At 50.9% G+C, this 57,671-nt stretch carries 56 protein-coding genes, 1 tRNA gene, 1 other RNA gene and 1 pseudogene (1 of these 59 running past the window's edge); 28 read left to right on the top strand and 31 right to left on the bottom strand.

The features are described from left to right. Together dtpA and gstA are read left to right on the top strand one after the other, a co-directional pair. A protein-coding gene (gene dtpA, locus BL249_RS02380; protein WP_099704895.1) for a dipeptide/tripeptide permease DtpA crosses the window boundary here: on the top strand, positions 1 to 1,050 show its 3' portion. 426 nt of this gene lie to the left of the window's left edge; 1,050 of the gene's 1,476 nt are visible here — the last part of the coding sequence; the start codon falls outside the window, past its left edge; it ends in the stop codon at positions 1,048 to 1,050. A 153-nt stretch (positions 1,051 to 1,203) separates the two neighbouring features. Beyond that, positions 1,204 to 1,809, top strand: a complete 606-nt coding sequence (gstA, locus tag BL249_RS02375; RefSeq protein WP_099704894.1) for a glutathione transferase GstA — start codon at positions 1,204 to 1,206, stop codon at positions 1,807 to 1,809. Positions 1,810 to 1,841: 32 nt separating this feature from the next. Here the strand turns inward: gstA and pdxY are convergent, their stop codons facing one another. The 5 genes from pdxY to anmK form a co-directional block, all read right to left on the bottom strand. Continuing rightward, the gene (gene pdxY / locus BL249_RS02370; protein ID WP_099704893.1) at positions 1,842 to 2,705 is read right to left on the bottom strand and encodes a pyridoxal kinase PdxY; all 864 of its coding nucleotides are present in this window, start codon (positions 2,703 to 2,705) and stop codon (positions 1,842 to 1,844) included. Positions 2,706 to 2,765: 60 nt separating this feature from the next. Further along, positions 2,766 to 4,046, bottom strand: coding sequence for a tyrosine--tRNA ligase (gene tyrS, locus BL249_RS02365; protein WP_099704892.1), 1,281 nt, complete (start codon positions 4,044 to 4,046; stop codon positions 2,766 to 2,768). Between the two features lie 131 nt (positions 4,047 to 4,177). Beyond that, positions 4,178 to 4,834, bottom strand: coding sequence for a pyridoxamine 5'-phosphate oxidase (gene pdxH, locus BL249_RS02360; RefSeq protein WP_099704891.1), 657 nt, complete (start codon positions 4,832 to 4,834; stop codon positions 4,178 to 4,180). Positions 4,835 to 4,859: 25 nt separating this feature from the next. After that, positions 4,860 to 5,171 carry an MliC family protein gene (locus BL249_RS02355; RefSeq protein WP_099704954.1) on the bottom strand — a complete coding sequence of 104 codons (312 nt, stop codon included), beginning with the start codon at positions 5,169 to 5,171 and terminating at the stop codon, positions 4,860 to 4,862. A gap of 20 nt (positions 5,172 to 5,191) precedes the next feature. Continuing rightward, positions 5,192 to 6,310, bottom strand: coding sequence for an anhydro-N-acetylmuramic acid kinase (gene anmK / locus BL249_RS02350; protein ID WP_099704890.1), 1,119 nt, complete (start codon positions 6,308 to 6,310; stop codon positions 5,192 to 5,194). 293 nt (positions 6,311 to 6,603) lie between these two features. Here anmK and slyB point away from each other — a divergent pair, with 293 nt between their 5' ends. Further along, on the top strand, positions 6,604 to 7,071 hold the full coding sequence (gene slyB, locus BL249_RS02345) for an outer membrane lipoprotein SlyB (protein WP_099704889.1): 468 nt from the start codon (positions 6,604 to 6,606) through the stop codon (positions 7,069 to 7,071). 46 nt (positions 7,072 to 7,117) lie between these two features. On the opposite strand, the gene slyA is transcribed toward slyB, so the two are convergent. After that, positions 7,118 to 7,561, bottom strand: a complete 444-nt coding sequence (slyA, locus tag BL249_RS02340) for a transcriptional regulator SlyA (protein WP_099704888.1) — start codon at positions 7,559 to 7,561, stop codon at positions 7,118 to 7,120. A gap of 481 nt (positions 7,562 to 8,042) precedes the next feature. Beyond that, positions 8,043 to 8,282 (bottom strand): DUF1289 domain-containing protein, encoded by a 240-nt coding sequence (locus tag BL249_RS02335; protein WP_099704887.1) that lies wholly within the window; start codon positions 8,280 to 8,282, stop codon positions 8,043 to 8,045. A gap of 271 nt (positions 8,283 to 8,553) precedes the next feature. Here BL249_RS02335 and BL249_RS02330 point away from each other — a divergent pair, with 271 nt between their 5' ends. The 4 genes from BL249_RS02330 (at position 8,554) to rnt (ending at position 11,539) form a co-directional block, all read left to right on the top strand. Further along, positions 8,554 to 9,147: a TetR/AcrR family transcriptional regulator gene (locus BL249_RS02330; RefSeq protein ID WP_099704886.1), complete on the top strand. Its 594-nt coding sequence runs from the start codon at positions 8,554 to 8,556 to the stop codon at positions 9,145 to 9,147. Positions 9,148 to 9,187: 40 nt separating this feature from the next. Next, positions 9,188 to 10,291, top strand: a complete 1,104-nt coding sequence (nemA, locus tag BL249_RS02325; protein ID WP_099704885.1) for an alkene reductase — start codon at positions 9,188 to 9,190, stop codon at positions 10,289 to 10,291. A 67-nt stretch (positions 10,292 to 10,358) separates the two neighbouring features. Beyond that, positions 10,359 to 10,766, top strand: coding sequence for a lactoylglutathione lyase (gene gloA, locus BL249_RS02320; RefSeq protein ID WP_099704884.1), 408 nt, complete (start codon positions 10,359 to 10,361; stop codon positions 10,764 to 10,766). 119 nt (positions 10,767 to 10,885) lie between these two features. Further along, the gene (rnt, locus tag BL249_RS02315) at positions 10,886 to 11,539 is read left to right on the top strand and encodes a ribonuclease T (RefSeq protein WP_099704883.1); all 654 of its coding nucleotides are present in this window, start codon (positions 10,886 to 10,888) and stop codon (positions 11,537 to 11,539) included. A 61-nt stretch (positions 11,540 to 11,600) separates the two neighbouring features. Here the strand turns inward: rnt and BL249_RS02310 are convergent, their stop codons facing one another. Then, the gene (locus tag BL249_RS02310; RefSeq protein ID WP_099704882.1) at positions 11,601 to 11,933 is read right to left on the bottom strand and encodes a Grx4 family monothiol glutaredoxin; all 333 of its coding nucleotides are present in this window, start codon (positions 11,931 to 11,933) and stop codon (positions 11,601 to 11,603) included. Between the two features lie 380 nt (positions 11,934 to 12,313). Here BL249_RS02310 and BL249_RS02305 point away from each other — a divergent pair, with 380 nt between their 5' ends. Next, positions 12,314 to 13,210: a C40 family peptidase gene (locus BL249_RS02305; RefSeq protein WP_099704881.1), complete on the top strand. Its 897-nt coding sequence runs from the start codon at positions 12,314 to 12,316 to the stop codon at positions 13,208 to 13,210. A gap of 109 nt (positions 13,211 to 13,319) precedes the next feature. On the opposite strand, the gene BL249_RS02300 is transcribed toward BL249_RS02305, so the two are convergent. Continuing rightward, positions 13,320 to 14,165, bottom strand: coding sequence for a CPBP family intramembrane glutamic endopeptidase (locus BL249_RS02300; RefSeq protein WP_099704880.1), 846 nt, complete (start codon positions 14,163 to 14,165; stop codon positions 13,320 to 13,322). 134 nt (positions 14,166 to 14,299) lie between these two features. After that, complete coding sequence (locus tag BL249_RS02295) at positions 14,300 to 14,470, bottom strand: YciY family protein (protein WP_099704879.1); 171 nt, start codon at positions 14,468 to 14,470, stop codon at positions 14,300 to 14,302. 143 nt (positions 14,471 to 14,613) lie between these two features. Between BL249_RS02295 and cls the strand changes: the two genes are divergently transcribed. Together cls and BL249_RS02285 are read left to right on the top strand one after the other, a co-directional pair. Then, positions 14,614 to 16,074 carry a cardiolipin synthase gene (gene cls, locus BL249_RS02290; RefSeq protein WP_099704878.1) on the top strand — a complete coding sequence of 487 codons (1,461 nt, stop codon included), beginning with the start codon at positions 14,614 to 14,616 and terminating at the stop codon, positions 16,072 to 16,074. Positions 16,075 to 16,118: 44 nt separating this feature from the next. Beyond that, complete coding sequence (locus BL249_RS02285) at positions 16,119 to 16,442, top strand: HI1450 family dsDNA-mimic protein (protein WP_099704877.1); 324 nt, start codon at positions 16,119 to 16,121, stop codon at positions 16,440 to 16,442. 70 nt (positions 16,443 to 16,512) lie between these two features. On the opposite strand, the gene oppF is transcribed toward BL249_RS02285, so the two are convergent. The 7 genes from oppF to BL249_RS02250 all read right to left on the bottom strand — a co-directional run bounded on the left by oppF (position 16,513) and on the right by BL249_RS02250 (position 24,709). After that, positions 16,513 to 17,514, bottom strand: a complete 1,002-nt coding sequence (gene oppF / locus BL249_RS02280) for a murein tripeptide/oligopeptide ABC transporter ATP binding protein OppF (RefSeq protein ID WP_099704876.1) — start codon at positions 17,512 to 17,514, stop codon at positions 16,513 to 16,515. Then, the gene (oppD, locus tag BL249_RS02275) at positions 17,511 to 18,524 is read right to left on the bottom strand and encodes an ABC transporter ATP-binding protein (RefSeq protein WP_099704875.1); all 1,014 of its coding nucleotides are present in this window, start codon (positions 18,522 to 18,524) and stop codon (positions 17,511 to 17,513) included. The genes oppF and oppD overlap by 4 nt, the downstream gene beginning before the upstream one ends. A 9-nt stretch (positions 18,525 to 18,533) precedes the next feature. Continuing rightward, positions 18,534 to 19,442, bottom strand: a complete 909-nt coding sequence (gene oppC, locus BL249_RS02270; protein ID WP_099704874.1) for an oligopeptide ABC transporter permease OppC — start codon at positions 19,440 to 19,442, stop codon at positions 18,534 to 18,536. A 12-nt stretch (positions 19,443 to 19,454) separates the two neighbouring features. Continuing rightward, on the bottom strand, positions 19,455 to 20,375 hold the full coding sequence (gene oppB / locus BL249_RS02265) for an oligopeptide ABC transporter permease OppB (RefSeq protein WP_099704873.1): 921 nt from the start codon (positions 20,373 to 20,375) through the stop codon (positions 19,455 to 19,457). Positions 20,376 to 20,483: 108 nt separating this feature from the next. Continuing rightward, positions 20,484 to 22,124, bottom strand: a complete 1,641-nt coding sequence (gene oppA, locus BL249_RS02260) for an oligopeptide ABC transporter substrate-binding protein OppA (protein WP_099704872.1) — start codon at positions 22,122 to 22,124, stop codon at positions 20,484 to 20,486. 149 nt (positions 22,125 to 22,273) lie between these two features. Further along, the gene (locus BL249_RS02255; RefSeq protein WP_099704871.1) at positions 22,274 to 23,905 is read right to left on the bottom strand and encodes an ABC transporter substrate-binding protein; all 1,632 of its coding nucleotides are present in this window, start codon (positions 23,903 to 23,905) and stop codon (positions 22,274 to 22,276) included. Positions 23,906 to 24,535: 630 nt separating this feature from the next. Continuing rightward, on the bottom strand, positions 24,536 to 24,709 hold the full coding sequence (locus tag BL249_RS02250; RefSeq protein ID WP_099704870.1) for a GhoT/OrtT family toxin: 174 nt from the start codon (positions 24,707 to 24,709) through the stop codon (positions 24,536 to 24,538). Between the two features lie 440 nt (positions 24,710 to 25,149). Here BL249_RS02250 and adhE point away from each other — a divergent pair. Further along, positions 25,150 to 27,851 (top strand): annotated as a pseudogene (gene adhE / locus BL249_RS02245) (bifunctional acetaldehyde-CoA/alcohol dehydrogenase). A 188-nt stretch (positions 27,852 to 28,039) separates the two neighbouring features. Here adhE and tdk read toward each other — a convergent pair. Further along, positions 28,040 to 28,624, bottom strand: coding sequence for a thymidine kinase (gene tdk / locus BL249_RS02240; RefSeq protein ID WP_099704869.1), 585 nt, complete (start codon positions 28,622 to 28,624; stop codon positions 28,040 to 28,042). Positions 28,625 to 29,012: 388 nt separating this feature from the next. On the opposite strand from tdk, the gene hns reads away from it, so the two are divergent. Further along, positions 29,013 to 29,420, top strand: coding sequence for a histone-like nucleoid-structuring protein H-NS (hns, locus tag BL249_RS02235; protein ID WP_099704868.1), 408 nt, complete (start codon positions 29,013 to 29,015; stop codon positions 29,418 to 29,420). Positions 29,421 to 29,535: 115 nt separating this feature from the next. On the opposite strand, the gene BL249_RS02230 is transcribed toward hns, so the two are convergent. The 5 genes from BL249_RS02230 to rssA form a co-directional block, all read right to left on the bottom strand. Beyond that, positions 29,536 to 30,543 (bottom strand): NAD-dependent epimerase, encoded by a 1,008-nt coding sequence (locus tag BL249_RS02230; RefSeq protein ID WP_099704867.1) that lies wholly within the window; start codon positions 30,541 to 30,543, stop codon positions 29,536 to 29,538. A 12-nt stretch (positions 30,544 to 30,555) separates the two neighbouring features. Beyond that, the gene (locus BL249_RS02225; protein ID WP_099704866.1) at positions 30,556 to 31,899 is read right to left on the bottom strand and encodes a UDP-glucose dehydrogenase family protein; all 1,344 of its coding nucleotides are present in this window, start codon (positions 31,897 to 31,899) and stop codon (positions 30,556 to 30,558) included. Positions 31,900 to 31,929: 30 nt separating this feature from the next. Then, positions 31,930 to 32,832, bottom strand: coding sequence for a UTP--glucose-1-phosphate uridylyltransferase GalU (gene galU, locus BL249_RS02220; protein WP_099704865.1), 903 nt, complete (start codon positions 32,830 to 32,832; stop codon positions 31,930 to 31,932). Positions 32,833 to 33,024: 192 nt separating this feature from the next. Beyond that, positions 33,025 to 34,038 carry a two-component system response regulator RssB gene (gene rssB / locus BL249_RS02215; RefSeq protein WP_099704864.1) on the bottom strand — a complete coding sequence of 338 codons (1,014 nt, stop codon included), beginning with the start codon at positions 34,036 to 34,038 and terminating at the stop codon, positions 33,025 to 33,027. 90 nt (positions 34,039 to 34,128) lie between these two features. Continuing rightward, positions 34,129 to 35,028, bottom strand: a complete 900-nt coding sequence (gene rssA, locus BL249_RS02210) for a patatin-like phospholipase RssA (protein ID WP_099704863.1) — start codon at positions 35,026 to 35,028, stop codon at positions 34,129 to 34,131. A gap of 107 nt (positions 35,029 to 35,135) precedes the next feature. Between rssA and BL249_RS02205 the strand changes: the two genes are divergently transcribed. The 5 genes from BL249_RS02205 (at position 35,136) to xthA (ending at position 37,863) form a co-directional block, all read left to right on the top strand. Further along, complete coding sequence (locus tag BL249_RS02205) at positions 35,136 to 35,585, top strand: YchJ family metal-binding protein (protein ID WP_241898823.1); 450 nt, start codon at positions 35,136 to 35,138, stop codon at positions 35,583 to 35,585. A gap of 45 nt (positions 35,586 to 35,630) precedes the next feature. Further along, positions 35,631 to 36,479: a formyltetrahydrofolate deformylase gene (gene purU / locus BL249_RS02200; protein WP_099704861.1), complete on the top strand. Its 849-nt coding sequence runs from the start codon at positions 35,631 to 35,633 to the stop codon at positions 36,477 to 36,479. A 141-nt stretch (positions 36,480 to 36,620) separates the two neighbouring features. Next, positions 36,621 to 36,705: transfer RNA gene (locus BL249_RS02195), tRNA-Tyr, on the top strand. Positions 36,706 to 36,746: 41 nt separating this feature from the next. Then, positions 36,747 to 36,880, top strand: a non-coding RNA gene (locus BL249_RS02190) — RtT sRNA. A 173-nt stretch (positions 36,881 to 37,053) separates the two neighbouring features. After that, entirely contained in the window at positions 37,054 to 37,863 is an 810-nt protein-coding gene (gene xthA / locus BL249_RS02185) for an exodeoxyribonuclease III (RefSeq protein WP_099704860.1), read from the top strand. A 27-nt stretch (positions 37,864 to 37,890) separates the two neighbouring features. On the opposite strand, the gene BL249_RS02180 is transcribed toward xthA, so the two are convergent. From BL249_RS02180 to BL249_RS02165, 4 genes are all read right to left on the bottom strand, one after another. Then, positions 37,891 to 38,211: a DUF1496 domain-containing protein gene (locus BL249_RS02180; RefSeq protein WP_099704859.1), complete on the bottom strand. Its 321-nt coding sequence runs from the start codon at positions 38,209 to 38,211 to the stop codon at positions 37,891 to 37,893. Next, positions 38,208 to 40,133 (bottom strand): DNA topoisomerase III, encoded by a 1,926-nt coding sequence (locus tag BL249_RS02175; RefSeq protein WP_099704858.1) that lies wholly within the window; start codon positions 40,131 to 40,133, stop codon positions 38,208 to 38,210. Before BL249_RS02175 ends, BL249_RS02180 begins: the two co-directional genes overlap by 4 nt. Positions 40,134 to 40,150: 17 nt before the next feature. After that, the gene (gene selD, locus BL249_RS02170) at positions 40,151 to 41,197 is read right to left on the bottom strand and encodes a selenide, water dikinase SelD (RefSeq protein ID WP_099704857.1); all 1,047 of its coding nucleotides are present in this window, start codon (positions 41,195 to 41,197) and stop codon (positions 40,151 to 40,153) included. A gap of 158 nt (positions 41,198 to 41,355) precedes the next feature. Then, a complete protein-coding gene (locus BL249_RS02165; protein ID WP_099704856.1) occupies positions 41,356 to 41,907 on the bottom strand; it encodes an NAD(P)H nitroreductase in 552 nt (183 codons plus the stop codon). Between the two features lie 209 nt (positions 41,908 to 42,116). On the opposite strand from BL249_RS02165, the gene sppA reads away from it, so the two are divergent. The 3 genes from sppA (at position 42,117) to pncA (ending at position 45,693) form a co-directional block, all read left to right on the top strand. Then, positions 42,117 to 43,970: a signal peptide peptidase SppA gene (sppA, locus tag BL249_RS02160; protein WP_099704855.1), complete on the top strand. Its 1,854-nt coding sequence runs from the start codon at positions 42,117 to 42,119 to the stop codon at positions 43,968 to 43,970. Between the two features lie 88 nt (positions 43,971 to 44,058). Beyond that, positions 44,059 to 45,075: an asparaginase gene (gene ansA, locus BL249_RS02155; protein ID WP_099704854.1), complete on the top strand. Its 1,017-nt coding sequence runs from the start codon at positions 44,059 to 44,061 to the stop codon at positions 45,073 to 45,075. Positions 45,076 to 45,078: 3 nt separating this feature from the next. Further along, positions 45,079 to 45,693 (top strand): bifunctional nicotinamidase/pyrazinamidase, encoded by a 615-nt coding sequence (gene pncA / locus BL249_RS02150; protein ID WP_099704853.1) that lies wholly within the window; start codon positions 45,079 to 45,081, stop codon positions 45,691 to 45,693. A gap of 65 nt (positions 45,694 to 45,758) precedes the next feature. On the opposite strand, the gene BL249_RS02145 is transcribed toward pncA, so the two are convergent. Together BL249_RS02145 and msrB are read right to left on the bottom strand one after the other, a co-directional pair. After that, positions 45,759 to 46,034, bottom strand: a complete 276-nt coding sequence (locus tag BL249_RS02145; RefSeq protein ID WP_099704953.1) for a YeaC family protein — start codon at positions 46,032 to 46,034, stop codon at positions 45,759 to 45,761. Positions 46,035 to 46,045: 11 nt separating this feature from the next. Continuing rightward, positions 46,046 to 46,456 carry a peptide-methionine (R)-S-oxide reductase MsrB gene (msrB, locus tag BL249_RS02140; protein ID WP_099704852.1) on the bottom strand — a complete coding sequence of 137 codons (411 nt, stop codon included), beginning with the start codon at positions 46,454 to 46,456 and terminating at the stop codon, positions 46,046 to 46,048. A 355-nt stretch (positions 46,457 to 46,811) separates the two neighbouring features. On the opposite strand from msrB, the gene gapA reads away from it, so the two are divergent. Beyond that, on the top strand, positions 46,812 to 47,810 hold the full coding sequence (gene gapA / locus BL249_RS02135; protein ID WP_099704851.1) for a glyceraldehyde-3-phosphate dehydrogenase: 999 nt from the start codon (positions 46,812 to 46,814) through the stop codon (positions 47,808 to 47,810). A gap of 84 nt (positions 47,811 to 47,894) precedes the next feature. Then, entirely contained in the window at positions 47,895 to 48,773 is an 879-nt protein-coding gene (locus BL249_RS02130; RefSeq protein WP_099704850.1) for a D-hexose-6-phosphate mutarotase, read from the top strand. Positions 48,774 to 48,808: 35 nt separating this feature from the next. Here the strand turns inward: BL249_RS02130 and BL249_RS02125 are convergent, their stop codons facing one another. Together BL249_RS02125 and BL249_RS02120 are read right to left on the bottom strand one after the other, a co-directional pair. Beyond that, the gene (locus BL249_RS02125) at positions 48,809 to 49,660 is read right to left on the bottom strand and encodes an aldo/keto reductase (RefSeq protein ID WP_099704849.1); all 852 of its coding nucleotides are present in this window, start codon (positions 49,658 to 49,660) and stop codon (positions 48,809 to 48,811) included. Positions 49,661 to 49,754: 94 nt separating this feature from the next. Next, positions 49,755 to 50,504, bottom strand: coding sequence for a MipA/OmpV family protein (locus BL249_RS02120; RefSeq protein ID WP_446717713.1), 750 nt, complete (start codon positions 50,502 to 50,504; stop codon positions 49,755 to 49,757). A 432-nt stretch (positions 50,505 to 50,936) separates the two neighbouring features. Here BL249_RS02120 and yeaG point away from each other — a divergent pair, with 432 nt between their 5' ends. From yeaG to BL249_RS02090, 6 genes are all read left to right on the top strand, one after another. Beyond that, positions 50,937 to 52,871, top strand: a complete 1,935-nt coding sequence (gene yeaG, locus BL249_RS02115) for a protein kinase YeaG (protein WP_099704847.1) — start codon at positions 50,937 to 50,939, stop codon at positions 52,869 to 52,871. A 78-nt stretch (positions 52,872 to 52,949) separates the two neighbouring features. Continuing rightward, positions 52,950 to 54,227 carry a YeaH/YhbH family protein gene (locus BL249_RS02110; protein WP_099704846.1) on the top strand — a complete coding sequence of 426 codons (1,278 nt, stop codon included), beginning with the start codon at positions 52,950 to 52,952 and terminating at the stop codon, positions 54,225 to 54,227. 90 nt (positions 54,228 to 54,317) lie between these two features. Further along, complete coding sequence (locus tag BL249_RS02105; protein WP_099704845.1) at positions 54,318 to 54,587, top strand: hypothetical protein; 270 nt, start codon at positions 54,318 to 54,320, stop codon at positions 54,585 to 54,587. A gap of 816 nt (positions 54,588 to 55,403) precedes the next feature. Further along, the gene (locus BL249_RS02100) at positions 55,404 to 57,131 is read left to right on the top strand and encodes a potassium/proton antiporter (protein WP_099704844.1); all 1,728 of its coding nucleotides are present in this window, start codon (positions 55,404 to 55,406) and stop codon (positions 57,129 to 57,131) included. A gap of 72 nt (positions 57,132 to 57,203) precedes the next feature. After that, positions 57,204 to 57,452, top strand: a complete 249-nt coding sequence (locus BL249_RS02095; RefSeq protein ID WP_099704843.1) for a DUF1480 family protein — start codon at positions 57,204 to 57,206, stop codon at positions 57,450 to 57,452. Positions 57,453 to 57,540: 88 nt separating this feature from the next. Beyond that, positions 57,541 to 57,671: IS1 family transposase (locus tag BL249_RS02090; RefSeq protein WP_342633895.1), on the top strand; the 131-nt coding region annotated here is incomplete at its 3' end.

Genomic DNA, 57,671 nt, shown 5'->3' with positions numbered 1-57,671 from the left:
AAGGATGACCCGCGTATTGACGGTGCCTACACCATGTTTTACATGGCGATTAATATCGGTTCGTTTATTTCAATGATGCTGACTCCCTTTCTGGCCGCCCGATACGGCTGGAGCGTTGCGTTCACATTGTCTGTAATTGGCCTGGTGATTACCCTATTTAACTTTCTTTTCTGCCAGCGCCAGATAAAAAATAATGGTTCACGGCCTGACTTTGCCCCGCTGCACTTTGGCAAACTGCTCGCCACGCTGGCAGGAATTGTTGTACTGATTGCAATTGCCACCTGGCTGCTGCATCACCAGAACATTGCCCGCATTGCGCTGAGCGTGGTTGCCGTAGGGATTGTATTTATTTTTGCCAAAGAAGCCTTCTCGTTACGGGGTACCGCGCGCCGCAGAATGATCGTTGCTTTTCTGCTGATGGTTGAGGCCATTGTTTTCTTCGTGCTGTATATGCAAATGCCCACCTCACTGAACTTCTTTGCCATCCGCAACGTCCAGCACACTTTTCTGGGTTTCACTTTCGAGCCCGAGCAGTTTCAGGCGCTCAATCCGATGTGGATTATGGTGGCCAGCCCTGTGCTTGCCGCGCTGTATAATAAAATGGGCGACCGCCTGCCGATGCCGCATAAATTTGCCATTGGTATGTTGCTGTGTTGCTTTGCTTTTATGGTATTGCCGATCGGTATTCAGTTTGCCAATAACGCGGGCATTGTTTCACTTAACTGGCTGATACTAAGCTATGCGCTGCAAAGTATCGGTGAGCTAATGATTTCCGGCCTTGGGCTGGCAATGGTTGCGCAGCTGGTTCCACAGCGTCTGATGGGCTTTATCATGGGTTCATGGTTTCTGACCACTGCTGGCGCTGCGCTGGTTGCCGGTAAAGTGGCTAATCTGATGGCGGTGCCAACCAATGTCACTGACCCGTTCGAGTCGCTGCACATTTATGGTCACGTTTTTCTGCAGATTGGTATCTCAACCGGCATCATTGCCCTTCTGATGCTGCTGACCGCACCGCTGCTTCATCGTATGGCTCAGGCACCGCAAGCCTGAGTTTATTATCCCCCGCTGATGCCAATCCGTCAGGTGCCGCCCTTTTGCCGCACCTGACGTCAATAAAGCCCGGTTAAATTGCGCGTGCGCACTTTTTTTCTGTTCTGACGCGCCTATCATGGTTTCATCCGCGTTACCCACAAGGAGGCCAAGATGAAATTGTATACAAAAGCCGGTGCCTGCTCGCTGTCGCCGCATATCGTCCTGCGTGAAACCGGTCTGGATTTCACATTAGTCAACGTTGATCTGAAGAGTCATAAAACCGAAAAAGGAGAGGATTATCTGACCATCAACGCCAAAGGTCAGGTTCCCGCTTTACAGCTGAACGATGGTAGCGTGCTTACCGAAGGACAGGCTATTGTGCAGTATCTGGCAGATTTAAAACCGGACCGTCACCTGCTTGAAGCGGTGGGCAGCATGACCCGTTATCAGACGCTTGAGTGGCTCAGTTATATTTCCAGTGAACTGCACAAAGGCTTTACCCCGTTGTTTCGTGCCGATACCCCCGAGGCGATGAAACCACAATGCAGGACCCAGCTTGAGCACAAATTCCGTTATGTTGATAGCCAGTTGCAGGGTAAAAGCTGGCTGGTTGGACAACATTTCACGGTTGCAGATGCCTATCTTTTCACCGTATTACGCTGGGGTCATGCCATGAAGCTGAATCTGGCGGCGCTGACGTCTCTTGAAGCCTGGCGACAACGCGTTGCCCAGCGGCCTGCCGTTATCGCTGCACTGCAGGCTGAAGGGCTCAGTTAATACAAAGCTGTCAGGGGGCGCAAGCCCCCGGTTTATGACAATTTCTCCGCAGAAAAATGCTGTTGCGGATGGGCAATATGTTCCTGGGCGGCCACTAGCTGTAGCTCATATTCGCCCATCTGATGAGTTGTCAGCATCACTTCATACACCGCTGCGGTGACGTGCTCCAGTGCCGCCTGTAATCCTTTGCCATGCAACAGGTTTACCAGCAGCAGTCCGCTGGTCAGATCACCAACGCCAACCGGTTGCCGCACGCCAAAATCCACTAACGGGCGGTTAATGTGCCACGCTTCCCCGGCGGTAACCAGTAACATTTCAAAACGATCGCTGCGCCGGCCGGCGCGTGCCAGATGTTTTACCAGCACAATACGCGGACCCCGGTTAATCAGCGCGCGACAGGCACCAATTGCCTCGTCAACAGAGGTAATGCTTTGACCACTGAGCATTTCCAGCTCAAGCAGATTAGGCGCCACAATATCCGCCGCCGGCAGCGCGCTGTTAATATGAAACTCCGCCACACCGGGGGCTACGATGCAGCCTTTTTCCGGATGGCCCATCACCGGATCGCAAAAATACCAGGCATCAGGATTAGCGGCTTTAACCCGGCGAACAATTTCAAGGATCTGCTCTCCCTGCTCCGCAGAGCCAAGATAGCCGCTCAGTACTGCGCTGCAGGTTTTTAATCTGTCAATGTCGGCAATCCCCTGTGCAATGTCGGTCAGGTGCTGTGCCGGCATGACAATCCCGGTCCATTGTCCATATTGTGTATGGTTAGAAAACTGCACCGTATTCAGCGGCCAGACGTTAGCCCCTAAGCGCCGCATAGGGAATTCCGCCGCGCTATTACCGGCATGACCATAGACAGTATGAGACTGAATAGAAAGAATATTTTTCATAAACCCCGAACCTCCCCGACCAAAGAAAAGGGCCGGTTATTCCCGGCCCTTTATTATCCGCTATGACGGTTGCCAGCAGACAAGGCAATAGTGTTTTTTACCGCGCCGTAACAGGGTATAGCGCCCAAACAGTTTATCAGTACTGTTAAAGCGATATTCGGCATCACTTTGTTTTTCACCATTAATACTGACCGCGTTGGACATAATCATCGTTCGCGCCTGGCCCCGTGAAGGTACCAGCTGCGCATTGACCAGCGCCTGCTGCAAGTCGTCCTGTGGCTGCAAGGTGATTGTTGGCATGCCATCCTGAGCCAGCTGCTGAAAGTCAGCCTCAGTCAGGGCGCTCAGCGTACCGGAAAACAAGCTTTCGGTAATGCGTTTTGCCGCACTTAGTCCCGCCTCACCATGTACCAGCCGGGTGACCTGTTCTGCCAGTACGTATTGCGCGCGCGGCGCCGTGCCGCTATCCCTGTCTTCCTGTTCCAGGCGCTGAATATCCTCAATACTGAGGAAGGTGAAAAACTTCAGAAAGCGATATACATCAACATCTGCCGTGTTTATCCAGAACTGGTAAAATTTATACGGACTGGTTTTTTTCGCATCCAGCCATACCGCGCCACCTTCTGTTTTACCAAATTTGGTACCGTCTGCTTTGGTGATCAGCGGCACGGTCAGCCCCCAGGTCTGCTGCTGATGCAGGCGGCGGGTGAGATCGATACCGGAGGTAATATTGCCCCACTGGTCAGAGCCACCTATCTGTAAAACTACGCCGTAGCGTTTATTAAGTTCAGCAAAATCAAATCCCTGCAAAAGATTATATGAAAACTCAGTATATGAAATACCCTGGTCTTCACGATTGAGTCGTTGCTTTACCGCCTCTTTATTAATCATCTGATTGACGGAAAAATGCTTACCGATATCGCGCAGAAAAGTCAGCACACTCATTGCGCCGAACCAGTCATAATTATTGGCGGTAATGGCACCATTGTCACTGTCATCGAAGCGCAAAAACGGCGCCACCTGACGGCGGATTTTCTCTACCCACTCATTGACTGTTTCACTGGAATTTAGCTTGCGTTCAGCGGCTTTAAAACTGGGATCACCGATAAGCCCGGTGGCCCCCCCCACCAGCGCAACCGGCTTGTGGCCAGCATCCTGGAAGCGTTTCAGACACAAAAGCGGAACCAGATGGCCCAAATGCAAGCTGTCTGCGGTGGGATCAAAGCCGCAATACAAAGCAATTGGCCCTTGCGCCAGCCGCTCTGCTAACGCTGCCTCGTCCGTTACCTGAGCCACCAGGCCCCGCTCCTGCAATTGTTGAATCAGGTTACTGCCAGTCATCTAACGCTCCATGAAAACATCTGTACCTATGCTGGTACACAGCTTTCCGCTGAAATGCGGATAAAATGAGGGGTATAGCATAAAGCGCTGACGCACATCCTGCCAGCGCTTAAGGGGAATATTTGTCAGGTTCAGGGTGCCAGCCGGTCTATCTGCCAGCCTTTATCATCTCGCTGGTAAATAAAACGGTCATGCAAGCGGTGCGCGCCGCCCTGCCAGAATTCCACCGTGTTGATTTTTATACGATAGCCGCCCCAGAAACTGGGTAGTGGAATCTCGCCTTGCTGGAATTTTTGTTTCATTTCCAGAAATTTAGCTTCCAGCACGCCACGGGCCGATAAGCGACTGGATTGCGCCGATGCCCAGGCACCTATCTGACTGTCGCGCGGGCGGCTGTGGAAATAGCGTACGACTTCGCGCATTGTCAGTTTTTCTGCCACCCCTAACACCATTACCTGGCGTTCCAGCAAATACCAGGGGAAATGCAGGCTGATACGCGGGTTGTTTTCCAGATGATGTGCCTTGCGGCTGCCAAGATTGGTATAAAACACCATACCTTGCGCATCAAAATGTTTCAGCAGTACGATACGCTGATAGGGTTGCCCCGTCTCATCAACCGTCGCCACTGTCATCGCGGTGGGGTCAGGTAAACCGGCCTCCATCACCTGATTCAGCCAGTGACTGAACAGTTGCAACGGATCCGCCGGCAAATCTTTGCGACGTAACCCACCGCGGGTATACTCACGACGCAGGCTGGCAATATCCTGCAAAAGCGCCTTATCACTCATGGCTTGATTCTCTTATGCTGATAGCTCATTGTTGCAGCTGGCAGTCGTTAATTACAATTTTGTCATTACGTTCAACGAACGCCCCGTTACCTTTTGACCAGAATACATAGGTATCATTAGCATAACGTGTACCTGAAGCGGCCGGTGTCGCTTTCAGCAACTGCGGAGTTCCATCCAGGATCAGTTTTACCTGCTGCAGATGATTATCCAGCGTCACGGTCAATGGCAGCGTGCCGCAAACATAATGCAGGGTGGATAATTGTGACAGCGGTTGCGGATGCATACTATTGCAGCCCGCCAGTAATGCCCCTGCTAGCCACAGTATTATCTGACGCATTTTCATTGGTTATTCCCTTTTCAGTGTCGCGGATGATTTGCCGGAAAAATGGCGCCAAGCACGGTCTCCTCGCGCGCGCCGGTCACCGCCGGCAGATTGCCCGGTAAGCCGCTTAACGTGCGCCAGGCAAGCCAGGCAAAGGCCAGTGCCTCCATATCATCGCCATTGATACCGACGTCATCAGTACTGGCCACTTCGGTGCCGGCCAGAGCGGCAATAATACGCGCCATCAACAGCGGATTACGGCTGCCTCCGCCGCAAACCAGTAAACGATCGCAGCCACCGTTGAGCATAATCTGTTCAGTAATAGTGATGGCCGTCAGTTCAGCCAGGGTTGCCTGAACATCCTCAGGCCGCAGCGCGCTAAAGGCGCGGAGCTGAGTTTCCAGCCAGCTGAGATTAAAATATTCCCGGCCGGTACTCTTCGGTGCAGGCAGCGCAAACCAGGGGTCAGCCAGCATCCGCTTTAACAATGGCCGTACTATCTCGCCTTGTGCTGCCCATTCACCGTTATTATCCCAGGCTTTGCCCTGCTGGCGCCAGATCCAGGCATCCATTAGCATATTACCCGGACCGGTGTCATAACCCAGCACCGTCTGCCCCGGAAATAACAACGAAAGATTGGCGATTCCGCCAATATTAAGAATCATGCGCCGTTCCTGCGGATGCATCAAGACCGCCTGATGAAACGCCGGCACTAAGGGCGCACCCTGTCCTCCCAACGCCATATCTCGCCGACGAAAATCACCAACGACGCAGATACCGGTTCGGGCCGCAATAAGATTATTATCGCCAATCTGCATGCTGTGAGGGGCCTCACTTTGGGGTTCATGCCATACCGTCTGGCCATGACAGCCAATGGCCACAATATCTTCTGCGCTAAGCTGTTCCTGCTTAAGCAGTGCTAATACCGCGTCAGCAAATAACATCCCTAACCGGTGATCAAGCTGTCCCAGCTGGGATAAGGTTACAGGCTGCCCCTGACAGACAGCCAGGATTTGCTGGCGCAGACCGGGGGGCATAGCACAAGTGTAACTGGCTTGCTGTGCGACCATATTTTCATCAATTACCGCCAGCACCACATCGACCCCATCGAGGCTGGTACCTGACATTACGCCGATATAACGCCCTGAATTCATAAACGGACCCTAACTACGCGGTTGCAAATAATAACTGTTAGCCTGGCAAAAAGTGTCTGGCAATTCTATGATTAATTATCGTTTTTTGAATTCCAACGATACCCGATCAGCTTTTATGATAGCTACGTTAACATAATTTAATTCCGGTTTAGTTTTCGTAGTCTATGCTATGGCGCTTTTCGCCGGCTTACTGGTAAAGATGATTCCAGTACGGCCTTTGCCATATAATTAAGTTGTAAGTTGGTCTTTAATTAGGTAATTAGGGCCAGTTGTTCTACAAAGGAGCGTTAACAATGATCAAGCGTTTATTTATCGTGGCATTAGCCGGAATAACGCTGGCAGGCTGCGTCAGTAATGACACGCTCTCCGGCGATACCTATAGCGCATCGGAAGCCAAGCAAGTGCAAAGCGTAAGCTATGGCACCATTGTCCACGTCCGCCCGGTGAAAATTCAGGGTGGTGACGACGGCAACGTCATCGGGGCAATTGGCGGCGCGGTACTGGGCGGATTCCTTGGTAATACCATTGGTGGTGGTACTGGCCGTAGCCTGGCAACTGCCGGCGGTGCTGTGGCAGGTGCGGTTGCAGGCCAGGGTGTTCAGGGCGCGCTGAATAAAACCAGCGGCGTAGAACTTGAAATTCGCAAGGACGATGGAAACACCATCATGGTGGTTCAGAAGCAGGCTGCCAGCCGCTTCGCGGTTGGCCAACGGGTGGTGATGGCTTCAAATGGCAGCCAGGTCACCGTTTCTCCGCGTTAAGTCCCTCTGGTATAAAACAAACGGCATCGCATGCGATGCCGTTTTGTTATTCCACTCTTTCCTTGCCGTGCAGCTCGCTAATATTGCGTTCAAGTTGCGCAATTAACCTGACCATTTGTTCTACTTCCTGACGGGAAATACCGGATAATATATCGTGCCGGGTGGCGTCTATCACATGCTCCACTTGTGTGATAATCGGCTCAGCCTGTTTAGTCAGTTTTATACGCTTTGCCCGGCGATCGTTAGGGCATGTGGTACGGGTTATTAACCCTTTTTCTTCCAGCTGATCCAGCGTGCGTACTAACGAGGGCTGTTCAATGCCAATCGCTTTGGCCAGCTGAATCTGAGATTGTTCAGGAGGTAGCTGATGAATATTATGTAATGTAACCCAATGAGTTTGAGTCAGTTCAAGCGGCTTAAGTCGATGATCGATTAACGCACGCCAGATACGCACTAATCTGGACAAATCCGTTCCTAATGATGTATCCAATTTTCTCTCCTTATAATTAGCTTGCTAGCTATCAGTCATCTCTTTTGACTATTCTGCGAGTTTACAGCACGAAATACAAATTAATGGTCAACCAACAAAATAAATGCATAGTTCTAATATAATGAACATCCCACACACCAGATAAACATTTCATCATCAGCCTGCTTGTTTCGCCAGGATATGGCATCTAACCGCGATTATTAATGCTGTTTGTTTATTTTATCTTCGTTTTTATCCCTCTGCCGGCCCGTTTCGCTATAAAAATATCCTCCGTTTTTACTTAATAATAACAGCGATGAGCTGAGCTGCACGGCAACTGACTGAGGGGGATATGTGATTGCGCAGCCCACCCGGGAACGCAGCGCACGGCGAACGATATTAAATCACGCCAAAATTTGACTAAATAGGATGATCGGGCAGCGTTATACCCATGCAGAAAACCGAACCGAAAGAGCGACAGCCACCGCCCGGTAGCGGTACGTTAAAATAAAGAGGGTTGCGCGGGATCCTGCGGCAGGTCTTGCTTTGCCGCTCGCCGCATACGAATGAAACGTTGACGACACAGGCGCAGTACTTCACGCTTCTCGCTGTCAGTAAACTTACTCCAGTTAAAGCGTTCCTCACGACTACGCAGGCAGCCACGGCAATAGCCGCGCGCATCCGCCTGGCAGATGCCACGACAGGGACTGGGAACAGGAAAAAACTCCAGCTGTTCTGCCACATGCCCTCCAGAATAAGATACAGACAGAGTAATTGAAGAGCTTCCGGCACAAATATGCAAGCCAACCGATCATAAAAGCGCATCCTGCCCTGGGATGCAGGATAAGAAGCTGTCAGGTTATTAGTGCGATTTATCACATTAATTGCAAGTCAGATTATTATTTGCTGCCCGGCGCGTATTACCCGGCATCGGTGACGACGACGATGATCCGTTTGTGCCTGGTGAGCCGTATCCGCTTGCCGTAAACCGAACGGTCTATTAGGCTGTCAGTATGAAAACAAGCCGAAATGACACCCGGGATCATGTCCTGGATACCGGAGAACGATTATGTGCCCAGCGCGGCTTTACCAGCGTGGGACTGATTGAACTTCTTAGAGAGGCGGGCATCCCTAAGGGATCGTTCTATTATTATTTTCCCTCTAAAGAAGCTTTTGGTGTCGCCATGCTTGAGCGCTATTTTGCGCGCTATGTAACACAGTTTCAGGCATGGTTTGATAATGCGCCTGACCAGCCACGTCAGCAGCTGCTCAATTATTATCAGCAGTCACTGTCCACATGGTGTCAGGACCCGACTTTTGCCGGCTGTTTATCCGTTAAAATTTCTGCCGAGGTCTGTGATCTCTCCGAGGCCATGCGCATGGCGCTCCAGCAAGGTTCACTGGCGCTAATTGCCATTATCAGCCGGGTACTTGAACAGGCCGTCGCCCGTCAGCAATTAGCCCTGGTCACCAGCACGCAGTCCACGGCGGAACGCATTTATACCCTGTGGCTCGGCGCCAGCCTGCACAGCAAAATATGCCGTAGTAACGCCCCATTAATTAATGCCTGGGAAGAGATGGCACGCATGTTACCGCTTCCTGCTTAAAAAAAACCGTTTATAGTCGACCGGTCTATAAGGAATTATTATGTCACTGAAAAAACTCTTCACCCCGTTACAACTTGGCGCCATCAGCGTGCCGAACCGAATTTTTATGGCCCCGCTGACGCGTTTACGCAGCATCGAACCGGGGGATATCCCCACACCATTGATGGCTGAATATTATCGTCAGCGTGCCAGTGCCGGCCTGATTATCACCGAAGCTACGCAAATATCTGCACAGGCGAAAGGCTACGCCGGCGCGCCGGGCCTTCACTCTGCACCGCAAATTGCCGCCTGGAAATCAATAAATCACGGAATTCATCAGGCGGGCGGGCACAGCGCGGTGCAGTTATGGCACACCGGACGGATTTCTCATCACAGTTTGCAACCGGGTGGTAATCAGCCGGTTTCTGCTTCCGCCATCCGCGCAGAAACCCGGACATCATTGCGTGACGCACAAGGTCGCGCTATCCGCGAGCAGACTTCGACTCCCCGCGCCCTGGAACATGGCGAAATTAACGGCATTGTTAATGATTTTCGTCAGGCGGTGACCAATGCCCGTGAAGCAGATTTTGATCTTGTGGAACTGCATTCCGCCCATGGCTACCTGATTCACCAGTTTCTGTCACCGGCATCAAATCAACGTAACGACGAATATGGCGGCAGTATAGAAAACCGCACGCGCTTTGCGCTTGAAGTAGTCGATGCCGCGATTGCCAGCTGGCAGGCGGATCGCATCGCTATTCGTATCTCACCGCTGGGGCCATTTAACGGACTGGATAACGGAGAAGATCAGGAAGAAGCGGCGATCTACTATCTTAAGGAACTGGCGAAACGTAAGCTGGCCTATCTGCATATTTCAGAACCAGACTGGGCGGGTGGTAAACCATACAGCACAGAATTCCGTCAGGCAATCAGAGAAAGTTATCCCGGTATTATTGTGGCTGCGGGTGGTTACAGCGCCGAAAAAGCCGAGCAATTAATTGAGCAAGGTCTGATTGATGCCGTTGCCTTTGGCCGCAGTTATATTGCTAACCCGGATCTGGTGGCCCGTCTGCAGCAAAACGCCCCGCTGAATTCGCCGCATCCTGAAAGCTTTTATGGCGGCGGCGCAGAGGGATATACCGATTATCCGCTGTTGTCAGAGTAACACCCCTTTATAAGGCGGCACTTACGCCGCTATACTGATGCTCTGCCCACTTTCTGAAGAGGATGTTATGCGCTTACTTCATACTATGCTGCGCGTTGGCGATCTGCAGCGTTCAATTGACTTTTATACCCGGGTGCTGGGCATGCGTGTACTGCGTCAGAGTGAGAATACCGAGTATAAATACAACCTGGCTTTTGTGGGTTACAGTGATGAAAGCAAAGGGGCAGTCATCGAGCTGACTTATAACTGGGGTGTGGATAACTATGAGCTGGGTACCGCTTATGGTCATATCGCCCTGGGTGTGGATGACGTGGCTGCCACCTGTGAACGTATTCGTCAGGCAGGTGGTAATGTTACCCGCGAAGCAGGTCCCGTCAAAGGCGGGAGTACCATCATTGCGTTTGTTGAAGATCCCGATGGCTATAAAATTGAGCTGATTGAAGATAAACAGGCTTCAGCCGGCCTGGGTAACTGATTCAGCATTCAGCGGGCGGCCACAACAGGCCGCCTCTGCCCGCTTTGCTGCTGCCCTGCTGCATCTCACGCTAAAGTTTGCCATAATGCGCGCTGCTATTTTTACTGCAAGAGCGTCTGATGTCTGAAACCAACGATTTTAACACCCTTGCCAGCCGGTTCCGTGGCTTTTACCCGGTGGTCATTGATGTGGAAACCGCCGGCTTTGATGCCAGCACCAATGCGTTGCTGGAGATCGCCGCCATCTCGCTGAAAATGGATCCGGACGGCTGGCTTGAGCCGGATGAAACCTGCCATTTTCATATTACACCGTTTGAAGGTGCCGTTCTGGAACCTGAAGCGCTGGCCTTCAACGGCATAGACCCCTACCACCCGCTGCGCGGCGCAGTCAGTGAATATGATGCCTTACACGCTATCTTTAAAATGGTGCGCAAAGGGGTCAAAGAGAGCGGTTGTAACCGGGCGATTGTTGTCGCCCATAATGCGACTTTCGATCACAGCTTTATGATGACCGCTGCCGCCCGGGCCGGCCTGAAACGTAATCCTTTTCATCCTTTTGCCACCTTTGACACTGCGGCGCTGAGCGGTCTGGTATTAGGTCAGACCGTACTGGCCCGGGCCTGTACCACGGCAGGTTTTGCATTTGATCAGCAACAGGCACATTCTGCTCTCTATGATACCGAGCAGACCGCACAGCTATTTTGTGAACTGGTTAATCGCTGGAAGCGGCTGGGCGGCTGGCCGCTGACTGCGGCCAGCGAATCGCTCAGCTAGCTGACTCACGGACAAAAAAAGGGCGGCCTGCCATGCCGCCATCACATTTACGCGCTGCGGCTTACTCTGCTTCTTTATATTTTTCGGCCGTGTCTTTAATCAGCTGTTGCAACTCACCGCGCTGGAACATTTCAACAACAATGTCACAACCGCCAACCAGTTCGCCATCAACCCAAAGTTGTGGAAAAGTTGGCCAGTTGGCATATTTAGGTAACTCCGCGCGAATATCCGGATTCTGTAATATATCAACATAAGCAAAACGCTCACCACAGGCAGATAGGGCCTGCACCGTTTGAGCGGAAAAACCGCAGCTTGGCAATTTTGGCGAGCCTTTCATATACAGCAGGATGGGATTTTCTGCGATCTGGCGCTGAATTTTTTCAACAGTACTCATATTTGTCTTCCTCTGAAGCATAAACTCATGTCATTTTATTGTAGCGAGAGTACGGGGTAGATGAAAATGACTATTTATCCTGGTTAAACGCGCTTTCCTTAAGGCTGGCTGTCAGCAAAGCGGTAGAATAACACGATGTAACACGGTTAAAGACAGAATAGCTTAATTTATCAACCACATGTTAGATTTTAGTAAATTAACCTGCTGATTCTGATTAATAAACCAACATTACATCACGACACAATATTGATACAAAAAACCGCTTAACTTTGGTAAAAAAACTGGATTAGAATTGCCTGGCCTTTTCTGCCGTATAGCAGAAAAAATTTAAACCATTTAGCTTCTGGTGTTGTTGGAAGCGTAACTTGTTGCTATAAACGATGCGTTTACTAATCACGCTTATTATACTGGCATTTGCCCAGTTGTTTTTGAATATGGCGCATGCTTCGCCACGGCCCGCTATTAACCTCGTTCAGCAAAAAGCTGAAAAAAGTCCCTCGCGGGAAGATGAACGTCGTAAACGACGCGCGACAAAAACGCCGGTGACGAAAAAAGTAAAACAATCACCGCAAAAGAAAAGCCGCCTGACCAGTATTCGTAATATTCGTCTAAAAAAACGACCGGTAGCGGCCAAAAAAGAAACGCATAAATTGTCGCATACCGCGCCCGCCGCAAGGACAAAAACAACGCTGAAATCTGCCAGTCATCATCAGGTTATTCCGGCGACAGCCGAATCCGCGGTGACTCCCCATCACAATCGCCGGACAGCCACGCGCAAACACTATGGCCGCAGCAGCCGCACAGAGCCGCATCTGGTCACCACGGATAACGGTAAACCCTTACAGCTGAGTAAAACGCACCTGGCTGAATTCAGTAAAGCGCGGGCAGCAGCCATGGAAAAGTTAATGAACCAGTTAGGCAAGCCCTATTTATGGGGAGGCGCTTCGCCCAGAACCGGTTTTGATTGCAGCGGCCTGGTCTGGTATGCCTTTAAAGACCTGGTGAATTATAAATTGCCCAGAACCGCTAATGAAATGTTTCATTTACGCGATGCAGCCCCCGTCAGGCGCAATCAGCTGCAACGAGGCGATTTAGTCTTTTTCCACATTCGCGGTCACAAAGCGGCCGATCATGTCGGCGTTTACCTCGGTAACGGTAAATTTATTCAGTCTCCCCGCACCGGTGAAGAAATTCATGTCAGTACGCTGGCAGACAGCTACTGGCAACGCCACTACCTCGGAGCGCGTCGGATGATGACTCCCGGCACAATTCGCTGAAGAAAACACCATTACCCGGTGGGGCAACAACAAGCGGGGAACACGTATTCCCCGCTTGTTGTTATTGCTGACCAACGGCGGCAAATCAAATCACGCGGGCAGTTTTAATTTATCCGCCATGCCCTGCTGGCGCCATTCCGGATACATGCATTAATGCCGGATAGGTAAAAAACAGCAGCTGAGTCAGATCTACGGCGACATGAAACAGCACAGCAACCCACAACCGGCCGCTCCACATCCAGGCCAGACCGTAAATAATGCCAGCCAGTGCGCTAAACAATACCAGTAAAATACCCCCCTTATAATGTAAGGCGCCAAACAGTAGCGCTGCAATCACCAGCGCCAGCACCGGATGCATAAACTGTGTAAGCCGTTGCTGTATATGGCCGCGAAATAAGCCTTCCTCGGCAAGCGCAACAAAAAAGACATTCGCCATAATAAACTGCGGCAACCAGACCGGCATGTGGAACTCCATCCGCAATGCACCCGCCAGAGTCGCGACCAGTAAAATACCCGGCACGCAAACAATCAGTAGCAGCCACTGCCAGCGGACACGCGGGTGATTTGGCGTATAGAACAGTGATTTCAGACAGCACAGTAAGACAAAAGGTACCAACGCTTTATCAAAGTTATAATAGAGACTAAAAGGCTGGCTATCCGGACTAACCTGCACAGAGTCAAGTACTTTTAGGTTATGAAAGCCAGGCATCAGATGTAACGTTAAGGCCAGTGCACTGCCCACCATCAGGGCTTCCGTCAAAAGCCGCCAGCCTTTACCAGGCTTGTAATACAACTGAATTACGGCGATAACGCCAGCCATGCCTCCCCATAACAACGCCCTCCAATCCAGTACGCCTTCAATAATGGCGGCTATCACCGTCACCAGCAATATCATCAGCGCCCATTTTGGGCGAAAAGCCAGTAAAAGTAGCGCCAGTGCCAACAGTTCCCACATTGTATTTTTCCTTTACTATTCCATTAAGTTGAACATTGAGAAGATATGGTAATGTATATGCCATGAACAACAGTACAACATCCTGTTATAAAGGAACTTATTAGTATGTTATCGCTGCCAGCGTCATGACAACGTCAGTGCTGGCAGACAAATAATATTGAGCGCCGCTGACGCTGAGCCACCTGATAATGGAAACGCTGCATACTGCGGTAACATCGGGCCTGAGCTTCATGTCTGCGAGTCTTGCGCCACTGCGCCTGCCGCCGCATGCGCCAGCGGGCAACTTCATTTCTGCTACGCTTCATACTCTTCTCTCTCCGGGGTCTGAATTAGGTTATTGCGCACTGTTTTTCCGAAAGATTAATCGTTTAGCGCTTTTAAGGGTTTAACCTGGCGTCATCTCCACGTACACTTCTTTAACGCAAGCGCAAACAGGATGTCCACTTACATGAGTACTTTTTATACTTTATTAAGCTGGCTGCTGATTTTTGGCTACTGGTTACTGATTGCCGGTGTAACGCTCAGGATATTAATGAAGCGTCGGGCGGTCACATCAGCCATGGCCTGGCTACTTATTATCTACATTCTGCCGCTGGTCGGTATTATTGCCTATCTCTCTTTCGGTGAATTACATCTGGGGAAACGTCGGGCAGAACGTGCGCGCGCCATGTGGCCGGCCACCGCCCGATGGCTCAGTGACCTTAAACAATCGCAACACATTTTTGCTCATGAAAACAGCGATGTAGCCAGAGCATTATTTCAGCTTTGTGAAAAACGCCAGGGCATCGCTGGGGTCAAGGGCAACCAGCTACAGCTGCTCACCAGCGCAGAAGATACGCTGAATGCCCTGATACGTGATATTCATCTGGCGCGCCATAATATTGAAATGGTTTTTTATATCTGGCAACCAGGTGGCCTGGCCGATGAGGTTGCCGAATCGCTAATGGCCGCCGCCCGCCGCGGCGTACACTGCCGGCTGATGCTGGATTCTGCCGGCAGCGTGGATTTTTTCCGCAGTCGCTGGCCGGGGATGATGCGCAACGCCGGTATTGATATTGTTGAAGCGTTAAAAGTCAGCCTGTTACGGGTCTTTTTGCGACGAATGGATTTGCGCCAGCATCGTAAAGTGGTGCTGATCGACAATTATGTTGCCTATACCGGTAGTATGAACCTGGTTGATCCACGTTTTTTCAAGCAGGAAGCAGGCGTCGGCCAGTGGGTGGACCTGATGGCACGTATGGAAGGCCCGGTAGCTACCACTATGGGTATTATTTACTCCTGCGACTGGGAAATTGAAACCGGAAAACGTATTTTACCCCCCGCGCCCGATGCCAATATTATGCCCTTTGAGCAGGAGAGCGGTCATACTATTCAGGTTATCGCATCCGGGCCGGGTTTTCCGGAAGACATGATTCACCAGGCGTTACTGACTGCGGTTTATTCAGCCCATGAGCAGCTGGTCATGACCACACCCTATCTGGTGCCGAGCGACGATCTATTACATGCCATCTGTACCGCCGCCTGGCGGGGTGTTGACGTCAGTATTATTATTCCCCGCCGAAACGATAATCTGCTGGTGCGCTGGGCCAGTCGTGCTTTCTTTTCTGAGTTACTCGCCGCCGGGGTTAAAATTTACCAGTTTGATGGTGGCCTGCTGCATACCAAAAGCGTGCTGGTAGACGGCCAGCTCAGTCTGGTAGGTACGGTCAACCTCGATATGCGCAGTCTCTGGCTGAACTTTGAAATCACCCTGGTGATTGACGATGACGGTTTCGGTAGCGATCTGTCGCATGTTCAGGATGATTACATTGCCCGCTCCAATCTGGTGGACCGAAAACGTTGGGAAAATCGTGCCTGGTGGCAGCGCGTAGTCGAACGACTGTTTTACTTCTTCAGCCCGTTACTGTAAAAGGAGCGGAATGATACAGCGCCGCATAGCACACAGGATTTGTTATGGATCTTAATAACCGTCTAACCGAAGATGAAACCCTTGAACAGGCCTACGATATTTTTCTTGAGCTGGCCGGCGATAATCTGGAGCCAGCCGATATCATTCTGTTCAATCTGCAGTTTGAAGAGCGAGGTGGGGCCGAACTGTACGATCCGGCTGAAGACTGGCAGCAACAGGTTGACTTTGAAGTCAATCCCGACTTTTTTTCTGAAGTGGTTATTGGCCTGGGCGAGGAAGATGGCGAACCCATTACAGATGTTTTTGCCCGTGTACTGCTTTGTCGTGAAAAAGACCACAAGCTCTGTCATATCATCTGGCGGGAATAACCCGCCTCAGCGCGGCAAATTGCCGCCATTTATCCGGCCAGAGCCGGATGAATAGGACGCACAGTAACATTCACAAGGGATCCACCTTCAGGCACGACACAGCATGATGAAAGCTTCCCTCCAGTAACGGCCGGGTTTTTGCGCATTCCGGCCCTGCAATCGGGCAACGGGTACGAAAGACGCAACCAGAAGGGGGATTAATCGGCGACGGCAACTCCCCTTCCAGTAGCTGAATTTGTTTCGCTTTCTCCAGATCGGGATCCGGTATCGGCACCGCTGACATGAGTGCGCGGGTATAGGGATGCTGCGGATTATTATATACCGCATCATAGGTTCCCAGCTCCACAGCGTGCCCAAGATACATCACCAGCACCCGATCGGAAATATGTTTGACTACCGCCAGATCGTGGGCAATAAAAATCAGTGATAAGCCCATCTCACGCTGTAATTTCTGCAACAAATTGACAACCTGAGCCTGGATAGACACATCAAGGGCCGACACCGGTTCATCACATATAATCAGTTTAGGCTCAAGAATCAGCGCCCGGGCAATGCCAATCCGCTGACATTGTCCACCAGAAAACTCATGGGGATAACGGTTAATCAGGTTAGGCAGTAACCCGACCTTCTGCATCATGTTGCGTACCCGCGCTTTCACTTCCGCTTTTGCCATCTTTGGATGATAAGTACGTAGCGGCTCGGCAATAATGTCACCGATGGTCATTCGTGGATTGAGTGACGCCAGCGGGTCCTGAAAAATCATCTGAATATCACTGCGCGCCTGGCGCCATGCTTCTTCACTCTGGCCTGACAGATTGCGCCCCAGCCAGGCAATGCGCCCCTCGGTGGCGTTAACCAGTCCGATAATGGCCCGGGCGAGAGTGGATTTGCCACAGCCCGATTCCCCCACCACACCCAGCGTTTCCCCCTGGAACAGTCGCAGGCTGACACCATCCACCGCTTTGAGGGTTTTTGCCGGCTGCCAGAACCACTGGCGTCCGTCTTTAATTGCAAAATGCACTTTCAGATCGGCAATTTCCAGCAGCACTTTTTTCTCTGTCACTTCACTCATTGCAGTTCCTCCAGCGGCTTATAGCAGGCACGTAATCGCCCGTTGGCGAAGGTTTGCAGCGGCGGCGCGTGGTCACATATCGCCATGGCGTGCGGGCAGCGCGGCTGGAAAGGACAGCCTGCAGGGAGTTGTAACAAATTGGGTGGATTGCCCGGGATTGTCAGTAATGACTCCCCTTCACCATCCAGGCGCGGTACCGCATTGAGTAAGCCAATGGAATAAGGATGCGCCGGCTGATAAAACACATCCCGGGCACTGCCGTATTCCATCGTCCGACCGGCATACATGACCAGCACCTTGTCACAGATACCGGCAACAACGCCCAGGTCATGGGTAATCATGATGATCGCGGTATTAAATTCCTGCTTCAGTTCATTCAACAGCGTCATAATCTGCGCCTGAACCGTAACATCAAGCGCGGTCGTCGGCTCGTCAGCTATCAGCAACTTTGGCCGGCACAACAGCGCCATGGCAATCATCACCCGCTGACGCATGCCGCCGGAAAACTCATGGGGAAACATTTTCATGCGCTTTCGCGCTTCCGGCATTTTCACCGCATCCAGCATACGGACTGCTTCATCATAGGCCTGAGCGTGACTCAAGCCTTTATGCAGTTCAAGTACCTCTACCAGCTGCTCACCCACGCGCATATAGGGATTAAGCGACGTCATCGGATCCTGAAATATCATGGCAATCTGCGCGGCACGCAGGGCATTAAGCTGTTTTTCCGGCAGATTAAGAATTTCGCGTCCGTTAAACAAAGCCGAACCAGCAATTCGGCCATTGGCGGCCAGCAGCCCCATCAGGGCAAAAGCGGTTTGTGATTTTCCGGAACCGGACTCGCCGACAATCCCCAGCGTCTCACCGGCTTTCAGGCTGAAGTTAAGATCGTTAACCGCCGTCACGTCACCGTCTGTGGTGCTAAAGGTTACCCGCAGATTTTTAACTGCCAGCAGCCTGTCAGTGTCCGCTGCCTGCGGGCTCACTGATTGGGTGTTAAATATGTTCATCGGCCTTCCTCAGCGGTCTTTAGGATCGAGGGCATCACGCAGGCCATCGCCGATAAAATTAAAACAAAATAAGGTGATGACTAAAAATGCCGCCGGATACAGCAGCAGCCAGGAAGAGACCTCCATCGAATTGGCGCCATCACTGAGTAAGGCCCCCCAGCTGCTTAGCGGTTCCTGAGTGCCCAGACCAAGAAAACTGAGAAATGATTCAAACAGAATCATGCTCGGTACCAGCAACGATGCATAAACCACCACCACGCCCAGCACATTAGGCACAATATGGCGTAATACGATGTTGCTGGTGCTGACGCCACCAACCTGGGCCGCTTCAATAAATTCTTTACGCTTGAGACTTAACGTCTGGCCACGTACGATGCGCGCCATATCGAGCCAGGACACCATACCGATCGCCACAAAGATAAGCAGAATATTGCGCCCGAAGAAGGTCACCAGCAGAATGACAAAAAACATAAACGGGAAAGAGTTAAGAATTTCCAGAATACGCATCATAATCGAATCAGTTTTGCCACCAAGATAGCCTGCCAGCGCACCATATAACGTGCCAACGATCACGGCCACCAGCGCGGAAGCAATCCCCACCATCAGCGAGATCCGGCCACCAATTGCCACGCGAACCAGCAGATCACGCCCGGAAGAATCGGTACCAAAGTAATGGCCGGTGCTCAAATCCGGCGCCGCCGACATCATTGACCAGTCAGTATCGTCGTAGGTAAAAGGCGATAATATCGGTGCAATAATGACAAAAAGGATAATCGCCAGCAGCACAATCAGACTGCTGACCGCTGCCCGGTTATGGAAAAAACGACGGCGGGCGTCCTGCCATAAACTGCGCCCTTCGACCTCCAGCTTTTCACGCAAGGAATCGAGCGCGTCGCTATTTTTTTTACTTACTAACATCACGCGCTCCGTTTAGTAGCGAATTTTCGGATCGATGACGGCATACAGCACATCGACAATCGCATTGAATAAAATAGTCAGTATCCCCACCAGAATCGTCAGGCTGAGTACCAGGGAATAATCACGATTCAGGGCGCCGTTTACAAACAGCTGACCAATTCCCGGCAGGCCGTAAATACTTTCAATCACCATTGAGCCTGTGATAATGCCAACGAAAGCGGGACCGAGATAAGAAAGCACCGGCAACATCGCTGGCTTGAGCGCATGCCGCAGTACAATACGCCACAGCGGCAAACCTTTTGCCCGGGCGGTACGAATGAAGTTGGAATGCAGTACCTCAATCATTGAGCCACGGGTAATGCGCGCGATACTGGCAATATAGGCCAGCGACAACGCCACCATGGGCAGAATCATGTATTGCAGCGCCCCGCCATTCCAGCCACCGCCGGGTAGCCATTGCAAGGTAATGGCGAAAATGAGTACCAGTAAGGGGGCAACGACAAAGCTCGGAATGACCACACCGGTCATGGCTATTCCCATTACGGTAAAATCCCACCAGCTATTTTGCTTTAAGGCAGCAATCACCCCGGCGGTGACGCCCAGTACCAGCGCCAGCAAAAACGCGGCCAGGCCAAGCTTAGCGGAGACCGGGAAAGCATGGGCAATCAGATAATTGACCGAATAGTCTTTATATTTAAACGACGGTCCGAAATCGCCGTGTGCCAGCTGCCAGAGATAGCTCAGATACTGCTTACCAATGGGGTCATTAAGGTGATATTTCGCTTCAATGTTCGCCATCACCTCTGGTGACAGGGTGCGTTCACCGCTGAACGGGCTGCCCGGTGCCAGACGCATCATAAAAAACGAAATTGTGATCAGCACAAACAGCGTCGGAATGGCTTCCAGCAGCCGACGAAGAATAAACTTTAACATTGCTATACCTGCATAGCGGATGCCTGAAAGCAGTAATCAGCATCAGGACCACATTACTTATTGCTTGAAAATCGGGCGGCAAATCACCGCCCGGGAAACAGACTTTATTTAGTGTTTGATAATGTACAAATTTTTATCATAAACGTTATCCAGCGCATCCTTACCGGTGTAACCACCTACATAAGGCTTCACCAGCCGGGTGTTGGCGTAGTAATACACCGGTACTACGACAGAGTCTTTATCCAGTATCTGCTCAGCCTTGTTGTACAAGGCAGTGCGTGATTTTTCATCGGCGGCGGCCGTCGCGTCAGCGATGACCTTGTCGTATTCTGCTGATTTATAATGCGCCGTGTTATTGCTGCTATCAGACAACATATAGTTCAAAAATGAAGTGGGTTCATTATAGTCTGCACACCAGGCCGCACGAGCGACATCATAGTTGCCCTGATGACGGGTATCGAGATAGGTTTTCCACTCTTCGTTGGTAAGCTTGACGTTTACACCCAGATTTTTCTTCCAGATTGAGGCCGCGGCAATAGCCAGCTTCTTGTGTAAATCGGATGTGTTATACAGCAGTTCAAAACTGAGGGGTTTATCCGCTGTATAACCGGCCTGCGCCAGCAATTTTTTCGCTTCCTCGTTACGCTTCTCCTGGCTCCAGCCAAACCACGCTGGTTTAGTCACCTCCATGCCATCGGTTGCTGGCGGGGTGAAACTGTAGGCAGGTTGCTGGCCCTGCGCCAGTACTTTATTAGTGACAATGTCACGGTCAAGACCCAGTTTGAGCGCAGTACGCACGCGGGCATCCGTAAATGGCGCTTTCTGGTTATTTATTTCGTAGTAGTAAGTGCACAAATAGGGATCCACGTGCAGTTCTTTCGGATTATCACGCTTAAGTTTCTGAAACAATTCGATAGGCAGATTGTTATAGGTCATATCACTGCCACCCTGGCTGAAATAGCGGTTAACATCCGTCACTTCTGAAGAGATAGGCAGGAAAGTTACTTTGTCCAGCGTGGTATTAGCGTTGTCCCAGTATTGCGGGTTACGCACGACAACGATGCGTTCATTTATCACATGTTCCTGCAGCTTGTAGGCACCGTTACCCACCCAGTTTTTCGGCTGCGTCCAGTTATCGCCATATTGTTCAACGGCAGGTTTATACACCGGTGACATCGAAGAATGGATTAGCAGTTTATAGAAATAAGGCACCGATTCGCTAAGCGTAACCTGCAGAGTATGATCATCAAGCGCTTTCACCCCGAGGCTGTCGGGTGATTTTTTACCGGCAATAATGTCATCAATGTTTTCCAGATGGCCATACTGCAGATAACTGGCATACGGCGAAGCCGTTTTCGGATCGGCCAGCCGTTGCCAGCTGTAAACAAAATCGGCAGCCGTTACCGGCTGGCCATTCGACCATTTTGCGTTGGGACGTAAATGGAAGATCCACACTTTACCGTCCTTATTTTCCCAGCTTTCAGCAACGCCTGGAATTGGATGGCCCTGCACGTCACTGATCACCAGCCCTTCCAGCAGATCGCGGCTGACGTTTGATTCCGGCACCCCTTCAATTTTATGCGGGTCCAGCGACTGTACTTCACCACCGTTACCTTTTACCAGCTCCTGTTTAGCCGCCAGCACAACGCCGGCTGGAACGTTAGCTGCCCAGCTGACGCCTGCGGTCATGGTTGTCAGCACGCTGAATAGACTTAGCGTAACCAGATTTTTTTTCGTGATGTTGGTCATTGTATACTCCTGTTTTTATAATCCTCCGGCAACCTTCACCAGAGCTGTCCCCGTTAACCGGGCCGAGCGCCAGAGCAGTAAAACCCCCTATCTGCCCTTGGCTGTTTGTATTTATCTTCTGCCTGCTCACGCGGTGGCAGGCCTGCAACTCAATGTGCCGTAATATAAAAATATTTAATATCGAGTGCATCACGCGGATCCTGGCCACTAAAGCCACCGACCCAGGGTTTAACCAGACGAGCACTTACCCGGTAATAAACCGGTATCAGCGCTGAATCCCTATCGAGCTGCTGTTCGGCCTGCTGGTATATGTCCGGCCGGCGGGCATCGCTGACTTCAAGACTGTTTTTCATCAGGCCATCAAATTTCTCACTCTGATAAAACGCGGTGTTGGTGCCAGAATCACTGAGAAACACGTTAAGAAACGATGACGGTTCGTTATAGTCTGAACACCATGTCGCCCGGGCCACGTCGTACTTTCCCGTCCGGCGAATCTCAAGCATCTTTTTCCATGGCTGCGCATCCGGTCTCACCACCGCTGCCAGATTTTTTTGCCACATCTCTGCCGCCATCGTGACCTGCTGCTGATTCATATCCGAATCGTTATACAACAAGGAGAATGTCAGCGGTCGGTGCGGACCATAACCGGCTTCCTGCAGCAACTGGCGGGCACGCTGATTACGGGCTTGCTGGCTCAGCCTGAACCAGTCAGGCACTTTCAAATCGGCTCCGTCAGTATATGGCGGCGTAAATCCCCAGGCGGGTACCTGTCCCTGTGCCATGAGTTTGCCGGCGATGGTTTGCCGATCCAGTGACAACTTCAGCGCCTCTCTGACCCGGACATCCTGGAATGGCGGGCGCTGGTTATTAATCTCATAGTAAAACGTGCACAGGAAAGGAATGACCCGCACCTGGGGACCTAAACGTGACTTGAGGGTGGCAAACATCTCTGGCGGCAGTCCGCTATCAGAAATATCAATATCGTTTGCCATGTAACGTTCAACGTCTTCACTGGCAGAAACCAGCGGCAGAAAAGTGGCCAGCTCAATCATGGTACGGGCGTTATCCCAGTAATAAGGATTACGTTGCAAGACGATTTTTTTGCCGGCTAGCCACGTATGCAGAATGTAAGCACCGTTGCTAACATAATGCGCCGGTAACGTCCATTTATCCCCCCACTTTTCAATGGCTTTGCGATTAACCGGTTTTAATACTGTGTGGGTGGTCATCGCCAGAAAATAGGGTACAGGTTCACTGAGGCTCACCTGTAGATGGTATTTATCCAGCGCCTTAATACCAAGCGCGTGCACCGGCATCTCGCCGTTTATCACCGCACGGGCATGGTTAATATGAGCCTGTTCCAGATAACTGGCATAATGGGAAGCGTTGGCCGGCGTCGCCAGACGGCGCCAGCTATAGACAAAATCCTCTGCGGTAACCGGCTCACCATCCGACCAGCGAGCATCGGTACGCAAAGTGAAAGTCCATATCCGGTTCTGCTGGTTATGCCAGCTGCTGGCTACGCCCGGCACTATATGTCCACGGTTGTCGGTGGTCACAAGCCCTTCAAGCAGGTTTAGAATAATGCTACTTTCTGGCACCCCTTCGGACTTGATTGGATCAAGCGTTGTCGCCTCAGCGCCATTATTAATCACAATCTGTTGTTGCGCCGCCAGAGGCGTATCCGGTTCTGGCTGGGCAGCATGAGCAATATTTAATGACCATAATGCCCAGACCAGCAGATAAGGTTGTACAGAGCATTTCAAAGTCAGCAATTTCATTTCAACGCAAATGCCCTTTTTAATCTATTAAGCTCATTAAGCAAAATCCGTACACACTTTGCCTTATGCCCGAATTTTTTTCGTTGCGCCGAAATTACCAGATGAATTTTTACTGCGCTAAAGCTATCTGACAAAAATGTTAACTCTTTCTCTTTTATCATGACTTTTTCCTCAGGTGAAGCGTTATTTCATGACGTTAATTATGTAATAAACCACATATAATCATTAGGTTATGATAATAAAGGCTTTAGATGGAACGGGCTAAGCACTGTTTATGCTTAAAAATCACACAAATAACGCCTCAGCGCTTATCATCAAAACACTTTACTGAGGTGCCGTTTAATAATAGTGGTTAACACTGCAAGAAAAGAATATAACGGTAAATTATAATGTTATCAGAATAACACCATCTAAGAATTATCTGCTTACCTGCAGAGGATTAGTAGAATTGCTAATTTCTGGTGGATGCAATTAAAAAACATGAATATGCGCACGATAAAAGGGCAAAAAAGCTGGCCTGTTGCACCAAAATAAGGCAGAAAATCCCTCGCGAAGCGAAATAAGTTGCCAGCAGACATCGGCAATACTTGCGGTGTAGCACGACATCGCCGCCCTGCTTTGCCACAGGCATCAGAACAAGGCAAACAACAACGCTACCGGCAGACTGACAGGCCAGGTTGCCCCCACCAGCACAGCGGATAATAACCGGATACTGACACGGTCTCTGGCAATCAAAAAAGTGATAATGGCGGCGATCAGCGCAACCACCAGATAAAAGATCAACATCTTCTGATATAACGTCACGGTGATTTACCTTTTTTAACTAGCGTCATTATTATAGCGGTTAATGCCATTCATCCTTGTCTGTCTGCAAATTATTCCAGACTATTCTTTCAGGATAATTATCAGGCAACTCATTTGTTAGTAAGATGTGTTATATGTTTCAATATTGATCACCAGCGGGCAACTATCAGATTGTTTTTAATAAGCTGAATGGTGTCAGCTTGATGGAAAATTGATTTATATCACTCTTTTTACCCTGTCACAGCGTTACGCTAAGGTCACTGAAGGAAGGCGTCACAGGCCCACCAGCGTTGCCACTTTTAGCAGACTTTTTTAGTAAATATGTATCGGGTATTTGATCGGGCGAGGTAGTAAACCAGGCTGACTGTCATACTGAATCGCTATAATCAACACCTCTCACTTGTTTACTAAAAGAGTTTAACTTCCATCAGGAGAGCATTATGGCCGTTACCAATGTTGCCGAACTTAACGCCATGGTTGAGCGTGTTAAGAAAGCTCAGCGTGAATACGCTAATTTTACACAAGAACAAGTTGACCGGATTTTTCGCGCTGCTGCACTTGCAGCCGCTGATGCCCGTATTCCGCTGGCCAAAATGGCAGTGGCAGAATCAGGAATGGGTATTGTTGAAGATAAAGTAATAAAAAATCACTTTGCGTCTGAGTATATTTACAACGCCTACAAAGATGAAAAAACCTGCGGCGTGCTGGAGACTGATGACACCTACGGCACTATCACCGTTGCTGAACCAATCGGCCTGATTTGCGGTATTGTCCCCACCACTAACCCAACCTCAACGGCTATCTTTAAGGCACTTATTAGCCTGAAAACCCGCAACGGCATTATTTTCTCTCCGCATCCGCGGGCGAAAGATGCAACCAATAAAGCAGCAGATATTGTATTGCAGGCTGCAGTGCAAGCTGGCGCGCCTAAAGATATTATTGGCTGGATAGATGCCCCATCAGTTGAGCTGTCCAATCAGTTAATGCATCACCCTGATATTAACCTGATTCTTGCTACCGGTGGCCCGGGGATGGTTAAAGCCGCCTACAGTTCAGGTAAACCTGCAATTGGTGTCGGGGCCGGAAATACCCCGGTGGTGATAGACGAAACGGCTGATATTAAGCGTGCCGTTGCCTCCATTCTGATGTCTAAAACCTTTGATAACGGCGTTATCTGTGCATCAGAACAATCCGTTATCGTGGTTGATTCAATTTATGATGCGGTGCGTGAGCGGTTTGCCAGCCACGGCGGCTACCTGTTACAGGGCAAAGAGCTGCAGGCCATACAGGATATCATTCTGAAAAACGGCGCGCTGAATGCCGCAATTGTCGGGCAACCTGCAGCAAAAATTGCGGCAATGGCCGGACTTACTGTTGCCGCTAACACCAAAATTCTGATCGGGGAAGTCACCGAGGTAAATGAATCCGAACCTTTTGCCCATGAAAAACTTTCGCCTACCCTGGCGATGTACCGGGCAAAAGATTTTGCCGATGCGGTAGATAAAGCAGAAAAACTGGTGGAAATGGGCGGTATTGGTCATACCTCCTGCCTGTATACCGATCAGGATAATCAGCATGAGCGCATCAACTTTTTCGGCGACAAAATGAAAACGGCGCGCATTTTGATCAACACCCCGGCATCACAAGGCGGTATTGGCGATCTCTACAATTTCAAACTGGCCCCTTCGCTGACGCTGGGATGTGGTTCGTGGGGAGGTAACTCCATTTCAGAAAACGTCGGACCTAAGCATCTGATCAACAAAAAAACCGTCGCTAAGCGAGCTGAGAATATGTTGTGGCATAAACTACCTAAGTCAATTTATTTCCGTCGCGGGTCATTACCAATCGCACTGGAAGAAGTGGCCAGCGAGGGAGCGAAACGGGCATTTATTGTTACCGACCGTTTCCTGTTCAATAACGGCTATGCCGACCAGATAACCCGTGTACTGAAGTCACACAATATTGAGACTGAAATCTTTTTCGAAGTCGAAGCCGACCCGACCCGACCCTGAGCATTGTGCGTAAAGGCGCTGAACAGATGAATTCGTTTAAGCCGGACACCATTATTGCGCTCGGCGGCGGCTCACCGATGGATGCGGCGAAAATTATGTGGGTAATGTATGAGCATCCGGAAACCCATTTCGAAGAGCTGGCCTTGCGCTTCATGGATATTCGCAAACGTATTTATAAGTTCCCGAAAATGGGCGTCAAAGCGAAAATGGTGGCGATAACCACAACTTCCGGTACCGGCTCTGAAGTCACCCCATTCGCCGTGGTGACTGACGATGCAACCGGGCAAAAATACCCGCTGGCTGACTATGCACTGACTCCTGACATGGCGATCGTCGATGCCAACCTGGTCATGAATATGCCAAAATCACTCTGCGCGTTCGGTGGCCTCGACGCGGTGACCCATGCGCTGGAAGCCTACGTTTCGGTGCTGGCAAACGAATATTCAGACGGTCAGGCCTTGCAGGCACTGAAACTGCTAAAAGCCTATCTGCCAGCCAGTTATCATGAAGGAGCGGCAAATCCGGTTGCCCGTGAACGGGTGCACAATGCGGCGACTATTGCCGGTATTGCTTTCGCTAACGCATTCCTTGGCGTTTGCCATTCAATGGCGCATAAGCTGGGATCTGAGTTCCATATTCCACACGGACTGGCTAATGCCCTGTTGATCTGTAACGTTATCCGCTATAACGCCAACGACAACCCGACCAAACAGACTGCATTCAGCCAGTACGACCGTCCACAAGCACGCCGCCGTTATGCTGAAATTGCTGACCACCTTGCTCTCAGCGCCGCGGGCGACCGCACCAGTCAGAAAATTGAAAAACTGCTCGCCTGGCTTGAAGAAATGAAATCATCACTGGGCATTCCGCGGTCAATTCGTGAGGCGGGGGTTTCGGAAGCCGACTTCCTGGCAAAAGTTGATAAGCTGGCAGACGACGCATTTGACGATCAGTGTACCGGCGCTAATCCACGCTATCCACTGATTGCCGAGCTGAAACAAATCATGCTGGATACCTTCTACGGCCGTGATTATGTCGAAGAACTTGACGACAGCAAACACGCGCTAAGTCACCAGCCTTCGCCGGAGAAAAAGAGCGAAAAAAAGGTTAAAAAAGACAAAAAAGCGTAATCAGTTAACGTTGTGCTGCCCACTGACGTCAGAATGGCTTCTGTTCTGAGTCGCTGGATAAAAACCCGCTGCGGCGGGTTTTTATATATTGATTAATTTTTTTTATAAAAAATGCTGAACGTTGACCGCTGCCAGGAACTTTCTGGTCACATCCGGCACTTGTTATCGTGGCTAAATCCGTTTCTACTTTAAACGGCCTTTTCAATCGCCTCTTTATAATGTTTGCGGCATACCGAAAGGTAGCGTTCATTACCGCCAATCACTACCTGCTCGCCTTCGCGAAAAGCAACACCGTTATTATCCAGCCGCAGCACCATACCCGCTTTACGCCCGCAATGGCATACGGTTTTTAATTCTACCAGTTTGTCTGACCATGCCAGCAAATACTGACTGCCCGAGAACAGTTCGCCACGAAAATCTGTGCGTAAACCGTAGCACAACACCGGAATATCAAGAAAATCAACCACGTCAGATAAACGCTTTACCTGCTCACGGGTTAAAAACTGACATTCATCAATCAGCACACAATGTATCGTTTGCTTAGCATGAGCGGCACTGATTTGCTGATAAAATTCGGTTTCCTGATTGTAAAGCCTGGCTGGCGATGCCAGGCCAATCCTGGAGCTCACCTTACCACTACCGTGCCGATCATCGATTTCTGCGGTGTAAATTAACGTCTGCATACCACGTTCATGGTAATTATATGACGACTGTAGCAAGGCTGTAGACTTACCCGCATTCATTGCAGAGTAATAAAAGTAAAGCTGCGCCATCAGGCTGGACTCCGGACAGTAAGAAGAAAATCGCCAGCAATTGTACCATAATCATGGCCTGAAGCAGTCAGCCTGGCGCCTGCAGGTAAACAACACGTCATTCGATCTGATAAAAAATAGGTCTGAGGAGAAACTTTCCTGCTGATTAACCAATGTAAACCGGGTGATTAAATTAAAAATCATGGCATTTTTTAAGACTTTTCAATCAGTGCTTAATCATTAAGCCACTTTTAACTTTTATTTCAACTGCTGTTATTGTTAGATAATTTCGCACGGGTATATTTAAATCAAATGTTCTAAATAATAAATTATCAGTTGCAGTTTATTTTTTCTCTCTCTATTATTAGCTGCGGTGTCTACCTTCCTTTATAATTCAGAGATCCGGACAATGAGCGAAGCCCTTAAGATTCTTAATAATATCCGTACGCTGCGTGCACAAGCGAGAGAATGTACGCTTGAAACGCTGGAAGAAATGCTTGAAAAACTCGAAGTAGTAGTTAATGAACGCCGTGAAGAAGAAAATCAGGCCCAGGCAGAAATTGAAGAACGTAGCCGTAAACTTCAGCAATACCGTGAAATGCTGATTGCTGACGGTATTGATCCGAACGAATTACTTGCCACACTTGGCGCCAGCAAAAACAGTTCAAAATCAAAACGCGCCGCGCGCCCTGCTAAATATCAGTATGTCGATGAAAATGGTGAGACCAAAACCTGGACTGGCCAGGGACGTACACCGGCCGTAATCAAAAAAGCGCTGGAAGAACAAGGTAAGCAGCTGGATGATTTTTTGCTCTGAGTTAGCCTTTGCTGCCCTGACTAATTGTTATTGAAATTCCGTTTTTAATTTCTTATCGTTCATTATCAACACCAGATAAAAAAGGAAGCCAAGGCTTCCTTTTTTATCGCAGTGATTACACCTTGTAGAAGGTGCGATACCAGTCGACAAATCGCTTGACACCTTCATTAATGTCAGTATGCGGCTTAAAGCCGATAACGTCATACAGCGGCTGTGTATCGGCGCTGGTTTCATGAACATCACCAGGCTGCATTGGCAGAAGATTCTTACGTGCTTTCAGCCCCGTCGCCTTTTCAATAGCAGCGATATAATCTGTCAGCATCACCGGCTGGCTGTTACCAATATTATAAATATGGTACGGTGCAGAACTGGCAGCAGGCGATCCATTTTCAACCGTCCATTGCGCATTCGCAGCGGGAATAACATCCAGTAAACGGACCACCGCTTCGGCAATGTCCTCGACGTAAGTAAAATCCCGCCGCATATTTCCGTGGTTGTACACATCAATGGCTTCACCGGCCAGAATGGCGCGGGTAAATCTGAACAGTGCCATATCCGGGCGTCCCCAGGGACCGTAGACGGTGAAAAAACGTAAACCGGTGGTAGGCACACCATATAAATGTGAATAGGTATGCGCCATCAGCTCATTGGCTTTTTTGGTTGCTGCATACAGTGAAATAGGATGGTCAACGGTATCATCTGTAGAGAAAGGTAGCTTTCGGTTCAGACCATAAACCGAACTTGACGAGGCATAAAGCAGATGTTCAATATTGTGCTGACGACAACCTTCCAGAATATTCAGATAGCCAACAATATTGGTGCTGGTGTAAGCATGAGGATTATCCAGCGAATATCGCACCCCTGCCTGCGCGGCAAGATGAACAACCCGTTGAAACTGATGCTGTGCAAATAAATCTGCGACGGTTGCACTGTCGGTCAAATTACCTTTGACAAAAGAGAAGTGGTCATGTCTGGCGATGAGATCAAGGCGAGCTTGTTTCAGACTGACATCATAATAGTCATCCAGGCTGTCTATCCCGACAACCTGGTGACCAGCGCTAAGCAGACGTTGGGCAACATAAAACCCGATAAAGCCTGCCGCGCCGGTAACCAGATATTTCATACTTTCCCTCGGTTAATTATGCAACTTTACAGAAGCTCCGCGGCCAATTGCATAATAAACAAAACCGCGATTACTGACTCTCTCCGGATCATACAGGTTACGACCATCAAAAATCACGGGTTCTTTTAAGGCACTTTTAACCACATCAAAATCGGGCACGCGGAAATTCTTCCACTCGGTACAAATTACCAGCGCATCAGCTCCCTGCAACGCCGCTTCTTTGGTCCCCATCAGTTTCAGGTCATCCCGATTGCCATAAATACGCTGTGCTTCATCCATTGCTTCAGGATCAAATGCCTGGACACGCGCGCCAGCCTGCCACAACGTCTCCATCAATACCCGGCTGGAGGCTTCGCGCATATCATCTGTGTTTGGCTTAAACGCCAGTCCCCACAGAGCGAAGGTTTTTCCTGTTAAATCATCGCCAAAATGACGCTTAATAAAGCCGGGCAACTTCAGCTTCTGATCGTCATTAACAGCTTCAACCGCCTGTAAGATACGTGGCGTATAACCAATCTGCTGTGAAGTACGAATCAGGGCCTGAACATCTTTCGGGAAGCAGGAACCACCGTAGCCACAGCCAGGATAGATAAATGAGTAGCCAATTCGCGAATCAGAACCAATGCCCTGACGTACCTTTTCAATATCCGCCCCCAGCAACTCGGCAAGGTTAGATATCTCATTCATAAAACTGATTTTAGTCGCCAGCATGCAGTTAGCCGCATACTTGGTCAGTTCGGCACTACGAATATCCATCAGGATCATGCGATCATGATTACGGTTAAACGGCTCGTACAGTTCGCGCAGTAAATCAACAACGTCTTCGTTATCCGTGCCGACAACAATGCGCTCCGGTCGCATACAGTCAGCGACGGCAGCCCCTTCTTTCAGGAATTCCGGGTTAGAAACCACATCAAACGCAATGCTAACATCACGTTTTTTCAGCGTTTCTGTCATCACCGCCCGCACGCGGTCAGCGGTGCCAACCGGGACCGTTGATTTATCAATAACGACTTTATGGCCCTGCATGTGTTCGGCGATAGTGCGGGCAACTGCAGTCACATATTTCAGGTCAGCCGAACCGTCTTCGTCCGGCGGCGTACCTACGGCAATAAATTGCATTTCCCCGTGGTTAACCCCTTCTTTAGCATTGGTGCTAAATTTCAGGCGACCAGACTCATAGTTCTGCATCACCAGCGGCGTCAGGCCCGGTTCATAAATAGGGATAATGCCCTTTTTCAGATTTTCAACTTTGTTTTCATCAACATCGATACAAATGACATCGTGCCCGACTTCCGCCAGTACAGCTGCCTGTACCAGACCTACATAGCCGATACCAAAAACGGTGACTTTCATTGGATTGTCCCGATCAGAAATGTATTTAACTTATTTCGCAATGGTGTCTTCAAGCCAGGCTTTAAAATCACTGCCCAGCGTATTGTGACGCACACCATATTCAACAAATGCCTGCATATAGCCCAGTTTGTTGCCGCAGTCATGGCTGACACCTTTCAGGTGATAGGCTTCTACGGTCTCTTTATCCATCAGCATAGCAATGGAGTCGGTAAGCTGAATTTCATCACCTGCCCCTGGAGGCGTTTTAGCCAGCAAAGGCCAGATGTCAGCAGAAAGCACATAACGTCCGACGACGGCCAGATTCGAGGGTGCCTTATCAGCTTTAGGTTTTTCAACCACACCCACCATCGGGGCACTTTCCCCTGGCTGTAACTGCGCGCCTTTACAGTCAACCACACCGTATGCGGTAACATCAGCAACCGGCTCGACCATAATCTGGCTGTGGCCGCTTTCATCAAAGCGCTTCATCATTTCGGCCAGGTTTTCTTTACTCAGATCTGATTCATATTCATCGATAATCACGTCTGGCAGAATCACCGCAACCGGCTCATCGCCTACCAGCGGATGCGCACACAGTACCGCATGGCCCAGACCTTTCGCTAATCCCTGGCGAACCTGCATAATGGTGACGTGCGGCGGGCAAATCGACTGAATCTCTTCAAGCAGCTGACGTTTAACACGTTTTTCCAGCATTGCTTCCAGCTCAAAACTGGTATCAAAATGGTTTTCAATGGAGTTCTTAGAAGAGTGGGTAACCAGTACAATTTCATTTATGCCGGCAGCGATACACTCGTTGACGACATACTGAATTAACGGCTTATCAACCAGCGGTAACATTTCTTTCGGAATAGCTTTGGTAGCAGGCAACATACGCGTTCCCAATCCTGCAACCGGGATAACCGCTTTTTTTACTTTGGACTTATAGGCAGACATCAAAGTACCTCTCTTTGGGCCGTTCAAGTTATTACTTGATATGTCGATTTAAAAACGAAACGAGTATATCAGCTAGATACGCACGGATTTATCCTGGTTGAATCATTTCAGCATAAATTAAGACTATTACCCAAGTGTAAAACTTATCCCGGACACTGTCTCTATACTGCTGATGCAAAACAGCCAGAATGATTAATCTGTAGACAACATTAACCAGAGTTTACCTCCGGTTCCCCAAACCTGACATTGCCAGGCATCACAGCGCTGGCTGATCTGGTTAAGATGCGTACTTTCCAGCGTACCCAGCGGCACGCCATTACTGAGCTGAATTTGATGGCTGTTTATATTAAGCGTGGCATTTAAACCGGCGGAAACAAGGATAAGATTTTTTAAAGCCTGATGATAATAACCAACCAATAATGGGAACTGGCCGCTCAGGTTGGCCTGACGTAATAAAAGATTCACCTGTTTTAACAAACCACTTAATTCAGGCAGCCTTTGTGCCTGTCCTGATAATTGCTCTTGTAACAAACCATTAAATAATGCGCGTAATAAAAGTGCAGCCAGTACGCCATTATCCCCTGCCCGCGTCACGTCAAGACAATAAAAGGCCAGATCTTTCTCAGACAAAGCAGCAATATCTAACACTAATCCGGGCTGTTCTGCCATGGTCAGCTGACGATAATTCACCCGACAGCCTGCCAGGGTTTGCTGAACCGGTGGTTGCAGTTCTTTCAGCAGCTTTGCCGCTGCCGGCGGGTCACGCACCAGCGCATCCCAGTCCTGAAATAACTGTTCGTCTTCCTGCACTTTCGAAGTAAACATCGAGGGATAGAGACATTCCAGCACCGCTTCGCGCAGGCGACTAAGATCGCGTACCGGCTTGAGCAACACGTCCTGCACGCCAAGGCGTAACACATGTGCAATGTCGGACATATTTTCCGTAGCGGAAATTATCAGGACTGGTAGCGTACTATTGCCCATGCGCAGATGTTCCACCAGCTTAATACCATTCATTCTTGGCATGGCCAGATCGCAGATGAGCAGGTCCGGTGACAGCGTTCTGAGCCGTTCAAGCGCCTCTACCCCGTCTCCGGCAATGGTGACCTGCGCCCCCAGGGAGGCGAGAAAACTTTCAAGCAGAGTGCGGAAAACCACCTCATCTTCCACCACAAGAATGTGTTTGCCGCTTAATGGCTGTTCCATCACTCTCCCCCTCGATCAGTTAAGTAAATAGTGATCGATAATCGCCGGTTTTGCCTCTCGGAATGTCCTGAAGTCATCATACCAGCCACACTATTTACGATTCCGAACCAGAGGAAGTAATTCATCGCGTTTTTTTTCCACCGCCAGCACGCCGGCTGCCAGCGCTTCCTGCGCCCGATGAAAGTCCAGCGTGGAAATCTGCGGGCAGAACGGCTGGATTAACACATCCGGCGGGTCACCGGCCATACGGTTACGCTTTAAGCGATTTTCCAGTACCTGAATGGAGGTGGACATAATTTCCATTGCCCCGGGGGATTGCTGGGTTTTACGCTGGGTGAATCGCGCAATCTGTTCTTTCAGTCGCCATCCCCAACTGGAGCCTATCTCCTCGGGGACGGTTTCAGGGGTTATTGACAATAAATCCTGCTGCATCAGGTGCGCATCATGTTGCAAATCAACCGCAATAACAATGTCAGCGCCCAGCGCACGCGTCAGTGAGATAGGCACAGGATTAACCACCGCACCGTCAACCAGCCAGTAACCGTTATAGCCAACCGGCGGAAGCAAGCCTGGCATACTGCAGGAAGCCCTGACCGCCAGGTGAAGGTCGCCTTCAGTCAGCCATAATTCGCGACCGGTACTGAGATTAGTCGCCACCGCACCAAAAGGTAACGCACAGTGTTCAATATGGCTTGCGCGAATAATTTGTTTAATCTGGGTAAAAACCCGGTCACCGCGCAGCAGGCCACCCCGACGCCATGAAACGTCCATCAGACGTAAAACGTCCCAGTAACTAAACGAACTGACCCAGCGCTCCATCAGGCCAAGATGACCGCTGGCATAAGCGGCCCCTACCAGCGCCCCCACAGAACAACCGGCAACCACATCAATCTGAATCCCTGCACGTAGCAGCGCATTAATGACGCCAATATGCGCCCAACCCTTGGCGGCGCCGGAACCTAACGCCAGACCAACTTTTACCTGTCTCATTTTACCTCACAACCCCCTGGTCTTTAATGGCATCAGCAACCGAGCTCAGGTACGATGGATGCCTGACCAGTTTTTTCATATATTCAGTTACCGGAGTCGCCGTATCGATGTTGTGTCCTTGCTGTAGTGGGCTCGATTATAGCGTATGTTGCCAGCGCTGGCTAAGCGGACTGGCGCTGCCCCCCGACCCACTCACGCTAATGCGCTCACGCTATGTTGCCTATGTCCAGAACAATGGCGACTGGCTTGAGCAAACCTGGCACCCTTCCAGCCGGCCACCAGGATTAGCACAGAGTGTGGCGCAGAGTAGCGAGCAAACCCACTGGCTGGGTCTGACAGTACTCGCCAATCAACTGGCTGTCGACGGTCAGAGCGGCTATGTTACCTTTTTTGCGCGCTACGCCGACAAACGGCGAGGATTTATCTATGAGCGTTCACGCTTTGTACGGGAGGACGCGCGTTGGTACTATATCGACGGCACCTTCCTTGTGCCTGGCCGCAATGATCGCTGCCCTTGTGGTTCAGGCCAGAAACATAAAAAATGTTGTGGTCAGTAACTGGCCCGCAGCACAGTAAGTTTTTTCTACAGGATTAGCAACGTAATGCAACCGCAAAACCCACAACGTAAAGTATTGCGCACCATCTGTCCCGACGCGCGTGGACTGATTGCCCGTATCACCAATGTCTGCTTTACCCACGCGCTGAATATTGTTCAGAATAATGAATTTGTTGACCATCGCACCGGCCGTTTCTTTATGCGCACCGAGCTGGAGGGAACCTTTGACGACCGTTCGCTGCTGGCCGATCTTGATGACGCGCTGCCTGCCGGATCGGTTCGGGAACTACATCCCGCCGGGCGTCGGCGGATAGTCATCCTGGTGACGAAAGAAGCGCACTGTCTGGGGGACCTGTTGATGAAAAGCGCCTATGGTGGGCTGGATGTCGATATTGCCGCGGTGATTGGCAATCATGAAACATTGCGCACCCTGGTTGAGCGTTTTGATATTCCCTTCGTGCTGGTCAGTCATGAAGGCCTGACTCGTGAACAACATGATGATCTAATGGCCAGCAGTATCGAACGCTATCAGCCTGATTATGTCGTTCTGGCAAAATATATGCGCGTGCTGACGCCCGGTTTTGTTGCCCGTTTCCCCAACAAAATTATTAATATTCATCACTCATTTTTACCGGCATTTATTGGCGCTCGCCCCTATCATCAGGCTTATGAGCGCGGGGTAAAACTTATTGGTGCAACCGCCCATTACGTTAACGACAATCTTGATGAAGGCCCCATCATCATGCAGGATGTGATTCACGTCGACCATACCTATACCGCCGAAGATATGATGCGGGCTGGTCGCGACGTGGAAAAAAACGTGCTCAGCCGGGCGCTCTATCAGGTCCTGAACCAACGCGTCTTTGTCTACGGCAACAGAACCATTATTTTATAAGCTGAATGACGTTTTTTTGCCCGTACCGGCCGCGGCGCGGGCAAAAAAAAAGCAACCACATCCATTTTTTTCTTCAAAGCCTTTACAGCCAGTTAGCTTTTGCTATTATGCGCCCCGCTTACCAGCAACCAGCCGACTTCTGGTGGGATTCCCGAGCGGCCAAAGGGAGCAGACTGTAAATCTGCCGTCACAGACTTCGAAGGTTCGAATCCTTCTCCCACCACCATTTTATTTTTAGCATTGTACTCAACCCCGACACCAACAGCCCGGTATGCAGCGTGGGGAAGGACGAGAACCTTCGACAAGGTTCGAGCCGAGCGTAGCGAGACAACGTTGCCTTACAGGCAACGGCCCGAAGGGTGAGGCGGCCTGGGCGCCGAATCATCCTTCTCCCACCACCATTTTATTTTTAGCATTGTACTCAACCCCGACACCAACAGCCCGGTATCCAGCGTGGAGAAGGACGAGAACCTTCGACAAGGTTCGGGCCGCACCGGCTCATCCGTACCTTCCCCCGCTCAGCCAGGTCTGCTACCATCTGCGCTTACGTTTTCTGCTTATCAGACAGGGCTCCATGAAATTTGTCTCTTTTAATATCAATGGCCTGCGAGCCAGACCGCATCAGCTTGACGCCATCATCCAGCAACATCAACCCGATGTGATTGGCCTGCAGGAAACCAAAGTTCATGACGATATGTTTCCACATGAGCTGGTCGCGTCGTCCGGTTACCACGTGTTCTACCATGGGCAGAAAGGTCATTATGGCGTTGCCCTGTTGAGCAAAACGCCACCGGTATCGGTGCGCCGGGGTTTTCCCTCAGACAATGACGAAGCACAGCGACGTCTGATTATGGCGGAAATTCCCAGCCCGCTCGGTAACATCACCGTTATCAATGGCTATTTCCCTCAGGGTGAAAGCCGTGACCACCCCACTAAATTTCCGGCAAAAGAAAAGTTCTACCGGGATCTGCAAAATTACCTGGAGCAGCAGCTGACACCGGAAAATCCGGTGCTGATTATGGGTGATATGAATATCAGCAGCAGCGATCGCGATATTGGTATTGGTGAAGAAAACCGCAAGCGCTGGTTGCGCACCGGCAAGTGCTCTTTTTTACCTGAAGAACGCCAGTGGATGGACAGATTGTTAGGCTGGGGACTAACCGATACCTGGCGTCAGCTGAATCCGGAAATTAACGATCGCTTTTCCTGGTTCGACTACCGTTCAAAAGGCTTTGATGACAATCGCGGTCTGCGCATCGACCTGCTGCTGGCAAGCCGCGCGCTGGCGTCACACTGTATTGACAGCGGCATTGACTACCAGATCCGCAGCATGGAAAAACCGTCAGATCACGCGCCAGTCTGGGCAACCTTCCGCTTTAATTAACACAGGCAGCCCGGCTACGGGCTGCGTTTATTGACGGATAATTTTCCAGATAAGATTATTGGTTCCCAGCGAGTGCTCATCCCTGACACACTGCAATAACACCCCTTCACTTTTCACCACCGCCCCTTCACTGTACTGATGATTTTCAAAAATGCAGCAGCGCAGGCAGGGCAATGTATTGTTGCGGTTTTGCTGTGTTAAGGTCTGGGGCGGTAAATCAATAATCACGCCACCGGCTTCCTCGCTGTGGCGCGCAGCCACATCAGTATTATTGCGCCCGTTGGCGGCCATGCTGGTGATACTCAGCAGCACCAGCGCGCTGGCTATCAGTAGATAGGTTGTCTTCATGCCTTTTTCTGCCTCTTTCTGGTCGTCCGGCTGCTGGCGGCGACATTGTTTTTTGCCGGTGCGGGCGGCAACCCGCGAAACGCATCAGCGGCGGGGTGCTGCTTAGCATGGCTGATTAACTGGCTAAGGGTCTCAACCAGTGGCTGCATAAAGTCCTGATAGCGGCATTGCTTTTCACTGATGCGCGTCAGGGTCGATTCCCAGTGAGCCGTCATATCAGGACGGGCGGCCATTTCCGGTAAGGCATGGATTAATGCTTTTCCCGCCTCGCTGGCATGGATATTGCGCCCTTTTTTATACAGGAAGGTTCGGCGAAACAATAATTCAATAATACCCGCTCGCGTAGCCTCCGTACCTAATCCATCGGTCGCGCGCAGTATTTTCTTTAATTCTTTATCCTGGACAAATCGCGCAATCCCGGTCATTGCCGACAGTAATGTCGCATCGGTAAACGGTCGTGGCGGCTGGGTTTGTTTCTCCACCACCTCAGCCCCCTCGCACAGCAAACGATCGTCCTTTGCCACAACCGGCAACGGCATGCCGTCATTTTCTTCATCTCGCTCTTTACTCCCCAGCAACGTTCGCCAGCCAGCCTCGGCAAGAAAACGCGCTTTGGCGACGAAGATACCCCCGGCAATATCCAGCTCAATGGTACATTTACGAAACACAGCATCCGGTAAAAACTGCATCAGATACTGACGGGCAATCAGCTGATAGATAGCATTTTCATTTTCCGTTAGCTGAGAGCTTGTCGCGCGCGCAGTGGGAATGATGGCATGATGGGCATCCACTTTGCTGTCATCCCAGCAGCGGTTTTTCTGCTCACTATTGAACGTTGCCGGCAGGGTCAGCGCCGGCTGATGGGCCTGTATTGCATTGAGTACCGTATGGCGACCGGCAAAATGCTCATCCGGCAGATAACGACTGTCTGAACGCGGGTAGGTAATCAGCTTGTGAGTTTCATACAAACGCTGGCAGGTATCCAACACCGTTTGGGCACTGAGTCCATAACGCTTTGCCGCCTCAATTTGTAATACCGATAGCGAAAACGGCAGCGGCGCAAGCTCATTCTCGCGCTTGTCCTGATAACGGGTAACGATTGCCGGCTGACCGCTGATACGGCTCACCACGTGGTCCGCCAGCGCCCGGTGCAGCAGCCGCCCCTCCTCGTCCTGATAGGGTTCACAGGAAGCGCTCGGCTGCCAGATAGCCACAAAACGCTCCTCGAGCGGCGTGACTATATGGGCCTTAACCTCATAAAACGTTTTGGCGACAAAGTTTTCTATTTCCTCATCACGACGCACCACCAGCCCCAGTACAGGCGTTTGTACCCGACCAACAGAAAGCACGCCGTTATAACCCGCACTACGGCCCAATAACGTCCAGGCACGGGTCATATTGATGCCATAAAGCCAGTCGGCCCGGGCTCGCGCCAGCGCTGAAACGCACAAAGGAATAAACTCTTTGTTTTGCCGCAGACGATTGACAGCCCGCGCCACCGCCTGGGGATTAAGATCGTTGATCAAACAGCGCTGGACCTGCTGACGTTTTTCTGGCGCCAGGAGCAGGTAATCAAGCACTTCATCAACCAGCAGCTGACCTTCGCGATCCGGGTCACCGGCATGAACAATATCACTGGCCCCGGCCAGCAGCTGCTTAATCACGTTAAGCTGTTTTGCTACCGCTGCACGCGGTTGTAATTGCCATTTTTCCGGCACTATTGGCAAATCACTCAGCGACCAGCGGGCAAAACGGCTGTCATAAATCTCTGGTTCCGCCTGCTCAAGTAAATGCCCGATGCACCAGGTCACTATCTGATCCGACCCACAGGCAATATATCCGTCACCACGCCGGTGTGGTTTTGGCAAAACATCGGCAATCGCACGGGCAAGACTGGGTTTTTCAGCAATAAACAGACGCATTCAGGACAACTTCCCGATCAGGAGACAATTTGGATCATAGCCCGATCCGCTGAAGTCGCGGTCAGCGCACCAATATGTGACAGTGTCACCCCATGTTTTTCCGCCAGCTGCTGTAATCCGGCCTCGGCTCCAGGCCTGACCGCCAGCAGCAACCCGCCGGACGTCTGGGGATCGCACAGAAGCTGGCGCTGCGGTTGTGTCATTTGCCCCAGGAGATGGCCATAACTGGTGAAATTGCGTGCGGTTCCGCCAGGTACACAGCCCTGTTGCAGATAATAATCCACCCCGGGCAGTCGTGGCACGGCAGAATAACTGACCTCGGCTTGCAGGCCGGAACCCTGGCAAATTTCACTCAGGTGCCCCATCAGTCCAAAACCGGTGACATCAGTCATCGCCTGCACCGCGTCCAGTCCGGCAAAATCACTGCCGGCGCGGTTAAGCTGACACATGGTATCCCGTGCCAGCTGACGGTGTTCCGCCAGCAGCACGCCGCGCTTTTCTGCCGTTGTCAGAATACCAATACCCAGCGGTTTACTTAGCCATAGCTGACAACCAGCCTGCGCGGCGTTATTACGCTTCACCCGGCTGATGGCAACGGTGCCGGTCACCGCCAGACCAAAAATAGGTTCAGGCGCATCAATAGAATGACCGCCTGCCAGCGCGATTCCCGCCTGCTGGCAGGCGTAGCGCCCCCCTTCTACCACCTGTTGCGCCACGCTGGCATCCAGCTGACTCAGTGGCCAGCCAAGAATGGCAATGGCCATTACCGGCTGGCCGCCCATCGCATAAATATCGCTGATAGCGTTGGTAGCAGCAATACGGCCAAAATCATACGGATCATCCACGATCGGCATAAAAAAGTCGGTGGTACTTACCACCGCCTGGCCATTGCCCAGGTCGTAAACCGCTGCGTCATCGCGGGTTTCGTTGCCCACCAGCAAACGTGGGTCTTTAAACGCAGGTAGCGACGAATGCAGAATTGTTTCCAGCACGGCAGGGGCAATTTTACAACCGCAGCCTGCACCGTGGCTGTACTGCGTCAGACGAACCGGGCTATTATTCATTACCATCTCCCTTTAAATCCGCCGCTTATGTTAACCCTTTCCCTGCGGCAAGGTAAGTTATGCACCGCCGCGATGCGGCAGTAAGCTCAAATATTGTTCGGATTGCCTTCCCTTTGCCGATGTCGTCCGCCAGCTGGCCGGCGGACAGTCGCGGGACCTCAGAAGTAGCTGACAAACGGCGTGGTATCCGGCGGAATCACTGAAGTTGATGCTTTCAACTGCGGGGTGCCTAAATAGAGAAAACCAACAATCTCATCCTGTTCGCGACAGCCGAATGCCTGTCTGACATTGTGATTTTCAGTCCAGGCACCACTGCGCCAGATACCATTAAATCCCTGGGCCAGCGCCGCCATCTGCATAGCCATCACGGCGCAACCGGCTGAAATCAGCTGTTCCCAGCGTGGCACCTTATCATGGGCTTCACAGCGCGCCACTACGGTAATAATCATCGGCGCGCGGAAAGGTGCCTGGCGAGCTTTTTCAATGGCTTTCTCATCCTGATCCAGCCGGCGAGCTTCCTGTTCCAGCAAACGACTGAGACGCTCCAGTCCCTGGTTTTCCACAATAGTGAAATGCCACGGCTGTAAAGTGCCGTGATCGGGTGCACGCATTCCGGCGCGAATAATATTGTCTAATACGTCACCGGCAGGTGCCGGCGCAGCCAGTCTTGATGCCGAGCGGCGATTGATCAGTAATTCCAGCGCATCCATGAAAAACTCCTGATTTAGTGCATTATGTTTACGAACTCTGCCACCCTAACATGCAGCGCATCACGGCAACAGTCCGGCACAGGATGATAAATAAGTTGCGACCTATGCCGTTTTCTTACTGACTTTTACGCCGCTGCTCTTTAGGATAAGGCGGTTATCTGCCTGATTAGCAACAATCCGGCGTTATTATCCGCGAGTATGGAGATTACATGCGAACCTTGTGGCGAATTATCGCGAATTTGTTCAAATGGACATGGCGCCTGATTAATTTTATCAGGGAATTTATTCTTAATCTGTTCCTGCTGCTACTTATTCTGGTGGGCGTCGGTATCTGGATGCAGGTTAAAAGCAGCAGCCAGCCGGTTGAGATTCAAAAAGGTGCACTGGATATCGATTTGGCAGGCGTTGTGGTGGATAACCCGTCGGTGACCAATAAAATTAGCAAATGGGGCCGCCAGCTTATCGGAGCCAGCAGCAACCGTCTGAAAGAAAATCCGCTGTTTGACATTGTTAATGCCATTCGCCAGGCGAAAACCGACGATCGTATTAGCGGCATCGTGCTTAATTTGCGCGACTTTGCCGGTGGCGATCAGCCTTCCCTGCAATATATTGGCAAGGCGCTACGGGAATTTCGTGACAGCGGTAAGCCGATTTACGCTTATGGTGACAATTACACCCAGGCGCAGTACTACCTTGCCAGCTTTGCTAATCACATTTATCTCTCACCGCACGGCAGTATCGATCTGCACGGTTTCGCCACCAATTCGTTGTACTACAAATCGCTGCTCGACCGGCTGAAAGTCAGCTCGCATATTTTCCGCGTCGGCACCTATAAATCCGCCGTCGAACCTTTCCTGCGCGACGACATGTCACCGGCAGCACGTGACGCCGACAGCCGCTGGGTCGGGCAACTGTGGCAAAACTATATTGCACAGATTGCGGCCAATCGTCAGATTACCCCGCAACAGGTATTTCCTGGCGCACAGCAACTGATCGCCGCACTGCAACAAAACGGCGGCGATATGGCGCAGTATGCGAAAGCGACCAAACTGGTTGATGAACTGGCTACCCCGGCAGAAGTGGATCAGAAACTGAGCAAAGTTTTTGGCTGGGATAAACAGAGCAATGATTACCGTGGCACCAGCATTTACGACTACAGCCTGAAAAAACAGGCAGAAAAAGGTAATATTGCCGTCATCTATGCCGATGGCGCAATTGTTGACGGGGAGCAGACTCCCGGCGCCGTTGGCGGCGATACCACCGCAGCTGAAATTCGTTCAGCGCGGCTCGATGACAATATTAAAGCCATTATTCTGCGGGTTAACAGCCCTGGCGGCAGCGTGACTGCTTCTGAAACTATCCGCGAAGAACTTGCCGCAGCGCGGACTGCCGGCAAACCGGTTGTGGTTTCTATGGGAGGAATGGCCGCGTCCGGCGGTTACTGGATTTCCACGCCGGCCAGCTACATTATTGCCAGCCCCAGCACCCTGACCGGTTCTATCGGCATTTTCGGCATTATTAATACCGTTGAGAAATCCCTCGACAGCCTTGGTGTTCACACTGACGGCGTAGCAACTTCGCCACTGGCTGATGTGTCGGTCACGAAAACACTGCCGCCGGAAGTTCAGCAGATCATGCAGCTGACTATTGAAAACGGCTACAAAAACTTTGTCGATCTGGTCGCCCGCTCGCGCAAAATGACGCCAGAACAGGTGGACGCCATCGCCCAGGGCCACGTCTGGACAGGCAGTGACGCTAAAGCCAATGGTCTGGTTGACGAACTCGGTGACTTCGATGATGCCATTAACAAAGCCGCTGAACTGGCAAAAATCAGTCAGCCGCAGTTACAGTGGTATCAGTATCAGTCATCGGTAGCCGACTTGCTGCTCGGTCAGGTAAGTGCGCAAATTCGTGCGGTATTACCTGACACGCTGCAATCAATGCTGCCAGCGCCGCTAAATGATGTTATGGGTGTAGTGAAGAAGCAGCCGGGTCTGTTTGATAAAATGAACGATCCGCAGAGTCGCTATGCACTATGCCTGACCTGTGGTGAGGTAGGCTGACCCTCTTTTTCCAGCCCGGCGCAGGCCGGGCTGATTTTCCCGACCTTTCTTCTTATAATCAGTTTTCATCGCAAGCCCAGGTCTGACTATGCAAAAAAAATCTATTTATGTCGCTTACACCGGCGGCACTATCGGCATGCAACGCTCCGAAAATGGCTATATTCCGGTTTCCGGCCATCTCCAGCAACAGCTGGCGCGGATGCCTGAGTTTCATCGTCCGGAGATGCCTGATTTTACGATTCATGAATACCAACCGCTGATTGACTCGTCCGATATGTCACCACAGGACTGGCAGTCGATCGCCAATGATATTGCGACCAATTACGATAACTACGATGGCTTTGTGATTCTTCATGGCACCGATACCATGGCTTTCACCGCCTCTGCACTCTCATTTATGCTGGAAAATCTCGCCAAGCCGGTTATAGTGACAGGGTCACAAATTCCCCTTGCCGAACTGCGCTCTGACGGCCAGCAGAATCTGCTGAATGCCCTTTTTGTTGCCGCTAATTACCCGATTAAAGAAGTTTCACTGTTTTTTAATAACACCCTTTTCCGTGGCAACCGTACCACCAAAGCCCATGCCGATGGCTTCAATGCCTTCGCCTCACCCAATCTGCCACCACTTCTGGAAGCCGGTATTCATATCCGCCGCCTCAATACCCCTGGCATCATCACTGGCAGCGGCGCACTGAAAGTACATCCGATTACCCCACAGCCGGTAGGCGTGGTGACTATCTATCCCGGTATTTCCGCTGAGGTCGTGCGTAATTTTCTGCGACAGCCAGTCCGGGCGCTGATTTTACGCTCCTATGGCGTAGGAAATGCCCCGCAAAATAATGCCTTTCTGCAGGAACTGGCCGCCGCCAGCGCCCGGGGAATTGTCGTGGTAAATCTGACGCAGTGTATGTCGGGTAAAGTTAATATGGGCGGCTATGCCACCGGCAACGCCTTAGCACAAGCCGGGGTCATCAGCGGTGCCGACATGACGGTGGAATCGGCGCTGACTAAGCTGCATTACCTGTTGAGTCAGGATCTTGCCCCAGACACCATTCGCCAGCTGATGCAGACCAATCTGCGCGGTGAACTTAGCGCTGAGGATTAAGCTATGTACCGTCATCATGCCTTGTTATTAATTGATATCCAGAACGATTTCTGCCCCGGCGATGCACTGGCAGTGCCCGGGGGCGATCGGGTAGTCGACGTTGCCAATCACTATATTGCCCAATGGAAACGCCAGGGCGGACGGGTGATCGCCAGCCAGGACTGGCATCCAGCCAATCACGGCAGCTTCGCCGTTAACGCTGGCGCCCCTGTCGGTGACAGCGGTCAGCTTAACGGTATTGAACAGGTATGGTGGCCGGTACATTGCGTCCAGAACAGCCCGGGAGCAGCCTTCCATCCGTCACTGACCAGCCAGTATATCGACCTGATCATCCATAAAGGAATGGACCCGGCCTATGACAGCTACAGCGCTTTTCGCGATAACGGACATCAGCATGATACCGGGCTGGATAGCTGGTTACGCCAGCATCAGATAACCACGCTGACGATCATGGGACTGGCGACGGATTATTGCGTCAGATTCTCGGTTATTGATGCCCTCAGTGCGGGTTATCAGGTCAATGTGATAACAGCGGGCTGTCGCGGGGTTAATCTGAAGCCGGATGACAGCGTACTGGCGCTCTCTGAGATGCAGCAAAAAGGCGCGCAGATAATCTGAAAAGCTGAACCTTTTGCCGTTCAGCTTCAGCAAGTGAAGTTAAATTATTCCTGCAGGAATAATTTTTACAACTTGAGGGTCGTCACCTCAGAATCGCTAATGCCAAACTCTTTTTTCAGCTGTTGTTTACTTTTTGTCACAATCTGACCATCGCGGCCAATACTCATATGCTGCGGATCGTGGTTATTCCGTGACTGCCACAACAATACCAGCTGCAGACTGTGTGCTTTTTGTTCCTCAGTCAGCGCCACGCCATCGGCCCATTTACCGGTTTCTACCGCGGTTACCAGGCGCTGATAAACTTCAGGCGTCATGCTGGCAATCATTGCTTCCAGACTCATTTCCGTCATCTTTATCCCCGAGTTTTATTGCCGCTATTGTCACTGAAACTCAGCGACGCAGAGTTAACACAATAACGTTCGCCGCCCGGCTGCGGCCCGTCAGGGAACACATGGCCAAGGTGAGAGTCACAGGCATTACAGCGAATTTCAACGCGGCGCATACCGTGTGAGGTATCTTCAAGGTAACGAATGGCCCGTTCGCTGACCGGCTGAAAAAAACTTGGCCAGCCACAGCCTGACTCGTACTTGGTCTCAGACAAAAACAACGGCGCGTTACATACCAGACAGTGGTATATCCCTTGCTGTTGATTATGCAATAACCTGCCGCTAAAGGGCGGCTCAGTGCCGCGATCGCGCGTGACATGGCGCTGCATATCGGTTAGTTCGCTGTCAGGAATAAGGCGTTTCGTTTCATTAGCCATGATGCTCTCTCAGGCAGATACACTCTCCAATCTCACTGACCATTCTAACAAACGGCACAAACGAACGGGCAGGTTTTGCGACTAACAGCTAGCAATCCGCCACTCGTGGCGTCATTTCGTGAACCAGATCACTCTTTACCCTACTCAGCCGTTTATATTCTTGTCGGCGATTCCCCTATAATAGGGGGTGAAAATAGGTCAGCCGACCCAGGCATTTTTGGCAATTATTCCTGTAATCGCGTTTGACATTTCGCAACTATTGACACGATTCCGCTTGACGCCTGGCAAGGATTTAGTAATCCTACAAACAACCTTTTGTTTACTACCATTCACTAACAAATAGCTGGTGGAATATATGACTATCAAAGTAGGTATCAACGGTTTTGGCCGCATCGGACGCATCGTATTTCGTGCCGCACAGAAGCGTTCTGACATTGAAATCGTTGCAATTAACGATCTGTTAGATGCTGAGTACATGGCTTATATGCTGAAGTATGACTCCACTCATGGCCGTTTTGACGGCACGGTTGAAGTGAAAGATGGCGCTCTGATCGTTAACGGCAAAAAAATCCGTGTTACCTCTGAAAAAGATCCGGCTAATCTGAAATGGAATGAAGCAGGCGTTGATGTTGTGGCTGAAGCGACCGGTATCTTCCTGACTGATGAAACCGCGCGTAAGCACATCACTGCCGGCGCCAAAAAAGTGGTGCTGACCGGCCCTTCCAAAGATGACACGCCGATGTTCGTTCGTGGTGCCAACTTTGACAAATATGCCGGTCAGGATATTGTTTCTAATGCATCCTGCACGACTAACTGTCTGGCCCCGCTGGCTAAAGTCATCAACGATAAGTTCGGCATCGTTGAAGGTCTGATGACCACCGTACATGCTACCACTGCGACGCAAAAAACCGTTGACGGTCCTTCACACAAAGACTGGCGTGGTGGACGTGGCGCGTCCCAGAACATCATCCCATCGTCAACCGGCGCAGCAAAAGCGGTCGGTAAAGTACTGCCCGAACTGAACGGTAAACTGACCGGTATGGCGTTCCGTGTGCCAACCCCGAACGTTTCCGTTGTTGACCTGACCGCACGCCTGGCAAAACCGGCCTCTTACAAAGAGATTTGTGCTGCCATTAAAGCGGCTGCGGAAGGCGAAATGAAAGGCGTTCTGGGTTATGTTGAAGATGACGTAGTCTCTACCGATTTCAACGGCGAAGTGCTGACGTCAGTATTTGACGCAAAAGCCGGTATCGCGCTGAATGATAACTTTGTCAAACTGGTTTCCTGGTACGATAACGAGACCGGTTACTCAAATAAAGTGCTTGATCTGATTGCACTGGTTGCGGCCAAATAATTTGTCGTCAGATTACAGCATGAACCATAAGGGCGACTCGGGTCGCCCTTTTTTATTGTTACACGCGTCGAGGACAGTCAGATCATGACGGATAAACTCTTCTCTCTGCCAATAGATCAACAGCTATCTCCTTATATTTCTCAACGTCATCAAGGCGAACAGCCTGTGCTGGTCATTAATCACCCCCGGGTTCGCGCCGCCGTGGCGCTACAGGGTGCCCATTTAGTTGCCTGGCAACCTGCCGGGGAAGCGCCGGTAATCTGGCTAAGCGAAAACTCGTTGTGGCAAAAAGGCAAAGCCATTCGCGGTGGCGTGCCTATCTGCTGGCCATGGTTCGGTCCGGCAGGCGAGCCGGCACATGGTTTTGCCCGTAATCTGAGCTGGTCCCTTTCCGCACATGACGAAAACGATGACAGCGTCATGCTGACGCTGGTACTGGAAAGTAACGAGCAAAGCAAAAAATACTGGCCTCATGACTTTACCCTCTATGCCCGTTTTCGTTTCAGCCAGCATTGTGAAATTGAACTTGAAGCCCACGGCGATTACACCAGCAGCGGCGCACTGCACAGTTATTTTCAGGTAGCCGATATCGCCGGAGTCAGCGTGTCGGGCCTGGGCCATCCCTACACAGATAAAGTGCTGGGCATTGATGGCCGTTCGCCGGACGGTATCCAGCGTTACCCGGATCGCATCGACCGCATTTATCGTGCACCGGAAGATTACAGTATTATTGATGATGAGCGCGGCGAGCGCGTGATTGAGGTTTATCATCACCATCATAGTGACGTTGTCACCTGGAATCCTGGCCCGGCTTTATCCAGCAGCATGAGCGATATGACGGCGAATGGCTACAAAACTATGGTCTGCGTCGAAACAGCCCATATCACCACGGCAATGCACAGTCGCGGTGAAACGCCGGCCCGCCTTGGCGCAACCTTCAGGCTGCGCAAAAGAACCAGATAGCCGGAGAACGATCGCTGACTGCGACAACTGCGGACTCAGACAATATCCAGCGGCAGCGGCTGCGGCGGCGGCGGGAAATGCGGATCGAGCCGGGCCCATTCCTGCGGCGTCAGGCTCACCGTCAGTGCAGCCGCATTTGCCGCAACATGTGCGGGGGTGCTGGCCTTAGGAATAGCCAGCACCCCCTGCTGCCTGATAACCCAGGCCAGCAGCAGCTGTGCCACGCTGATATGATTTTCGCAGGCCATCTGCTGTAAAACCGGATGTTGCAGTAAATTGTTACGTAATCGCCCGGCCTGCGCCAGCGGACAGTAAGCCATTAGCGGCATCTGATGCTGCTGACAGGCAGGTAACAAATCATATTCAATGCCCCGTGAAGCCAGATGATACAGAACCTGATTAGTGGCACAGCCCTCGCCCCCCGGTATCTGCCACAGCATTTGCATCTCCTGACTGTCAAAGTTAGACACGCCCCAACGACGAATTTTTCCCTGACGTACCAGGGTTTCCATTGCCAGTCGCGTTTCTTCAACAGGCACGTTCCCGCGCCAGTGCAACAGATAAAGGTCAAGGTAGTCGGTCTTCAGCCGTCGTAAACTACGCTCACAGGCCTGTATCGCCCCATCACGACCAGCGTTCCACGGATAGACCTTTGACACCAGAAATGCCTGATGCCGGCGCCCGTTCAGCGCATCACCCACTACCCGCTCTGCGCCGCCATCAGCATACATCTCTGCGGTATCAATAACGTTTAATCCCAGGTCGAGCCCCTGTTGCAGCGCAGCAATCTCTTTGCTGCGCTCAGCCGGCTGTTCTCCCATATACCAGCTGCCCTGGCCAATTGCCGGCACCGTTTCACCGTCCGCGAACGTGACACATTTATCCATGGCCGAACCTCTGCACTTTATTGGTGCGCCATATTGGCGCACCGCTGATTAAAAGGCGGCATTATGGTGCAAAACTCACCAGACCCATTACCGATCAAAAGGTATAGCTGATTCCGGTCCAGATATTGGCCTGACCATGTTTATTTACCATCGGACTGTCGGTGATTTCACTGTCGAGCCGGGTATAACGCGCGGCTAACGTAGCACGCCAGCTATCAGTGAGACGGTAGTCCGCCGTCAGCTCAAGGTAGGGGTTCCAGCTATCACCAGGATGATAACGGCTCAGTCCGCTGCGGGCTGACTCATGGTCGGAAATACCATAATAATAGCGATTCTGGTTTTTGCTGCTCCACACGGCGCCCACGCCGGGTGTCAGCCCTATCCTGCCGAATTCAAAGCGGTAAAGATAAGCCATATCCCACTGAATACCATTGCTGTTGTTTAACATGTCGCCAATCAGTGCGGTGCGCACCATACCCCAGCTGGCGCTGTGCCGGTAGGCAACCCCCCCCATCATTGTCAGACGACGTTTATCCAGCGCTCGCATTGCGTTACTGCGGGCATCATCGGGATCAAACTGTTGCGGTGAAGCGGTTAATATCAGCGACAAGCGGTCCTGCGGGGTTTTCCACAGATAATACCCGCCGGCAAGACTGTGGAAATAGAAGTTATCGCCTTCATAGTCGATAAGCGGAACCGGGTAATAACGATTTTTACCACTGTTATAAGGACTTTCGCTATAGAAAACCGAAGCGCCCAGTGTCAGCGGTCCGGCCGACACGTTAAAGGCAGTGGCACTGGCAGCGACCCCCAGGGCCAACATGCTAATTTTGAAATAGTTCACAATTTATTCATTCCATAAATATAACAATCAGCATAGATATGATTTGCTATCTGATGATAGCGTATGAGAAACGTATCATGCATTCGGCAGTGATGTCGCGGATGAATCCATCTAAAACAGCAGCATGGCATCTCTGATTCATTTACAAAAATCTTACCTCCCGCCACTGGCCACAGGGTTAACAGACTTTGTTATTGAATTCTCATTGAAAAATACGGCGCCGGTCAGGAAATTTCGTGAATGCCAACTAGACTTTAAGCTAAGAGACAAATTATGGTGCGCAGAGCAGTCATCAATTTCAGACACACAGAAAAAATAATGTCGGGTTGGCATAAGGGTTGCTCTACACATTAAAGAATATCTTCCGGGAGCTGATTTAACCTTTTACTGTGCTCCTATTACCTGTGCTAAAAACGAAAGGACGGGCATACCATGAATATATTCGATCACTATCGTCAGCGTTATGAAGCAGCTAAGGATGAAGAGTTCTCATTGCAGGAGTTTCTTGCAATTTGTAAGCAGGATCGCAATGCATACGCCAACGCAGCGGAAAGACTGTTAACGGCTATTGGTGAGCCGGTGATGGTTGACACCGCCCAGGAGTCTCGTCTTTCCCGTCTGTTTTCTAACCGCGTTATTGCTCGCTATCCGGCGTTTGAAGAGTTTTATGGCATGGAGGAAGCGATTGAGCAGATTGTCTCCTATCTGAAACATGCCGCTCAGGGACTGGAAGAGAAAAAACAGATTCTGTATTTATTAGGGCCAGTGGGTGGCGGTAAATCTTCGTTAGCAGAACGCCTGAAATCCTTAATGCAACGCGTGCCGATTTACGTGCTGAGTGCCGATGGTGAGCGCAGCCCGGTCAACGATCATCCCTTGTGCCTGTTTAACCCTCAGGAAGATGCCAATATTCTGAATAAAGAATATGGTATTCCCCGTCGCTACCTCGGCACCATCATGTCGCCATGGGTGGCTAAGCGGTTGCATGAGTTCGGCGGCGATATCAGCCGGTTTAAAGTGGTTAAAGTATGGCCTTCTATTCTGGAACAGCTGGCCATTGCCAAAACCGAGCCTGGCGATGAAAATAACCAGGATATCTCAGCGCTGGTGGGCAAAGTTGACATCCGCAAACTTGAAAATCACGCGCAAAACGACCCCGATGCCTATGGTTATTCCGGCGCACTGTGCCGGGCCAATCAGGGCATTATGGAATTTGTCGAGATGTTCAAAGCGCCGATTAAGGTGCTTCATCCACTGCTGACCGCGACTCAGGAAGGCAACTATAATGGCACCGAGGGCATTTCTGCCCTGCCGTTTAACGGTATCATTCTGGCTCACTCTAACGAATCAGAATGGGTGCAGTTCCGTAATAATAAAAACAATGAAGCATTCCTTGACCGTGTTTATATCGTTAAGGTGCCGTACTGCCTGCGGGTTTCAGAAGAGATCAAGATATATGAGAAGCTGCTCAATCACAGTGAGCTGACCCATGCGCCCTGCGCTCCCGGTACGCTGGAAACGCTTTCACGCTTTTCAATCTTGTCACGCCTGAAAGAGCCTGAAAATTCGAGCATCTATTCAAAAATGCGTGTCTATGACGGTGAAAGTCTTAAGGACACCGATCCTAAAGCCAAGTCTTATCAGGAATATCGCGACTACTCCGGCGTCGATGAAGGCATGAACGGGCTTTCAACCCGCTTTGCTTTTAAAATTCTGTCGCGGGTATTCAACTTTGACCATACCGAAGTAGCCGCAAACCCGGTCCACCTGTTCTACGTGCTGGAGCAGCAAATTGAACGGGAACAGTTTCCACAGGATCAGGCCGAGAAATACCTTGAACATCTGAAAGGTTATTTGATCCCTAAATATGCCGAATTTATCGGCAAAGAGATTCAGACCGCCTACCTGGAATCTTATTCTGAGTACGGCCAGAATATCTTCGACCGTTACGTCACCTATGCCGACTTCTGGATTCAGGACCAGGAATATCGCGATCCGGACACCGGACAGCTATTTGATCGTGAATCACTGAATGCTGAACTGGAAAAAATTGAAAAACCCGCCGGCATCAGCAACCCGAAGGATTTCCGTAATGAAATTGTCAACTTCGTGCTGCGCGCCCGGGCGCAAAATAACGGGCGTAACCCGAACTGGACCAGCTATGAGAAGCTGCGCACGGTGATTGAGAAAAAAATGTTTTCCAACACCGAAGAGCTGCTGCCGGTTATTTCGTTTAATGCTAAAACCTCCACGGATGAACAGAAAAAGCACGATGATTTCGTTGACCGCATGATGGAGAAAGGCTATACCCGCAAGCAGGTCCGGCTGCTGTGTGAATGGTATCTGCGCGTGAGAAAATCGTCATAAGTCCGGCATAAACCTGCGCCAAAAGTGCATTAACGGGTCAGGATTATCTGACCCTTTGCCAGTCAGTCAGGGGGATATATGGCCTATTTTATCGATCGGCGACTTAACGGAAAGAACAAAAACGCGGTTAACCGCCAGCGCTTTTTGCGCCGTTATCGTACACAAATCAAACAGTCGATTTCCGAGGCCATTAACAAACGCTCGGTGACCGATATCGACAGCGGCGAGTCTGTCTCTATTCCGGTTGAAGATATTAACGAACCTATGTTTCATCAGGGTCGCGGCGGCGAACGTCATCGGGTCCATCCGGGCAACGATCACTTCGTTCAGAACGACCGGGTGGAGCGGCCTCAGGGTGGTGGCGGTGGCGGCAGCGGTCAGGGTGATGCCAGTCAGGACGGAGAAGGCCAGGACGAATTTGTATTTCAGATATCAAAAGATGAATATCTTGACCTGTTATTTGAAGATCTGGCCTTACCTAATCTGCAAAAAAATCAGCAACGTCAGCTTAATGAATACAAAACGCATCGCGCCGGTTTTACTTCCAACGGCGTCCCGGCCAATATCAGCGTAGTGCGCTCTTTGCAAAACTCACTGGCGCGTCGCACCGCCATGACCGCAGGCAAAAGACGTATGCTACATGAGCTGGAAAATGCGCTGGCGGAAGTGGAAAAAGCCGAACCGGCCCAGCTGATGGAAGAAGAGCGGCTTCGTAAAGAAATTGCCGAGCTGCGTGCGCGCATTGCCCGGGTACCTTTTATCGATACCTTCGACCTGCGCTATAAAAATTTTGAAAAACGCCCGGAACCTTCAAGTCAGGCAGTCATGTTCTGCCTGATGGACGTTTCCGGCTCAATGGATCAAGCCACTAAGGATATGGCGAAACGCTTTTATATTCTGCTTTATCTGTTTCTTAGCCGGACCTATAAAAACGTGGATGTTGTCTATATTCGCCATCATACCCAGGCGAAAGAAGTCGATGAACAGGAGTTCTTCTACTCTCAGGAAACCGGTGGCACCATTGTTTCCAGCGCCCTGAAACTGATGGACGAGGTGGTGAAAGAGCGTTACGACCCGGCGCAGTGGAATATTTACGCCGCGCAAGCCTCAGACGGTGATAACTGGGCTGATGACTCGCCGCTCTGTCACCAGATACTGGCTAAAAACATCCTGCCAGTAGTGCGTTATTACAGTTACATCGAAATTACCCGCCGTGCTCATCAGACGCTATGGCGTGAATATGAACACCTGCAAACGCTGTTTGATAACTTCGCCATTCAGCATATTCGTGAGCCGGAAGATATCTATCCGGTCTTCAGGGAACTATTCCACAAGCAAAGTGAAAGCACATACTGACCCCCCTGGCCGGATACCCGCTATCCGGCTTTCTTGCGCATCGCATTCATCGCGGAACCTGCTTCATTAATCTGACCGGCAGCCTGAATAATGCTGCTGATTGAAAGCAACCTGGCGCCTTGTCGCAGGCTTACCAGCCTGGGGCATTTAATAGGTATGCTTTGCGATGAGATTCCGGTACTGAAACGTCTGTCGCAATCAGATGCCCCAGCCTGCTTAACGTTCGATTTATTCAACAACGCCAGCATGGTACCGATAATAGTTAAAAAAATAGTCTGGTTTCAGAAATTACCGAAACAATGTATTCCCGAAAAACGCGCTGATTCTGGTGTTCACCGTATTACCCCATATCCTGACTAACATCATACTCTACCCTTATCCAGCTCATCGGGCACGGCCAGCAACACATTATCACGGCTGAATTGCGCCACGGGACTAAACAAGGAATGACTGGCGTGTTCAACGCCCCCCAGGCTATGTTAATCCGCACGGCGGCAGACATATGCTCAGTAACGTCCTGACATGACGTTTAGCGCTAACTTCATTGAATAGTGTTCGATAAATACCATGCTCGTCAGCGTTCAGTACCCCGGCATGCCGGCCGGACCATTGTTGATCGCTCAGGCATTAATGGACCAAATCACTGTTTTAATACCCCGACACTTTAATCAGGCTGGGCTTTTCACCAGGGAACGGGCTGACCGTTTTCACCAGCAGAAGCCTGACGGCCGCAAAAAGCGTTCCTGCACCGCAATCCGTTTGTATGCATCCTGGACGGCGGCGATCTCTGTTACCCTCTGCTAGCCGGTTGAATGTGCAGGGCCTGAAAAACCATGGACAGAATATCAGCCTGATGCGGTAGCTGCCGCCCTGATGCAAAGCAAATCTGCCCAAGAGCCACCCCAGGGCAGAAAGTGAGCTGTTTCAGTGCAGATATTCAGCCGGAATACACGTTGCAGGCCGTCGGCAATTGCCGGCGCCTGGCTATGGTGAATACTTCATCAGTCTGCCCGTGGACACGGATGGTTTGAATTTCAGGGCGGTGCCCCTTCCTCTTTTTTACCGTTTTTTATTGTTTTTGTTTTCTGTGCGATAAAATCAGGTTAACGTTGATTATTACCCCGGTAATACAACAAACTATCGTCTGCCGCGCAATAATCTCAGGAGAAGCTCTTTTTGGAAGCCAGTGCAATTTACAGCATGTTTATTATCGGGTCTGTGCTGGTGGCTTCCAGCATTTTGCTGAGTTCATTCTCTTCACGTCTTGGCATACCCATTCTGGTTATCTTCCTCGCACTGGGCATGCTGGCAGGCGTCGACGGTATTGGTGGCATTGTTTTTGACAATTATCCCGTTGCCTATCTGGTGAGTAACCTGGCCCTGGCGATTATTTTGCTGGATGGCGGTATGCGTACTCAAGCCAGCTCATTTAAAGTTGCCCTGTGGCCGGCCCTGTCACTGGCCACCATTGGGGTGCTTATTACCACCGCGCTGACCGGTATGGCCGCAGCCTGGCTGTTTCATCTTAACCTGATAGAAGGGTTTCTGATTGGCGCCATCATCGGCTCCACGGATGCCGCTGCGGTGTTTTCCCTGCTCGGTGGAAAAGGGTTAAACGAACGCGTTAACGCCACCCTCGAGATCGAATCCGGCAGCAACGATCCGATGGCTGTGTTCCTGACAATTACCCTGATAGATATGATTCAGCACGGCCAGACGGGTCTCAACGGCATGTTCTTCGTGCACCTGATTCAGGAGTTCGGTCTGGGTATTGTTATGGGACTCGGCGGCGGCTGGCTGCTGTTGCAGATGATCAACCGCATCACCCTCGCCAGCGGACTTTACCCGCTTCTGGCAGTCAGCGGCGGTATTCTGATTTTTGCCTTTACTACAGCCATTGAAGGCAGTGGCATTCTTGCGGTATACCTGTGCGGTTTTCTGCTGGGTAATCAGCCCATTCGCAACCGTTATGGCATCCTGCAGACTTTTGACGGTATGTCCTGGCTCAGCCAGATTGGCATGTTCCTGGTGCTGGGGCTACTGGTTACCCCTTCTGCACTCTGGCACATTGCCATTCCGGCAATGCTGCTTTCACTGTGGCTGATAGTGGTGGCTCGTCCGCTGGCGGTTCTCGTTGGCCTGCTGCCTTTCCGTGGGTTCAATTTACGTGAACGCATCTTTATCAGCTGGGTGGGACTGCGGGGCGCGGTGCCCATCATTCTGGCGGTCTTCCCGATGATGGCCGGGCTAAGCCATGCATCGCTGATTTTCGATATCGCGTTTTTCGTGGTGCTGGTCTCCCTGATGGTACAAGGCACCTCCCTCAGCTTCGCAGCCAGCAAAGCCAAAGTTATTGTCCCCCCCACCGCCTCGCCCATCTCACGTATTGGCCTCGACATTCATCCGCAAAACCCCTGGGAACAGCTGGTGTATCAGCTCAGTGCCGATAAATGGTGTGTCGGCGCTGCCCTGCGCGATTTGCACATGCCGCGGGAAACGCGCATCGCGGCGCTGTTTCGTGATAATGTCCTGCTGCATCCCACCGGTAACACCCGGTTGAAAGAAGGCGATATCATTTGTGTTATAGGCCGTGAGCGCGATTTGCCGGCGCTGGGTAAACTTTTCAGTCAGTCGCCCCCGGTGTCCCTCGATCAGCGCTTTTTTGGCGACTTTATCCTTGAAGCGGACGCACGGCTGCATGATGTGGCACAAATCTACGGACTGACGCTGGATGAACAGGTTGACGGGCAGCAAACCCTTGGCCAGCTGGTACTAAACATGTTAGGGGCGGCCCCGGTGGTAGGTGACCAGGTGGAATGGAACAATCTTATCTGGACGGTGGCGGAGAAAGAAGAAAATCAGATAGTCAAAGTCGGCATTCGCGTCCCGGAAGAAAAGCCCTGACGCTGTTTTCACTCGACCTGACGACAAAACCGGCTACGCTTATAGTTCATGCTTATTACAGAGGGATGAATTATGAGCCATGTTATCCGGATTGGGCGTTATGATGTTGTTGATGCAGAAATGGATGCCGCGGGCGCCAGTAGCAACGCAACCAATGAGGTCCATATCCCCTGCCTGACCAACCCTGGCCTGAGCTATCAACTCGACGGCTGGGATGAGGACACCAGCGTCCCGGCCTGGATTGACGGCAAACGCGTGGAGCTGAAAATTGGTCATTACGATAAGAATCATCACCACTGGGTATTAAAAATTCCTGCCTAAGATTATTCCCGTAATCTCTATAAGATTATCTGGTGATGCCTCTAATTGGTTGAATCTGATGTATAATGCGGGCTTTTGAGGTTCTCTTATGGCCAGCGTTAACGTTCATTGTCCCCGTTGTCAGTCTGTTCAGGTTTACCGCCATGGTCAGAACCCTAAAGGCTATGACAGATTTCGCTGCCGTGACTGCCACCGCGTGTTTCAACTCACTTACGCTTA

The sequence above is a fragment of the Erwinia sp. OLFS4 genome, from assembly GCF_002752165.1.
Taxonomy (GTDB): Bacteria; Pseudomonadota; Gammaproteobacteria; order Enterobacterales; family Enterobacteriaceae; genus Izhakiella.
This window is presented reverse-complemented; position numbering and strand designations above follow the sequence as displayed.

Coding starts and splice junctions, on each gene's coding strand:
- selD (WP_099704857.1), bottom strand. CDS start 41,197: ATGAATAATAGCCCGGTTCGTCTGACGCAGTACAGCCACGGTGCAGGC.
- BL249_RS02165 (WP_099704856.1), bottom strand. CDS start 41,907: ATGGATGCGCTGGAATTACTGATCAATCGCCGCTCGGCATCAAGACTG.
- BL249_RS02145 (WP_099704953.1), bottom strand. CDS start 46,034: ATGAGTCTGGAAGCAATGATTGCCAGCATGACGCCTGAAGTTTATCAG.
- xthA (WP_099704860.1), top strand. CDS start 37,054: ATGAAATTTGTCTCTTTTAATATCAATGGCCTGCGAGCCAGACCGCAT.
- ansA (WP_099704854.1), top strand. CDS start 44,059: ATGCAAAAAAAATCTATTTATGTCGCTTACACCGGCGGCACTATCGGC.
- pncA (WP_099704853.1), top strand. CDS start 45,079: ATGTACCGTCATCATGCCTTGTTATTAATTGATATCCAGAACGATTTC.
- BL249_RS02095 (WP_099704843.1), top strand. CDS start 57,204: ATGAGCCATGTTATCCGGATTGGGCGTTATGATGTTGTTGATGCAGAA.
- BL249_RS02125 (WP_099704849.1), bottom strand. CDS start 49,660: ATGGATAAATGTGTCACGTTCGCGGACGGTGAAACGGTGCCGGCAATT.
- BL249_RS02285 (WP_099704877.1), top strand. CDS start 16,119: ATGGATCTTAATAACCGTCTAACCGAAGATGAAACCCTTGAACAGGCC.
- cls (WP_099704878.1), top strand. CDS start 14,614: ATGAGTACTTTTTATACTTTATTAAGCTGGCTGCTGATTTTTGGCTAC.
- BL249_RS02180 (WP_099704859.1), bottom strand. CDS start 38,211: ATGAAGACAACCTATCTACTGATAGCCAGCGCGCTGGTGCTGCTGAGT.
- BL249_RS02105 (WP_099704845.1), top strand. CDS start 54,318: ATGCTGCTGATTGAAAGCAACCTGGCGCCTTGTCGCAGGCTTACCAGC.
- hns (WP_099704868.1), top strand. CDS start 29,013: ATGAGCGAAGCCCTTAAGATTCTTAATAATATCCGTACGCTGCGTGCA.
- BL249_RS02110 (WP_099704846.1), top strand. CDS start 52,950: ATGGCCTATTTTATCGATCGGCGACTTAACGGAAAGAACAAAAACGCG.
- pdxY (WP_099704893.1), bottom strand. CDS start 2,705: ATGAAAAATATTCTTTCTATTCAGTCTCATACTGTCTATGGTCATGCC.
- oppF (WP_099704876.1), bottom strand. CDS start 17,514: ATGAGTGAAGTGACAGAGAAAAAAGTGCTGCTGGAAATTGCCGATCTG.
- rssB (WP_099704864.1), bottom strand. CDS start 34,038: ATGGAACAGCCATTAAGCGGCAAACACATTCTTGTGGTGGAAGATGAG.
- oppA (WP_099704872.1), bottom strand. CDS start 22,124: ATGACCAACATCACGAAAAAAAATCTGGTTACGCTAAGTCTATTCAGC.
- sppA (WP_099704855.1), top strand. CDS start 42,117: ATGCGAACCTTGTGGCGAATTATCGCGAATTTGTTCAAATGGACATGG.
- oppB (WP_099704873.1), bottom strand. CDS start 20,375: ATGTTAAAGTTTATTCTTCGTCGGCTGCTGGAAGCCATTCCGACGCTG.
- msrB (WP_099704852.1), bottom strand. CDS start 46,456: ATGGCTAATGAAACGAAACGCCTTATTCCTGACAGCGAACTAACCGAT.
- BL249_RS02255 (WP_099704871.1), bottom strand. CDS start 23,905: ATGAAATTGCTGACTTTGAAATGCTCTGTACAACCTTATCTGCTGGTC.
- BL249_RS02305 (WP_099704881.1), top strand. CDS start 12,314: ATGCGTTTACTAATCACGCTTATTATACTGGCATTTGCCCAGTTGTTT.
- BL249_RS02225 (WP_099704866.1), bottom strand. CDS start 31,899: ATGAAAGTCACCGTTTTTGGTATCGGCTATGTAGGTCTGGTACAGGCA.
- BL249_RS02300 (WP_099704880.1), bottom strand. CDS start 14,165: ATGTGGGAACTGTTGGCACTGGCGCTACTTTTACTGGCTTTTCGCCCA.
- yeaG (WP_099704847.1), top strand. CDS start 50,937: ATGAATATATTCGATCACTATCGTCAGCGTTATGAAGCAGCTAAGGAT.
- purU (WP_099704861.1), top strand. CDS start 35,631: ATGCAACCGCAAAACCCACAACGTAAAGTATTGCGCACCATCTGTCCC.
- rssA (WP_099704863.1), bottom strand. CDS start 35,028: ATGAGACAGGTAAAAGTTGGTCTGGCGTTAGGTTCCGGCGCCGCCAAG.
- pdxH (WP_099704891.1), bottom strand. CDS start 4,834: ATGAGTGATAAGGCGCTTTTGCAGGATATTGCCAGCCTGCGTCGTGAG.
- galU (WP_099704865.1), bottom strand. CDS start 32,832: ATGTCTGCCTATAAGTCCAAAGTAAAAAAAGCGGTTATCCCGGTTGCA.
- slyB (WP_099704889.1), top strand. CDS start 6,604: ATGATCAAGCGTTTATTTATCGTGGCATTAGCCGGAATAACGCTGGCA.
- BL249_RS02295 (WP_099704879.1), bottom strand. CDS start 14,470: ATGAAGCGTAGCAGAAATGAAGTTGCCCGCTGGCGCATGCGGCGGCAG.
- tyrS (WP_099704892.1), bottom strand. CDS start 4,046: ATGACTGGCAGTAACCTGATTCAACAATTGCAGGAGCGGGGCCTGGTG.
- BL249_RS02205 (WP_241898823.1), top strand. CDS start 35,136: ATGTTGTGTCCTTGCTGTAGTGGGCTCGATTATAGCGTATGTTGCCAG.
- gapA (WP_099704851.1), top strand. CDS start 46,812: ATGACTATCAAAGTAGGTATCAACGGTTTTGGCCGCATCGGACGCATC.
- oppC (WP_099704874.1), bottom strand. CDS start 19,442: ATGTTAGTAAGTAAAAAAAATAGCGACGCGCTCGATTCCTTGCGTGAA.
- BL249_RS02330 (WP_099704886.1), top strand. CDS start 8,554: ATGAAAACAAGCCGAAATGACACCCGGGATCATGTCCTGGATACCGGA.
- BL249_RS02175 (WP_099704858.1), bottom strand. CDS start 40,133: ATGCGTCTGTTTATTGCTGAAAAACCCAGTCTTGCCCGTGCGATTGCC.
- rnt (WP_099704883.1), top strand. CDS start 10,886: ATGTCTGAAACCAACGATTTTAACACCCTTGCCAGCCGGTTCCGTGGC.
- gloA (WP_099704884.1), top strand. CDS start 10,359: ATGCGCTTACTTCATACTATGCTGCGCGTTGGCGATCTGCAGCGTTCA.
- BL249_RS02355 (WP_099704954.1), bottom strand. CDS start 5,171: ATGCGTCAGATAATACTGTGGCTAGCAGGGGCATTACTGGCGGGCTGC.
- BL249_RS02230 (WP_099704867.1), bottom strand. CDS start 30,543: ATGAAATATCTGGTTACCGGCGCGGCAGGCTTTATCGGGTTTTATGTT.
- gstA (WP_099704894.1), top strand. CDS start 1,204: ATGAAATTGTATACAAAAGCCGGTGCCTGCTCGCTGTCGCCGCATATC.
- BL249_RS02130 (WP_099704850.1), top strand. CDS start 47,895: ATGACGGATAAACTCTTCTCTCTGCCAATAGATCAACAGCTATCTCCT.
- anmK (WP_099704890.1), bottom strand. CDS start 6,310: ATGAATTCAGGGCGTTATATCGGCGTAATGTCAGGTACCAGCCTCGAT.
- nemA (WP_099704885.1), top strand. CDS start 9,188: ATGTCACTGAAAAAACTCTTCACCCCGTTACAACTTGGCGCCATCAGC.
- tdk (WP_099704869.1), bottom strand. CDS start 28,624: ATGGCGCAGCTTTACTTTTATTACTCTGCAATGAATGCGGGTAAGTCT.
- oppD (WP_099704875.1), bottom strand. CDS start 18,524: ATGAACATATTTAACACCCAATCAGTGAGCCCGCAGGCAGCGGACACT.
- BL249_RS02310 (WP_099704882.1), bottom strand. CDS start 11,933: ATGAGTACTGTTGAAAAAATTCAGCGCCAGATCGCAGAAAATCCCATC.